At 69.6% G+C, this 55,222-nt stretch carries 54 protein-coding genes and 1 pseudogene (1 of these 55 cut by a window edge); 28 read left to right on the forward strand and 27 right to left on the reverse strand.

Annotated elements, in window-relative coordinates:
- A pseudogene (locus EPN98_RS13100) lies at window positions 1-743 on the reverse strand (hypothetical protein); the annotation flags it as partial.
- A 149-nt stretch (window positions 744-892) separates the two neighbouring features.
- On the opposite strand from EPN98_RS13100, the gene ubiA reads away from it, so the two are divergent.
- The 4 genes from ubiA (at window position 893) to EPN98_RS13120 (ending at window position 4,230) form a co-directional block, all read left to right on the forward strand.
- Window positions 893-1,873, forward strand: a complete 981-nt coding sequence (gene ubiA, locus EPN98_RS13105; protein WP_293363195.1) for a 4-hydroxybenzoate octaprenyltransferase — start codon at window positions 893-895, stop codon at window positions 1,871-1,873.
- Window positions 1,874-2,120: 247 nt separating this feature from the next.
- The gene (locus EPN98_RS13110) at window positions 2,121-2,747 is read left to right on the forward strand and encodes a TetR/AcrR family transcriptional regulator C-terminal domain-containing protein (RefSeq protein ID WP_293363196.1); all 627 of its coding nucleotides are present in this window, start codon (window positions 2,121-2,123) and stop codon (window positions 2,745-2,747) included.
- Entirely contained in the window at window positions 2,747-3,739 is a 993-nt protein-coding gene (locus tag EPN98_RS13115) for a fatty acid desaturase family protein (RefSeq protein ID WP_293363198.1), read from the forward strand. The genes EPN98_RS13110 and EPN98_RS13115 overlap by 1 nt, the downstream gene beginning before the upstream one ends.
- Entirely contained in the window at window positions 3,736-4,230 is a 495-nt protein-coding gene (locus EPN98_RS13120) for an SMI1/KNR4 family protein (RefSeq protein WP_293363199.1), read from the forward strand. Before EPN98_RS13115 ends, EPN98_RS13120 begins: the two co-directional genes overlap by 4 nt.
- On the opposite strand, the gene EPN98_RS13125 is transcribed toward EPN98_RS13120, so the two are convergent.
- Window positions 4,227-4,637: an MmcQ/YjbR family DNA-binding protein gene (locus tag EPN98_RS13125; RefSeq protein ID WP_293363201.1), complete on the reverse strand. Its 411-nt coding sequence runs from the start codon at window positions 4,635-4,637 to the stop codon at window positions 4,227-4,229. The genes EPN98_RS13120 and EPN98_RS13125 overlap by 4 nt on opposite strands.
- On the opposite strand from EPN98_RS13125, the gene EPN98_RS13130 reads away from it, so the two are divergent.
- From EPN98_RS13130 to EPN98_RS13140, 3 genes are all read left to right on the forward strand, one after another.
- Complete coding sequence (locus EPN98_RS13130; RefSeq protein WP_293363203.1) at window positions 4,636-5,292, forward strand: methyltransferase; 657 nt, start codon at window positions 4,636-4,638, stop codon at window positions 5,290-5,292. The genes EPN98_RS13125 and EPN98_RS13130 overlap by 2 nt on opposite strands.
- A 38-nt stretch (window positions 5,293-5,330) precedes the next feature.
- Window positions 5,331-5,678, forward strand: a complete 348-nt coding sequence (locus tag EPN98_RS13135) for a VOC family protein (protein ID WP_293363205.1) — start codon at window positions 5,331-5,333, stop codon at window positions 5,676-5,678.
- Between the two features lie 181 nt (window positions 5,679-5,859).
- Complete coding sequence (locus EPN98_RS13140) at window positions 5,860-6,990, forward strand: S1C family serine protease (protein WP_293363206.1); 1,131 nt, start codon at window positions 5,860-5,862, stop codon at window positions 6,988-6,990.
- Here the strand turns inward: EPN98_RS13140 and EPN98_RS13145 are convergent.
- Genes EPN98_RS13145 through EPN98_RS13155 form a run of 3 tightly spaced genes read right to left on the reverse strand, consistent with a single transcriptional unit; the run spans window position 6,987 to window position 8,600 of the window.
- On the reverse strand, window positions 6,987-7,448 hold the full coding sequence (locus EPN98_RS13145; protein WP_293363207.1) for a hypothetical protein: 462 nt from the start codon (window positions 7,446-7,448) through the stop codon (window positions 6,987-6,989). The genes EPN98_RS13140 and EPN98_RS13145 overlap by 4 nt on opposite strands.
- A 48-nt stretch (window positions 7,449-7,496) precedes the next feature.
- A complete protein-coding gene (locus EPN98_RS13150; protein WP_293363208.1) occupies window positions 7,497-7,856 on the reverse strand; it encodes a hypothetical protein in 360 nt (119 codons plus the stop codon).
- Window positions 7,857-7,889: 33 nt separating this feature from the next.
- The gene (locus EPN98_RS13155; protein ID WP_293363210.1) at window positions 7,890-8,600 is read right to left on the reverse strand and encodes a hypothetical protein; all 711 of its coding nucleotides are present in this window, start codon (window positions 8,598-8,600) and stop codon (window positions 7,890-7,892) included.
- A 144-nt stretch (window positions 8,601-8,744) separates the two neighbouring features.
- Here EPN98_RS13155 and EPN98_RS13160 point away from each other — a divergent pair, with 144 nt between their 5' ends.
- Both EPN98_RS13160 and EPN98_RS13165 read left to right on the forward strand, forming a co-directional pair.
- A complete protein-coding gene (locus tag EPN98_RS13160; RefSeq protein ID WP_293363211.1) occupies window positions 8,745-10,514 on the forward strand; it encodes a gamma-glutamyltransferase family protein in 1,770 nt (589 codons plus the stop codon).
- Window positions 10,515-10,607: 93 nt separating this feature from the next.
- Window positions 10,608-10,952 (forward strand): MmcQ/YjbR family DNA-binding protein, encoded by a 345-nt coding sequence (locus EPN98_RS13165; protein ID WP_293363212.1) that lies wholly within the window; start codon window positions 10,608-10,610, stop codon window positions 10,950-10,952.
- Here EPN98_RS13165 and EPN98_RS13170 read toward each other — a convergent pair.
- From EPN98_RS13170 to EPN98_RS13180, 3 genes are read right to left on the reverse strand one after another with little or no spacing between them, the layout of a single operon-like run.
- A complete protein-coding gene (locus EPN98_RS13170; RefSeq protein ID WP_293363213.1) occupies window positions 10,949-11,509 on the reverse strand; it encodes a lipocalin family protein in 561 nt (186 codons plus the stop codon). The two genes, EPN98_RS13165 and EPN98_RS13170, sit on opposite strands and share 4 nt — an antisense overlap.
- A gap of 52 nt (window positions 11,510-11,561) precedes the next feature.
- Window positions 11,562-12,578 (reverse strand): alpha/beta hydrolase, encoded by a 1,017-nt coding sequence (locus tag EPN98_RS13175; protein WP_293363214.1) that lies wholly within the window; start codon window positions 12,576-12,578, stop codon window positions 11,562-11,564.
- On the reverse strand, window positions 12,575-12,799 hold the full coding sequence (locus EPN98_RS13180) for a hypothetical protein (RefSeq protein ID WP_293363215.1): 225 nt from the start codon (window positions 12,797-12,799) through the stop codon (window positions 12,575-12,577). The genes EPN98_RS13175 and EPN98_RS13180 overlap by 4 nt, the downstream gene beginning before the upstream one ends.
- Window positions 12,800-12,856: 57 nt before the next feature.
- Here EPN98_RS13180 and EPN98_RS13185 point away from each other — a divergent pair, with 57 nt between their 5' ends.
- From EPN98_RS13185 to EPN98_RS13205, 5 genes are read left to right on the forward strand one after another with little or no spacing between them, the layout of a single operon-like run.
- On the forward strand, window positions 12,857-14,383 hold the full coding sequence (locus EPN98_RS13185; RefSeq protein ID WP_293363216.1) for a UbiD family decarboxylase: 1,527 nt from the start codon (window positions 12,857-12,859) through the stop codon (window positions 14,381-14,383).
- A gap of 8 nt (window positions 14,384-14,391) precedes the next feature.
- Entirely contained in the window at window positions 14,392-14,793 is a 402-nt protein-coding gene (locus EPN98_RS13190) for an MAPEG family protein (RefSeq protein WP_293363217.1), read from the forward strand.
- A gap of 37 nt (window positions 14,794-14,830) precedes the next feature.
- Window positions 14,831-16,162: a TldD/PmbA family protein gene (locus tag EPN98_RS13195; protein WP_293363219.1), complete on the forward strand. Its 1,332-nt coding sequence runs from the start codon at window positions 14,831-14,833 to the stop codon at window positions 16,160-16,162.
- 8 nt (window positions 16,163-16,170) lie between these two features.
- Window positions 16,171-16,959: a 3'(2'),5'-bisphosphate nucleotidase CysQ gene (locus tag EPN98_RS13200; protein WP_293363220.1), complete on the forward strand. Its 789-nt coding sequence runs from the start codon at window positions 16,171-16,173 to the stop codon at window positions 16,957-16,959.
- A gap of 23 nt (window positions 16,960-16,982) precedes the next feature.
- On the forward strand, window positions 16,983-17,225 hold the full coding sequence (locus EPN98_RS13205) for a DUF4170 domain-containing protein (protein ID WP_293363221.1): 243 nt from the start codon (window positions 16,983-16,985) through the stop codon (window positions 17,223-17,225).
- A 185-nt stretch (window positions 17,226-17,410) separates the two neighbouring features.
- Here EPN98_RS13205 and EPN98_RS13210 read toward each other — a convergent pair whose 3' ends face one another.
- Window positions 17,411-18,088, reverse strand: coding sequence for a sulfur transferase domain-containing protein (locus EPN98_RS13210; protein ID WP_293363222.1), 678 nt, complete (start codon window positions 18,086-18,088; stop codon window positions 17,411-17,413).
- 108 nt (window positions 18,089-18,196) lie between these two features.
- Between EPN98_RS13210 and EPN98_RS13215 the strand changes: the two genes are divergently transcribed.
- From EPN98_RS13215 to lpxK, 6 genes are all read left to right on the forward strand, one after another.
- Complete coding sequence (locus tag EPN98_RS13215) at window positions 18,197-18,604, forward strand: NUDIX domain-containing protein (RefSeq protein ID WP_293363224.1); 408 nt, start codon at window positions 18,197-18,199, stop codon at window positions 18,602-18,604.
- 98 nt (window positions 18,605-18,702) lie between these two features.
- Window positions 18,703-20,481 (forward strand): ABC transporter ATP-binding protein, encoded by a 1,779-nt coding sequence (locus tag EPN98_RS13220; protein WP_293363225.1) that lies wholly within the window; start codon window positions 18,703-18,705, stop codon window positions 20,479-20,481.
- Window positions 20,478-21,182, forward strand: a complete 705-nt coding sequence (locus EPN98_RS13225; RefSeq protein ID WP_293363227.1) for a lysophospholipid acyltransferase family protein — start codon at window positions 20,478-20,480, stop codon at window positions 21,180-21,182. Before EPN98_RS13220 ends, EPN98_RS13225 begins: the two co-directional genes overlap by 4 nt.
- Before the next feature lie 246 nt (window positions 21,183-21,428).
- On the forward strand, window positions 21,429-22,385 hold the full coding sequence (locus EPN98_RS13230) for a cation diffusion facilitator family transporter (RefSeq protein ID WP_293363229.1): 957 nt from the start codon (window positions 21,429-21,431) through the stop codon (window positions 22,383-22,385).
- Window positions 22,382-23,623: a glycosyltransferase N-terminal domain-containing protein gene (locus tag EPN98_RS13235; protein ID WP_293363230.1), complete on the forward strand. Its 1,242-nt coding sequence runs from the start codon at window positions 22,382-22,384 to the stop codon at window positions 23,621-23,623. The genes EPN98_RS13230 and EPN98_RS13235 overlap by 4 nt, the downstream gene beginning before the upstream one ends.
- The gene (gene lpxK, locus EPN98_RS13240) at window positions 23,620-24,627 is read left to right on the forward strand and encodes a tetraacyldisaccharide 4'-kinase (protein ID WP_293363231.1); all 1,008 of its coding nucleotides are present in this window, start codon (window positions 23,620-23,622) and stop codon (window positions 24,625-24,627) included. Before EPN98_RS13235 ends, lpxK begins: the two co-directional genes overlap by 4 nt.
- 12 nt (window positions 24,628-24,639) lie before the next feature.
- On the opposite strand, the gene EPN98_RS13245 is transcribed toward lpxK, so the two are convergent.
- Window positions 24,640-25,716 carry a phosphotransferase family protein gene (locus tag EPN98_RS13245; RefSeq protein WP_293363232.1) on the reverse strand — a complete coding sequence of 359 codons (1,077 nt, stop codon included), beginning with the start codon at window positions 25,714-25,716 and terminating at the stop codon, window positions 24,640-24,642.
- 103 nt (window positions 25,717-25,819) lie between these two features.
- On the opposite strand from EPN98_RS13245, the gene EPN98_RS13250 reads away from it, so the two are divergent.
- Window positions 25,820-26,245: an SRPBCC domain-containing protein gene (locus tag EPN98_RS13250; protein WP_293363233.1), complete on the forward strand. Its 426-nt coding sequence runs from the start codon at window positions 25,820-25,822 to the stop codon at window positions 26,243-26,245.
- Here EPN98_RS13250 and purD read toward each other — a convergent pair.
- Complete coding sequence (gene purD, locus EPN98_RS13255) at window positions 26,242-27,510, reverse strand: phosphoribosylamine--glycine ligase (protein ID WP_293363234.1); 1,269 nt, start codon at window positions 27,508-27,510, stop codon at window positions 26,242-26,244. The two genes, EPN98_RS13250 and purD, sit on opposite strands and share 4 nt — an antisense overlap.
- Window positions 27,511-27,678: 168 nt before the next feature.
- On the opposite strand from purD, the gene EPN98_RS13260 reads away from it, so the two are divergent.
- The 3 genes from EPN98_RS13260 to EPN98_RS13270 all read left to right on the forward strand — a co-directional run bounded on the left by EPN98_RS13260 (window position 27,679) and on the right by EPN98_RS13270 (window position 30,973).
- Window positions 27,679-28,329 carry a sensor histidine kinase gene (locus EPN98_RS13260; RefSeq protein ID WP_293363235.1) on the forward strand — a complete coding sequence of 217 codons (651 nt, stop codon included), beginning with the start codon at window positions 27,679-27,681 and terminating at the stop codon, window positions 28,327-28,329.
- A gap of 6 nt (window positions 28,330-28,335) precedes the next feature.
- Window positions 28,336-28,596, forward strand: coding sequence for a SemiSWEET transporter (locus EPN98_RS13265; RefSeq protein ID WP_293363236.1), 261 nt, complete (start codon window positions 28,336-28,338; stop codon window positions 28,594-28,596).
- Window positions 28,597-28,672: 76 nt separating this feature from the next.
- The gene (locus EPN98_RS13270; protein WP_293363238.1) at window positions 28,673-30,973 is read left to right on the forward strand and encodes a tetratricopeptide repeat protein; all 2,301 of its coding nucleotides are present in this window, start codon (window positions 28,673-28,675) and stop codon (window positions 30,971-30,973) included.
- Between the two features lie 15 nt (window positions 30,974-30,988).
- Here EPN98_RS13270 and EPN98_RS13275 read toward each other — a convergent pair whose 3' ends face one another.
- Genes EPN98_RS13275 through rfbF form a run of 7 tightly spaced genes read right to left on the reverse strand, consistent with a single transcriptional unit; the run spans window position 30,989 to window position 37,161 of the window.
- Entirely contained in the window at window positions 30,989-31,642 is a 654-nt protein-coding gene (locus EPN98_RS13275) for a hypothetical protein (RefSeq protein WP_293363239.1), read from the reverse strand.
- On the reverse strand, window positions 31,639-32,445 hold the full coding sequence (locus EPN98_RS13280; protein WP_293363240.1) for an NAD(P)-dependent oxidoreductase: 807 nt from the start codon (window positions 32,443-32,445) through the stop codon (window positions 31,639-31,641). The genes EPN98_RS13275 and EPN98_RS13280 overlap by 4 nt, the downstream gene beginning before the upstream one ends.
- Window positions 32,446-32,449: 4 nt before the next feature.
- On the reverse strand, window positions 32,450-33,526 hold the full coding sequence (locus EPN98_RS13285) for an FkbM family methyltransferase (protein ID WP_293363241.1): 1,077 nt from the start codon (window positions 33,524-33,526) through the stop codon (window positions 32,450-32,452).
- A 56-nt stretch (window positions 33,527-33,582) separates the two neighbouring features.
- On the reverse strand, window positions 33,583-34,113 hold the full coding sequence (gene rfbC, locus EPN98_RS13290; protein ID WP_293363242.1) for a dTDP-4-dehydrorhamnose 3,5-epimerase: 531 nt from the start codon (window positions 34,111-34,113) through the stop codon (window positions 33,583-33,585).
- Window positions 34,113-35,354 (reverse strand): class I SAM-dependent methyltransferase, encoded by a 1,242-nt coding sequence (locus tag EPN98_RS13295; protein WP_293363244.1) that lies wholly within the window; start codon window positions 35,352-35,354, stop codon window positions 34,113-34,115. Before EPN98_RS13295 ends, rfbC begins: the two co-directional genes overlap by 1 nt.
- Window positions 35,351-36,406 (reverse strand): CDP-glucose 4,6-dehydratase, encoded by a 1,056-nt coding sequence (rfbG, locus tag EPN98_RS13300; protein ID WP_293363245.1) that lies wholly within the window; start codon window positions 36,404-36,406, stop codon window positions 35,351-35,353. Before rfbG ends, EPN98_RS13295 begins: the two co-directional genes overlap by 4 nt.
- Window positions 36,394-37,161 carry a glucose-1-phosphate cytidylyltransferase gene (gene rfbF / locus EPN98_RS13305; protein WP_293363247.1) on the reverse strand — a complete coding sequence of 256 codons (768 nt, stop codon included), beginning with the start codon at window positions 37,159-37,161 and terminating at the stop codon, window positions 36,394-36,396. Before rfbF ends, rfbG begins: the two co-directional genes overlap by 13 nt.
- A gap of 138 nt (window positions 37,162-37,299) precedes the next feature.
- Here rfbF and EPN98_RS13310 point away from each other — a divergent pair, with 138 nt between their 5' ends.
- Both EPN98_RS13310 and EPN98_RS13315 read left to right on the forward strand, forming a co-directional pair.
- Window positions 37,300-38,043 (forward strand): sulfotransferase domain-containing protein, encoded by a 744-nt coding sequence (locus EPN98_RS13310; protein ID WP_293363248.1) that lies wholly within the window; start codon window positions 37,300-37,302, stop codon window positions 38,041-38,043.
- A 39-nt stretch (window positions 38,044-38,082) separates the two neighbouring features.
- Entirely contained in the window at window positions 38,083-39,063 is a 981-nt protein-coding gene (locus tag EPN98_RS13315; protein ID WP_293363250.1) for a M23 family metallopeptidase, read from the forward strand.
- Window positions 39,064-39,256: 193 nt separating this feature from the next.
- Here the strand turns inward: EPN98_RS13315 and EPN98_RS13320 are convergent, their stop codons facing one another.
- The 5 genes from EPN98_RS13320 to EPN98_RS13340 form a co-directional block, all read right to left on the reverse strand.
- On the reverse strand, window positions 39,257-40,909 hold the full coding sequence (locus tag EPN98_RS13320; protein ID WP_293363251.1) for a glycosyltransferase family 4 protein: 1,653 nt from the start codon (window positions 40,907-40,909) through the stop codon (window positions 39,257-39,259).
- A 77-nt stretch (window positions 40,910-40,986) separates the two neighbouring features.
- On the reverse strand, window positions 40,987-41,898 hold the full coding sequence (locus tag EPN98_RS13325) for a hypothetical protein (RefSeq protein WP_293363252.1): 912 nt from the start codon (window positions 41,896-41,898) through the stop codon (window positions 40,987-40,989).
- Window positions 41,899-42,117: 219 nt separating this feature from the next.
- Window positions 42,118-43,977: a calcium-binding protein gene (locus tag EPN98_RS13330; protein ID WP_293363253.1), complete on the reverse strand. Its 1,860-nt coding sequence runs from the start codon at window positions 43,975-43,977 to the stop codon at window positions 42,118-42,120.
- Window positions 43,978-44,187: 210 nt separating this feature from the next.
- Window positions 44,188-45,576, reverse strand: coding sequence for an HlyD family type I secretion periplasmic adaptor subunit (locus tag EPN98_RS13335; protein WP_293363254.1), 1,389 nt, complete (start codon window positions 45,574-45,576; stop codon window positions 44,188-44,190).
- Window positions 45,573-47,309: a type I secretion system permease/ATPase gene (locus EPN98_RS13340; protein ID WP_293363256.1), complete on the reverse strand. Its 1,737-nt coding sequence runs from the start codon at window positions 47,307-47,309 to the stop codon at window positions 45,573-45,575. The genes EPN98_RS13335 and EPN98_RS13340 overlap by 4 nt, the downstream gene beginning before the upstream one ends.
- Window positions 47,310-47,492: 183 nt before the next feature.
- Between EPN98_RS13340 and EPN98_RS13345 the strand changes: the two genes are divergently transcribed.
- A complete protein-coding gene (locus tag EPN98_RS13345) occupies window positions 47,493-48,308 on the forward strand; it encodes a DUF6270 domain-containing protein (RefSeq protein ID WP_293363257.1) in 816 nt (271 codons plus the stop codon).
- Here EPN98_RS13345 and EPN98_RS13350 read toward each other — a convergent pair.
- Genes EPN98_RS13350 through EPN98_RS13365 form a run of 4 tightly spaced genes read right to left on the reverse strand, consistent with a single transcriptional unit; the run spans window position 48,268 to window position 54,030 of the window.
- The gene (locus EPN98_RS13350) at window positions 48,268-49,470 is read right to left on the reverse strand and encodes a hypothetical protein (RefSeq protein WP_293363259.1); all 1,203 of its coding nucleotides are present in this window, start codon (window positions 49,468-49,470) and stop codon (window positions 48,268-48,270) included. The two genes, EPN98_RS13345 and EPN98_RS13350, sit on opposite strands and share 41 nt — an antisense overlap.
- A complete protein-coding gene (locus EPN98_RS13355; protein ID WP_293363261.1) occupies window positions 49,467-50,492 on the reverse strand; it encodes a hypothetical protein in 1,026 nt (341 codons plus the stop codon). The genes EPN98_RS13350 and EPN98_RS13355 overlap by 4 nt, the downstream gene beginning before the upstream one ends.
- The gene (locus EPN98_RS13360) at window positions 50,489-52,078 is read right to left on the reverse strand and encodes a hypothetical protein (RefSeq protein WP_293363262.1); all 1,590 of its coding nucleotides are present in this window, start codon (window positions 52,076-52,078) and stop codon (window positions 50,489-50,491) included. The genes EPN98_RS13355 and EPN98_RS13360 overlap by 4 nt, the downstream gene beginning before the upstream one ends.
- Window positions 52,075-54,030, reverse strand: coding sequence for a hypothetical protein (locus tag EPN98_RS13365; protein WP_293363263.1), 1,956 nt, complete (start codon window positions 54,028-54,030; stop codon window positions 52,075-52,077). The genes EPN98_RS13360 and EPN98_RS13365 overlap by 4 nt, the downstream gene beginning before the upstream one ends.
- Before the next feature lie 115 nt (window positions 54,031-54,145).
- Between EPN98_RS13365 and EPN98_RS13370 the strand changes: the two genes are divergently transcribed.
- Window positions 54,146-55,222 carry the 5' portion of a hypothetical protein gene (locus tag EPN98_RS13370; protein ID WP_293363265.1) on the forward strand. The gene runs 57 nt beyond the window's last position, so the window shows 1,077 of its 1,134 coding nt (coding positions 1-1,077); the start codon lies at window positions 54,146-54,148; its stop codon lies beyond the right edge, outside the window.

Here is a 55,222-nt window from a genome sequence, read left to right on the forward strand (position 1 = left end):
CCGGGTCGGAGCTTTTCCCAGGGTGGGATGTAGGGCTGTGGCGGGGGATCGGGGGGTCTGGGCGGAGCGACCTCTGCAAGAACTGGCTCAGGAACCACGTCTCCCCTCCCCCTTGCGGGGAGGGGCCGGGGGTGGGGGTGCGAACCTTCAGGCGCCGAGCTGACACCCCCACTCCCAACCCTCTCCCCGCAAGGGGGAGAGGGCTTTTGAGGCGGAGGCTCCGGAACAGCCTCGGCGGCCTCCGTCTCCGGCTCGGGCTCGTCGTTGAGGCCGATGTCGTCGGAGAGGCGGGCGATGAGGGCCTCGAGGGGCGTGTCGAGGAAGTCGTCCTCGTGGACGAGGTCTGACAGGCGCTGATCGGCCTCGTGACAGAAGGCGTCGGCGTCCTCGTCGTCGTACTCGTCCCAGACGATGTTCTCGAGATGGCGGCGAACGCGTTTGCGCTTGAACTCGATCCTGGCCTGACGGTCGCGCTCGGCGGCCTTGCGGTCGGCCTCGGCGCCGGCCTGGGCCTCGCGGGCCTTGGCGACCTCCTCGCGGTCGAAGCGCTGCTTCATGGCGATGGTCTGGCGCAGGTTGCGGCAGGCCTGGTTGAGGGCCCGGCCGGAGCGTTCGAACGCCTCGTCGTCAGCGGCGACCTTCTGGCGCTGACCCGCCTCCACGACCGACCCCAGGCACACCTCGGCCATGATCGACAGCATGGCGTCGATACGCTCAGGCGTAAGGACCGGAGGGGCGTTCATATAGAACAAACATAGAACATTGATCGGCGATTGTCAAGAAGTCGGTGGGTTGCGCCAACGACGCCATCCCTCCGACCTCGGCGCTCCGACCCGCACTTCCCCACCCGGCCGGCTGGCGCCGACCTGCCCCTCCCCATAAAGGGGAGAGAATGACCGCTTCCGCTCCCCTCCCCGACGCTGAGCCCACCAACTGGGTGGACGCCTATGCGCCAGCGGCTCTGCGGCCGTGGCTGAAGCTGGGGCGGTTCGATCGGCCGGCGGGGATCTGGCTGCTGATGCTGCCCGGCTGGCAGGGAATCGCGCTGGCGGGGGCGATGCAGGGGCGGCTGCCCGACCCGGTGCTGCTCCTGCTGTTCTTCCTGGGCGCGGCGCTCATGCGGGCGGCCGGATGCGCCTACAACGACATCGTCGACCGCGACATCGACGCCAAGGTGGCGCGCACCGCCATGCGGCCCGTGGCGTCGTGCCAGATCAGCGTCAAGCAGGCCTGGGCGTTCGTGCTGGGATGCTGTCTGGCGTCGCTGGTCATCCTGCTGGCGCTGCCGCCGCTGTGCTGGGCGCTGGGCGTGCTGTCGCTGGGGCTGGTGGCGGCCTACCCGTTCATGAAGCGCATCACCTGGTGGCCGCAGGCGTGGCTGGGCCTCACGTTCAACTGGGGCGCCCTGATGGGCTATGCGGCGGCGGCGCACATCCCCGAGATGCTCATGGCCGGACGGCTCTACGGGGTCGCGCCCGAGGTGGTGCTGACCACGACCTTGCTGCCCGCCCTGCTGCTCTATCTGGGCGGGGTCGCCTGGACCCTCGGATACGACACGGTGTACGCGATCCAGGACCTGGAGGACGACGCGCTGGCCGGCGTGAAGTCGTCCGCCCGCAGGCTGGGCGATGCCGCGCCCCGCGCCGTCTTCATATTCTATGCGGTCGCCGCCGTCCTTCCGGCCGTGGCGGTCGCCACGGGTCGACTGGGCCCCTTCGTCTACGCCGGCCTCGCGCTCTACGCCGCCCACCTTCTGGCCTGGCAGGCGACGCGCGTGCGCACCGACGATCCGGCCCTGGCGCTGAAGCTGTTCCGCTCCAACACCTGGGCCGGCTTGATCCTGTTTTTGGCGATCGCGGCGGGCGCTTTCTAGCGCTTCACCGTCCAACCCGGCAGCGACATCCGCCGCCGCTTCGGTTTGCGGCCCATCAGCCGCATCAGTCCGTCGAGAAGTCCCCGGGTCATACGCTACGCCTCCGTCGGTCTCAGGACCGTGGCGTACGAACATGGCCGCCACGTGACGAGGGGACGAAAGGATGCAGCGGCGAAAGCGCGCAGGGCCGCCAGAGAGGCTATGAGCGGCCTTTGACTTGCATTCTTGTATGGCATACAAGAACGGCATGGCGACCGTGCAATCCCTGGCGGAGGTGCGCGCCGTGCGTGAGCCCGGCAAGCGGATGCGCTCGCGCCTGCTGGACGCGGCGGTCGAGCTGTTCAAGGCCAAGGGACTGTCGGCGGTGTCGGTGGCCGAGATCGCCAAGGCGGCCGGCGCCTACCCCAGCCAGATCACCTACTACTTCCGCACCAAGGAAGCCCTCTTCGTCGAGGCCGCCTGCCGCGAGGTGCTGTACGTGGCCCGCCAGGCCGAACTGGCCGCCGCGGGCGCCGCCTCGGGCCGGGACTACAATCGTCGCCTGGTCGAGACGGTCATCGGCTCTCCGGGGCTGGCGCTGTTCGTCGAAGCCCTGTCGCTGACCCGACGGCGCCAGGACCTGGCCCCACTGGTGGAACGTACCTTCGAACGGCTGCACGCCGAGGGCGATCGCGCCTATGGCGAAGTTCGCCACCAGCGCGGCTGGTCCGAGGTCCAGCCCTCGGCCACGGCCGCCCGACGGTTCTGGACGCTGGCGCTGGGCGTCACGCTGCGCGAAGGCGCGACCGAAGCCACACTTTCCGAAGCGGTCCTCGAGATGACCGCCCTGCTCGACACCCGCCCGTCCCACTCTGCCCTTCAAGGAGACCGCTGATGGCCGCCGCCGCCCGCGTCGCCCCCAAGGACTATTTCACACCGGAGGAGTGGAACCCCCTGTCGACGCGGTCGTCGTGGAAGGGCCCGGCGATGCTGGCCCATGCCTGGGTCGTCATCGGCCTGGCCGCCGCCATGGCCATGGCGTTCCCGATCACCATCCCGCTGGCGGTGATGATCATCGGCGCCCGACAGCTGGGTCTCGCCATCCTCATGCACGACGCCGCCCACGGCGCGCTGCACCCGAACCTGAAGGTCAACGACTGGCTGGGCGAATACCTGACGCCCGGCGGCCTGATTCAGTACCGGACCTACCACCTGGGCCACCACAAGTTCGCCCAGCAGGCCGAGGATCCCGACCTGGGCCTATCGGCGCCGTTCCCGATCACGCGGGTCAGCCTGCGCCGCAAGATCGTCCGCGACCTGACCGGCCAGACCCACTTCAAGCAGCGCTGGGCGCCCTTGTTCAAGCGCATCGGCGAGAAGCGGCCGGGCGAGAGCGCGCCTCAGCTGATCTGGGGGTTCATCAAGCGCCGGCCGCGGTTCTTCATCGGCGGGGCTGTGACGATCGCCCTGACGGCGCCCTTCGGCTTCTGGTGGGCCTGGTTCGTGCTGTGGTGGCTGCCGTCGGCGACCTGGCTGCCGCTGGTCACCCGCCTGCGCAACATCGCCGAGCACGCCTGCATCCCCAAGGATGAGCCCGACCCCCTGCGTCATGCGCGCACCACGCGGGCCAGCCTCTTGGAACGGATTTTCCTCGCGCCCTATTACGTGAACTACCACTGCGAGCATCACATGTTCATGCACGTCCCCTGCTACAACCTGCCCCGCACCCACCGCCTGCTGCGGGACAAGGGCGTGCTGTCCGGCATGCTGACCGCGCCCAGCTACATGGACGTGATGCGCATGGCCTCGTCCAAGCCCGACCGGCAGGACAAGGGCGGCAGCGCCTCGCCCGAGGAGCGCGGCGTCGTCCAGACGGTGATCCAGTGAAGCCAGCCGCGCTCGCCCTCCAGCGGTTCGCCGACAAGTGGGGCGATCCCGATCTGCTGCCCGAGCTGGTCGACTCCGGCGACCTCGCCATCACCGAGCACCGCATGGGGCGGCGGTTCCCGGAAGCCTATGTGCACGCCGTGACGCTGGTGGGGCTGCCGCTGCCGACGCTCTCGCTGTCGAACAGCCTGATCGAGGCCGACGCCGACGCCAGCGACATCGAGGCCTTCTTCACGCCCGAGGAGATCACCGCGGGCTTGAACGCCCACCGGACCGCCGCGACGCCGGCGGCGTTCGTGGCTTTCGCCTCGGACTCGTGCGGTGACCGCTACGGCTTCCTCTGCACGCCAGGAAACGGCGCGCGACCGGCCGAGGGCGCCGTCTTCCAGATGGACCACGAGACGGGCGAAGTGACCGACGTGGCCGACAGCTTCCTGGACTGGCTGCTCGACTACAACCAGATCGCCTTCGTCCATTTCGACGAGGCCTAGCCCAGCGCGCCGGCCAGCCGCTTCGGCGCCGCGAGGCTCCAACTGGAGCGCAGGCGCGACTCCACCAGGTCCCAGTCCACCCGCTCCTCCGCGAGGCAGATCGCCACCCAGCCCGAGGGCCAGAGATAGGCGGGCTTGGAGTAGGTGTCCGGGTCGGCCTCCCACAGGAACTCCTGCTCGTCGCGGCCGGTGGTCTTCACACAGACGCAGGTCAGGCCGTCGCCGTGATGGTTGTGGCGGTAGTAGGCGAACATCTTGCCCGCCACGTCGAAGGCCGGGATGCCGTGGCTGATCCGCTCGCCGGTCTCGGGCAGGGCCAGGCACAGGGCGCGCAGGCGGCTTTCGGCGGCGGCGTGATCGGACGCGAGCATGGCGCCCACCTTACGGCTTCCGGTAAGGAGCGTCATGATCCCCCCTTCGGCGCGCCGCCAGTTCATCGTCGCCAACACCCGCCTGCAGTCGCCGCCGCATACGCCCGAGCTCACGCTGCACCTCGCCGACGAGGTGACGCCGATCTGGCGCATGACCGAGGAGGCCCTGGCCGAGATCGGCCTGCCGCCGCCGTTCTGGGCCTTCGCCTGGGCGGGCGGCCAGGCGCTGGCGCGCTACGTCCTCGACAAGCCCGACGTGGTGAGCGGCAGGGCCGTGATCGACTTCGCCTCGGGCTCGGGGATCGTCGGGATCGCCGCCATGCGGGCCGGCGCAAGCCGCGTCCTGGCCGCCGACATCGACCCCTTCTGCGGCGAGGCGCTCTCGCTGAACGCGGCCGTCAACGGGGTGGCCGTGGACTACACCGGCGCCGACCTGCTGGACGCGCCGCCGCCGCCCTGGGCCGACGTCATCCTGGCCGGCGACATCTGCTACGAGAAGCCGCTGGCCGACCGGGTGATGGCCTGGCTGGCCCAGGCGGGCGCCGCCGGCGCCACGGTGCTGATCGGCGACCCGGGCCGCAGCTACTTCCCCCGAGAGGGCCTGGTGAAGCTGGCGGAATACCAGGTGCCCACGACCCGCGAGCTCGAGGACCAGGAGGTGAAGAAGACCGCCGTCTGGACTCTGCCCTAATCGCGATATAGAACAAATTGGCAACATCGGAGGTGCGCATGCGTGAGGACGGCAAAGTCGACTATGTGGAGATGCCGGGCGGCGAACTGCCCGCCACCAAGGCCTTCTACGCTCAGGCGTTCGGCTGGGGCTTCACCGACTACGGCCCCGACTATGCCGCCTTCAACGAGGGGCTGGACGGCGGTTTCCACACCGGCCAGGAGGACGAGGGCGCCGTCGCAAAGCCGCTGGTGATCCTCTACGCCCACGACCTGGAGGCCATGGAGGCCAAGGTCCGCGCCGCCGGCGGCGCCATCACCAAGCCCATCTTCGCCTTCCCGGGCGGACGCAGATTCCACTTCACCGACCCGGCGGGGAACGAGCTGGCGGTGTGGAGCGAGGGGTAGGCATACGCGCTGGACTCGCGCATAGGCTGCACAATCATCACTGGTCGGAGGGGTGTTCATGCGGTGGGTCGAATTCGCGGCTGCGACGGCCGTACTGGTGGCGGGTCCGGTATCTGCCCAGCCCCTCTCGCCAACGTCCGAAGGGACGCCCCGTCTTTCAGCGGGGCAGGCCGTGCGGCCGGTGGCGCTGACCCGCCTGGGGTCCCAGGTTCGCGACGACCAGGTCATCGGCCGGTACCTGACGGGCGTGGTGTGTGTGAACGCGGAGAGGCTGCTCTGGAAGGATGTGGCCGGCGGCTTCGTGAACCTTAAAGAAGTATTCGGCGAGGAACTGAAAGCAGCCGGCTTCCGCCCGGACTCCGAACCCGGCGACCTCTTCGCCGATACAAAGAACGCGAATACCGACCTGCAGGTGGGCGCCATGGTCCGCTCAGTCGATGCGACCTACTGCGACACCGACTTAGGGGCCTTGACCGGGTCGATGACCCTGACTGTCCAATGGCAGATCTATTCCACGCTGCGCCGCGAAGTCGTCGCTACGATCGAGACGACCGGAGCCGTCAAGAACGCCAAGCTCGCACGCAAGCAACAGGTTCGCTCGCTGGGCCAATTGGCCTTCGCCGAGACGGTCAAGTCGCTGCTGAGCGATGCGCACTTCCGCCAGTTGGTCACGTCGCCCGATCCGGGCGGATCGAGCGTTGTTGGGTCAATGGCGCCCCGCACCCCAATCCGCCTAGTGGGGCCGCGTGGGGGGGCGCCTGTCAACATGGCCCAAGCGTCCGGCTCAGTCGTGGCGATCTTTGCGGGTTCGGGGCACGGCAGCGGCGCTTTGATCTCATCCGAGGGCTACATCCTGACCAACGAACACGTGGTGGGCACAGCGACAACGGTGCGTGTCCGCTGGTCGGACGGCCTCGAGACGACCGGCACGGTGGAGCGGACGGACAAGCGGCGCGACGTGGCTCTGGTCAAGACATCGCCACGTGGCCGCGAACCTCTGGCGGTAAGCCGGACGGTTCCGAGCCTTGGCGCGCCTGTCTTCGCCATCGGCACGCCTCTGGAGCCCAACCTCCAGAACACGGTCACACGCGGCGTGGTGTCGGCGACACGGATCATCGATGGCTTCAATTTCATCCAGAGCGACACGCCGGTCACCCACGGCAACAGCGGGGGGCCGTTGCTGGATGAAAAGGGGGTCGTCGTCGGGATCACGCACAGCATCATTGATCCGACAAAAGGATCGGCGCTGAACTTCTTCATCCCGGTCGGGGACGCCCTGGATTTCCTGGCGCTAGAGACGCCCGCCGCCTAGAACTTCGTCGCCTCGGGGGTGGTGGAGACCAGCTGGCAGACGCCCGAGAAGGCGCCGAAGTCGGCGGCGCCCGTGCGGCGGTCGATGTTGAGTTTCGAGCGGTCGAGGCGGTTCCATTTGACCCGGCCGCGGATCGAAAGCCGGTCGATCGAGACGTCCGTCAGCTCGAACCAGCCGTCCTGGTCGTCCTTGGCGAACAGGGGGATTGAGCTCTTGGGCGGCCGCACGCGAACCTTGCCGCCCTCGACGATGACGCCCAGCTGGGCGGCCTGGCGGTTCTGCACGACGCCGCCCATGGCGTAGGCGTAGCGGCTGCTCCAGGCGTTGGGCGCGATGGCGACGGGGACCGAATCCGTCCCGTTGCAGGTCAGGGTCAGGTTGGCCGGCGCGTCCTGCGCCATCGCCGCTGCGGGGGCGATCAGGGTCGCCGCCGCCAGTCCCATGACCCCTATTCGCACGCCGCCGCTCCTGTCGCCGAACCCTCGCCGACTGATCCTAGTGCGGTTCTATGCCCGCCCGCCAGCGCGGCGACCCAGCGCCAGGGGGATCATCGCCGCCGCCACGCCGGTGAGGTTCGAGACCAGATCCTTGGCCTGGAACGTCCCAGAGACGAGCCCAAACACCTGCATCAGCTCGAATCCGCCGCCGATCCCCAGGTAGGCGGCCCCGATCCACCACGGGTTCACCCGTGGCAGCGAGGCCACGGTCAGCACCGTCAGCAGGTAGCCGTAGACCACGTGCTCGACCACATCGCCCGGCTGGGCCGAGCGCTCGGCGTTGTGGTGCGGGTCGATGGCGCCGGCGAAGGCGATGGCCAGGACGGCGAGCAGCGCCGCACGGGCGATCCAGGGAAGAAGCCTCGTCATGCCCCCTAGATAGGCGAGCCGGAGCCGTTCGCGCTACGCCGCAGCCGCGCGCGACCGCCGCCGTCGCGGGAATCGCACGCTCACCAGCCAGAACGCCATCAGCACCAGGGGTCCCAGGCCGATGATCATCGGCAGCGGCGTGGCGCGCAGCCAGTCGGGCTGGAAATCGGGCTGGCCGAAAAAGAACGACCCCGTCGCCACGAAGAAGGCGAGGCTCATCCGCCAGAGGTGCCGCGCGGTGCGCGCCACGCCCGCAAGGCCGCCGGCGCGCAGCATCCGCAGGTCGCAGACCGCAGCCAGCGCGCTGACCGCGCCAAAGGCATAGACCACGCTGTAAGCGCCTGAACCGCCGGTGACCGTCGCCCAGTAGAGGCCCACAGCCGCGATGCCGAGGGGCGCGGCGACCAGCGCCGCCTCGGCGTGGCCGACGTCACCCGGCCGGCGCTTCGCCGCCAGCCAGGCTGTCAGTGTCAGGTAGAGGGCGAAAACCGCCGCGGTGGTGTTGGTCCACTGATCCTCGTTCAGCATGGGCGAGACGATCGCGCCGACCCCAGCCATCGCCAGCATCGAGACGAAGAAGACGTTGCCGCTGAGCCGGTGCAGCCGTCCGCCCTTCTTCGCGAAGATGGAGACATAGCCCGACGCGATCGCCAGGCTGCCCCCGCCGATGTGCAGGCCCAGCGCAGCCGCGGCTACGGCGTGGGCGATCCAGGGGGCGTCGGCGGCGACGACGAGGTTGGCCATGCGAAGAACTCCAGGCCCTGAGTCTGACGCAGGCGCCTCAAGCCCGCCATGACGCACGGCGCCATTGCCATGACCGCAGGCGCCACGCCGCCGTAGCGAGCCCCGCGGCATCTGCTACACCTCGTCGATCAGCCGGAGTCCTGCATGCGCCGCCGCACGTTCCTCGCCGCCCTCCCCGCCGCCGCCGCCGCGGCCGCCACACCGGCCTTCGCCTCCAGCCGGGCCGAGAACCCCAATCGCAACCGCCCGGACGTCGGGCCCGGCGACCGCATCGACGGCGCCACCTGGGCCGGCCGCAGCGCCGCGTGGGGCGTGCATGGGGCGGCGGCGACGGCGCACCCCCTGGCCACCCTGGCCGCCATCGACATCCTGAAGGCCGGCGGCTCGGCGGTCGACGCCGCGATCGCGGCGAATGCGGTGCTGGGCTATGGCGAGCCCATCGCCTGCGGCATCGGCGGCGACTGCTTCGTGCTGCTTTGGGACCCGAAGACGAAGAAGGTGGTCGGCCTCAACGGCTCCGGCCGCAGCCCCAGGGGCCTCAGCCTGGAGACCGTGCGGCAGCGGGCGACCCCGAAGGGCACGATCCCCAGCCACGGCGCCATCTCGGTCAGCGTGCCGGGCGCCGTCGACGCCTGGTGGGCCTTGCACCAGCGCTACGGCAGGCTGCCGTGGAAGGATCTGCTGCAGCCCGCCATCCGCTATTGCGAGGAGGGCGCGCCGGTCATCCAGAACACCGCCTTCTATGTCGAGGCCTCGAACCGCAACTTCTCGCGCAACACGGCCATCGAGGAGATCGAGAACTTCAAGAAGGTCTGGGTCGCTGACGGCAAGACCCCGCGCGAGGGCGAGATCTTCAAGAACCCCGGCCTGGGCCGCACCTACCGCCTGATCGCCGAGGGCGGCGGCCGCGCCTTCTACGAGGGCGAGATCGCCGACACCATTGAACGCTACTTCAAGCGCATCGGCGGCTGGATGACCAAGGCCGACCTCGCCGCCCACAAGACCGAGTGGGTCGAGCCGCGCAGCGTCGACTATCGCGGCGTCGACGTCTGGGGCCTGCCGCCCAACAGCCAGGGGCTGGCCACGCTGCAGATGCTGGCGATGTTGAACGAGTTCGACGTGAAGGAGATGGGCTTCCAGTCGGCCGCCGCCATCCACCACGGCGTCGAGGCCAAGCGCCTGGCCTTCGAGGATCGCGCCCGCTTCTACGCCGACCCCGCCTTCTACAAGGCGCCGATCGATTGGCTGCTCTCGAAGGAGTACGCCAGGGAACGCGCGAAGCTGATCCTGCCCGACCGCATCCAGCCCAAGGTGGCGCACGGCCAGGCGCCCAGCCGCGGCGACACCACCTATTTCACCACCGCCGACAAGGACGGGATTATGGTCTCAATCATCCAGTCCAACTATCGCGGCATGGGCTCGGGCCTGATGCCCGACGGGCTGGGCTTCATGTTCCAGGACCGCGGCGAGCTGTTCTCGCTGACCGACGGGCACCCCAACCTGTATGCGCCCGGCAAGCGGCCGTTCCAGACGATCATCCCGGGCTTTGCGACCCAGGGCGGCCAGCCGCTGCTGAGCTTCGGCGTGATGGGCGGCGACATGCAGCCCCAGGGCCAGACGCAGATCATTTCGAACATCGTGGACTTCGGCCTGGGCCTGCAGGAAGCCGGCGACAGCCCCCGCTGGCACCACGACGGCGGCAGCGAGCCCACCGGCGAGGACCTTGGCCAGCCCGGCGTGCTGAACCTGGAGACCGGCGTGCCGGCCAAGACCCAGGCCGAGCTCGCGAAGATCGGCTGGCAGATCAAACCTGCCCCGGGTGGTTATGGTGGGTATCAGGCCATCCAGCGCTGGCCGGGCCGCTACGCCGCCGCGACCGAGATGCGCAAGGATGGCGTGGCGCTGGCGTACTGAGCCTGCCGTCTTGGCGCCCTCGGCCGGGATCGGTTGCGGTCTTGAACGGCAGTTACCGATCAGGGTCTGCAACCTGAAGTCCGGAGGCGATCCATGACCGAAGACGAAATGCGCAAGATCGTGCTCAGCTTCCCCGGCGTCGAGGAAGGGACCAGCTACGGGCGGCCGTCGTTCAAGGTGAACGGCAAGTTCCTCACCCGGCTGCGCGACGAGGACAACTCGCTGGTGCTGGTGGATGTGCCGTTCGACGAGCGTGAAATGCTGATCGAAGCCGAGCCTCAGACCTATCACTTTACGGCCCACTACAAGGACTATCCCAGTGTGCTGGCGCGCCTGGAGACCCTGCACCCGGGCTCGCTGCGCAGCTTCCTCGAGCGACGCTTTCGCAAGGTGGCCAAGAAGTCGGTCGTGAAGGCCTGGGACGCGACGCGAGGCTAGTTCTGGCCGGGCGGGAACTGCGTCGGATACTCCAGCTTGCTGACGTCATATCCCAGGCTGCGCGTCCGCGCGGTCATGTCGGCGACCAGTTCCGTCGAGGGCCGGGGGCTGCGCGTATAGAGGTTGACCAGCTTGAAGTCGTCGGTCGCCATGATGAACCACCCTTCGCCGTGGTCGAGCATCCAGTACGTCCGGCCGACCGGCAGCACGCCGAACAGGCGATAGCTGACGTGGACCTTGGTGTTCAGCCCCGGGTTCAGGATCTTCAGCGGCCCGGCGACCACCTTTTCCTTGCCCGCCGGAGATCCGTCACGGCAGCCGTCGCGCTGGATGAGCTTGTCGCCCTCGCGCAGGTAGTCGGTGTAGCCCGCCACACAGCCATCGGTGAGCTTCATGGGGGTCCGGCCGATCTCGTACCAGCGGCCGGTGAAATGGGACGCCGCGTCGATCGGCTGGGCGGGCTCGGGCGCCTGGGGACTGCGGGACGCGCCCATGGACGCGCAGCCCGCGACAAGAAGGGCGAGACCGCCGGCGAAGAATAGCGTCCTGGGTTTCATGCCGAGCTCCGTGGAGCAGGCAGAACCGCGGACCGGCGGCTTCGTTCCTTGACTAGGCCGGCCACAGCTCCGGGAGTTTTGCGGCCAGCCACTTCGCCAAGGCCGCGTTGACCTCGCGCGGCTTCTCCTGGGCCATCCAGTGGCCGCTCCTGACGACCGCCTCGGTGAGATCGGCGCAGTTCGCGCGCATCGGATCGGGCAGGCGCGTCCCCACGGTCGCGCAGACATAGTCATAGGCCCCGTGCAGGAAGAGCGCCGGCATGGCGAGGCGCTTTCCGGGCGCCCTTGCAGCGTGCGCCATGTTGGCCGGGCCGTTCATGTACCAGCTGTCGGGGCCGAAGAAGCCGTTGCGCGACAGGCTCTCGGCGTAGGCCTCCTCGTCCTCGGCGGTGAGCACGCTTCCGTCACGCGGCACGTCGGGGATCGAAGCGCCGCCGAACCAGCCGCCGTTGGCGCGGACGAAGGCGGTGCCCGCGGGCTGACCCTCGCCGCCCGGCGCGCCCGCCCGGAAGGCCAGCTTCACGAAGCCGCGCGGATTCTGATCGAAGCCCGCGCAGGCGGCGGCGAAGTTCTCACGATAGAACAGCATGTACTCCCACTGTCCGGCCGGGAACTGGTCCTCGGGATAGACGGCGCGGTCCACCAGCGGGATCAGCGTCTCTGGGGCGAAGCCGTCGGGCATGTAGGGCACGCAGAGCGCGGCGACGCCGAGGGTCCGCTCGGGGTGCTGCTGGGCCATGCTCCAGACCACGGGGGCGCCCCAGTCGTGGCCGACGAACACCGCCTTCTCCGCGCCCAGGTGGTCCAAGAGCTCGATCAGGTCGGCGACCGCGTGCTCGACTGCGTAGTCCTCGTGCCGGGAATAGACGCTGGAGCGCCCATAGCCCCGCATGTCCGGCGCGACGGCATGGAAACCCAGCCCGCCGAACACCGGCAGCTGATGGCGCCAGGAAATCGAGAGTTCGGGCCAGCCGTGGACGAAGATGATCGGCGTGGCGCCAGGGTCGCCCGCCGACAGGTAGTGGGTCGTGTGACGCGCGGTGGCGTGGATGTGGCTGGCAGCGTTCAAAACTCGTCCTCGATGGCGGCGCGGAAATCCTCGAACACCTCGGCCATTTTCTGCTCGGGCGGAAGGTCCGGCTCGGGCTCGGCCGCGGGTGGCGGCGCGGCGACCGTAAGACGGCTCACCACCGCGCCGTGCTGCACCAGCACCAGATCCTCGCCCTCGGGCAGGCCGGCCAGAAGGGCGGCGATCTTGGGCGGCAGGTCGTCGAGGTCGAGGCGGGCCATGTGCTCTCCGTGGGGCCGCATCCTAGACCGCTTCACCGGCCCCAGGTAAACGGCGCCATGGCTTATCGATCGCTGCGCGAGTTCCTGGCCAAGCTGGAGGCGGCGGGCGAACTGGTCCGCGTCACCGAGCCTGTGTCGACCCACCTGGAAATGACCGAGATCCAGCGCCGCCTGCTGGCGACCGGCGGGCCGGCGGTGCTGTTCGAGAACGTCATCCGCGCCGACGGCGAACGCTCGACCATGCCTTGCCTGGTCAACCTGTTCGGCACGGTGAAGCGGGTGGCCATGGGCGTGACGCTCGAGGGCAAGGAGCGCACCACCGCGGGCGAGTTGCGCGAGGTGGGCGAGTTGCTGGCGTTCCTGCGCCAGCCCGAGCCGCCGCGGGGCCTGAAGGACGCCTTCGACATGCTGCCGCTGGCCAGGACCGTGATGGGTATGCGGCCCCAGGTGCGGAAGACCGCGCCGGTGCAGGAGGTCGTGCTCAAGGGCGACCAGATCGATCTCACCAAGCTGCCGATCCAGGGCTGCTGGCCGGGCGAGCCGGCGCCGCTGATCACGTGGCCGCTGGTGGTGACCAAGGGGCCGTCCGACAGCCGGGAGGACGACTTCAACCTCGGCATCTACCGCATGCAGGTGCTGGGCAAGGACCGCACGATCATGCGCTGGCTGGCCCACCGCGGCGGGGCGCAGCATCACCGGCGGTGGAAGGCGCAGGGCAAGCGTGAGCCGCTCCCCGCCTGCGCGGTCATCGGCGCCGACCCCGGCACGATCCTGGCCGCGGTGACGCCGGTGCCGGACACGCTGTCGGAGTACCAGTTCGCGGGCCTGATGCGCGGCGCCAAGCTGGACCTGGTCCCGGCCAAGACGGTGCCGCTGATGGTGCCGGCCCACGCCGAGATCGTACTGGAGGGCCACGTCCTGCTGGACGAGTACGCCGACGAGGGGCCCTACGGCGACCACACCGGCTACTACAACTCGGTGGAACAGTTCCCCGTCTTCCAGGTCACCGCGATCACGATGCGGAAGGACCCGATCTACCTGACCACCTTCACCGGCCGGCCGCCGGACGAGCCCTCGGTGCTGGGTGAGGCGCTGAACGAGGTGTTCATCCCGCTGCTGCAGCAGCAGTTCCCCGAGGTGGTCGATTTCTGGCTGCCGCCCGAGGGGTGCAGCTATCGTATCGCCGTCGTGTCGATGAAGAAGGCCTACGCCGGCCACGCCAAGCGCGTGATGATGGGCGTCTGGAGCTACCTTCGGCAGTTCATGTACACCAAGTGGGTGATCGTCGTGGACGACGACATCGACGCCCGCGACTGGAAGGACGTCATGTGGGCGCTGTCCACGCGTATGGACCCGGCCCGCGACATCACCGTCATCGAGAACACCCCGATCGACTACCTCGACTTCGCCTCGCCCGAGAGCGGCCTGGGGTCGAAGATCGGCCTCGACGCCACCAACAAGTGGCCGCCCGAGACCCACCGTGAATGGGGCGAGAAGCTGGGTATGGACCCGGACACCGTGGCCAAGGTCACGCAGATGTGGGGACGCCTGGGGTTGCCGGGTGACGGCGCGCCGGTGGATTAACGCAGCCCATGGACGCTAACGCTTCGGCCCACGCCGCCGCCCTCTGGGCCGGCCTGCACCTGATCCTGCTGCTCGTGCTGTCGGTGCTCGTCACCCGGCAGCGGCGCAAGCACCACGTCGAGATCGGCGACGGCGGCGTGCCGGCGCTGAACCAGGCCATCCGCGCCTTCGGCAACGCCACCGAATATGTGCCGGCCGCCATGGCCGGCCTGGCCCTGCTGGCGCTGGTGAACGCCCCGCCGCTGCTGATCCACCCGATCGGCGCGATCCTGTTCGCGGGCCGCCTGGCCCATGCCATCGGCCTCTCCCGTTCGACCTCCGCGACGCTGCCGCGGGCCCTGGGCGTGCTGGCCACCTGGATCAGCTACGTGGCCATCGCCGCGGCCCTTTTGTTCTACGCCATCCCGTAGGGTTGTTCGGGCGGCCCGGGTCGGCCATATCCCGGCGATGGATGAGACCCTTCTGAACGACGTCGTCGCCGCTGCGCTCAAGGCGGGCGCCGACGCGGCCGAGGCCGTGGGCGCCCAGCGGCGCAGCCTGTCGATCACCGTCCGCAACGGCGATCTCGAGGAAGTCGAGCGCGAGGAGTCCCGCGACCTGGGCCTCCGCGTGTTCGTGGGCAAGCGTCAGGCGACGGTCTCGGGATCCGACATTTCGCCCGAAGCGCGCGCCAAGCTTGTCGAGCGCGCGGTCGCCATGGCCCGCCTGGCGCCCGAGGACCCCTATGCCGGCCTGGCCGACCCCGAGCATCTGGCCCGGGAGCCGATGCGCGACCTGCACCTCTACGACGCCAGCGAACCGACGCCCGAGATGCTGGAAGAGCGCGCCCGCATCGCCGAGGCCGCGGCGCGGGCTGTCCCCAAGGTGACCAATTCGGATGGGGCGGCCGGCGCCTGGTCGTCGTCGCAGTGGACCATGGTCACCAGCGGGGGGTTCACCGGCGTCCATCAGGCGTCCGGGTTCTCGATCAGCGCCTCGGCCATCGCCGGCGACGAGAACGGCATGGAGACCGGCCACGACGGGCGCTCCACCCGCTGGCAGGCTGACCTCCCCTCGCCGGAAAGCCTGGGAGACTCGGCCGGCCGCAGAGCCGCCGCCCGTCTCGGCGCGCGCAAGATCGCGTCCACCACCGCCCCAGTGATCTTCGAGAACCGCCTCGCCGGCGCGCTGATGAGCCCGCTGATCGGCGCGATCTCGGGCCCGGCCATCGCCCGCGGCGCGTCGTTCCTGAAGGACAAGCTGGGCCAGCAGCTGTTCGCCAAGGGCGTCGTCATCCGCGACGACCCGCACAAGCTGCGCGGCCTGGGATCCTCGCCCTTCGACGACGAGGGGGTGGCGAACGAGGCCCGCAACCTGATCGACGACGGCGTGCTGACCACGTGGCTGCTGAACACCTCGTCCGCCCGCCAGCTCGGCATGAAGACCACCGGCCACGCCTCGCGCGGCCTCGCCGGACCGCCCGGCGTCTCGACCTCGAACCTGACCTTCATGCCGGGCGACAAGGACCAGGCGGGGCTGATGAAGGACGCCGGAAACGGCCTGCTGATCACCTCGATGTTCGGCCCGTCGCTCAACAGCAACACCGGCGACTGGTCGGTGGGCTGCGCCGGGTTCTGGTTCGAGGACGGCGAGATCGCCTATCCGGTGAACGAGATCACCGTGGCCGGCAACCTGCTGGACATTTTCAGCCGCGTCACGCCCGGCTCCGACCTGGAGTTCCGCGGCGCCGCCAACGCCCCCTCGCTGCTCGTCGACGCTCTCGCCATCGCGGGTCTCTAGACGCCGGAATGGAAGAGGACCTGACCCTCATCCTCGACGCGGCCCGCGAGGCCGGCGAACTGGCCTGGGACCTGCGACGCCAGGGCCTGGAGATCGAATACAAGGAGGACGACGGCACGCCGGTCACCAACGCCGACCTGGCCGCCGACAAGCTGCTGACCGAACGCCTGCGCGGCGCGCGTCCTGACTACGGCTGGCTGTCCGAGGAGACGGCCGACGACAGGAGCCGGATGGATCGCCGTCGCCTGTTCGTGGTCGATCCGATCGACGGCACGCGCGCCTTCCTGAAGGGTCGGCCCTGGTGGTCGGTGGCGATCGCCGTCGTCGAGGACGGCCTGCCGGTGGCCGCCGTGGTGTTCGCGCCGGAATGCCACGAAATATACGCCGCCGCCGCCGGCCGGGGCGCGACCCGCAACGGCGAGGCGATCTCGCCCTCGAACGCGACGGAACTGGCCGACTGCCGGATGGTGGGCGACCCCATCGTCTTCGGCCACTGGTCGTGGCCCACGCCCTGGCCGGCGATGCAGGTCGAGCAGCGCAACTCCACCGCCTATCGCATGTGCCTGGTGGCGGCCGGCGACTTCGACGCCGCCGTGGCGCCGGTGCGCAAGTCGGACTGGGACGTGGCCGCCGGCGATCTGATCGCGCGCGAGGCGGGGTGCTTCGTGGGTGACCACACGGGCGAAGGCTTCCGCTACAACCGCGCCAGACCGTCGCAGGCCAGCCTGATCTGCGCTACCCCGGCGCTGGCCCCATTGATCCTGCCGCTCGTCCAGCATATTGGCCCGCGGAAATGATTTCAGCTGAAACGATCTAACCCATGCCCAGCACCGAACTTCTCCATCTCGTCCTCGGCGGGGAACTCAAGTCCCTCGACGGCCCGCCCGAGTTCAAGGACTACGCGAGCGTCGACTTCGTCGGCGCGTTCGGCAGCTACGAGGAAGCCGCCCGCGCCTGGCGCGCCAAGGCCCAGGCCACCGTCGACAACGCCCTGATGCGCTACTTCGTCCTGCACGCCCACAAGCTGCTGACCCCCGCCGCCGACGACGGCCACGCGCACTAGATTCGCCCGCCGAAGAGCGGGCGGTGGGAAGGGCAAGCGGCGGGCAGAGCGGGACGATCTTCCGCCCAACGACTGACCAGGTCGGACCACAGGCTCGCGGGTGAGGCTCGCCCTCTCCACCACCCGCTCTACGGCCTTCGGCCTCGGCGTGCGGTCCCCCTCTCCCCCTTCGTGGGAAAGGCAGACTACTCTCGCCGAAGCACACTCTCGGTGAGCAGGTTGCCCCACATGTTGGTTCGGAAGTCGGCTTTCATGGCGGCCGGGTCGTACATCGGGCTCTCGACCCATTCCAGGAAGCTCATGCCCGCCGGCTCGCCCTCGGTGAGGTAGCGGGCGAAGGTGTAGTCCAGCACGCCGGTCTTGCCGTGGCGGATGTGCAGGTACTTGAACGACAGCTGGTCCAGCGCCTCGCGGATCGTCTTGCCCTTGCGAAAGTGCATGTAGAGCACGCTCATGATGCCCGCCCGGTCCGCGCCGGACTTGCAATGCATCATCGCCGGGTACTCCAGCGTCTCGAACAGCCGCTTGGCGCCCAGAACGCGGTCGCGCGACGGCACCTCGCGCGACGTGATCGTGAAGTTCACGAAGTTCAGCCCCAGGCGCTCGCAGGCGTCCTTCTCCAGGGCGTGGAAGCTGGCGTCGAACCCGCCGCGCAGGTTGACGATCGACTTGATGCCGCGCGCCTTCCATTCCGCGATCTGGTGCGGCCACGGCTGATTGGCCCGAACCAGCTCCTCGCTGATCCAGTGCGCGTTCGAGAACCCCAGCCGCAGGTAGGCGTGGTCGTTCCAGAGATAGTCGAGGTAGGTCTTCATCCGCCCCAGCGGGCTTTTGAGGTCGAAGCGGTCGGCCGGGGCGGTCATGTCGGCCTAACTAGGGCCAGCCGTGCCGCCGGGGAAGTCCGCCGGCGCTCGCCAGCTTGAGGTTCGCCGCCGATTCCATCTGAACCGGACAGGCTCTAGGGTCCGCCCATGACGAAGCCATCGCCAAACCAGCCCCGGGTCGGCTGCGGCGTCGTGATCCAGCGCGACGGCGAGCTCCTGCTGATCCGCCGCGGCCGCGCTCCGGAAGCGGGCTGCTGGAGCCTGCCCGGCGGCAAGGTCGACGCAGGCGAACCTACGGAGACAACGGCGCGCCGCGAGATCGCGGAGGAACTGGGCCTGATCCTCGGCCCGCTCGAGCTCCTTTGTGTCGTGGACCTCATCCTCCCCGATCAACACTGGGTTTCGCCGACATACCTGGCGCGAAGCTTCCAGGGCGAGCCGGCCCTTCTCGAGCCTGAGAAGCACACCGGCCTGGGTTGGTTTCGGCTGGACGCCCTGCCGACCCCGCTCGCCGCCTCCGTGATCGCGGCGGCGGCGGCGATGAATCGGATTTGACCCACCACGGTTCGGCCAGCGCCGTCCTTCCTGCAAGGAAGAGCCAAGGCGCCCGACAGTCGCTTGACACCGCCGCCGCAACGTCCGACCCAACCCCCATGAGCGTCCCCGCCCCGCCGGAGCTTGGCGCCCGCGCGCTGGTCGCCCGGGTGGCCCGCATCTACATGGCGCCGCGGTGGAAGGGCTGGGCCGTGGCCATGCTGGCCGCCGTGGTGGTGGCCTACTGCTCGGCGCGGCTGGTGCAGATCATCGAGCCGGCGACCAACGACCTGCTGGTGGTCCACAAGCCCGGCGCGCTGCTCTGGATTCCCCTGACGATCGCGGGCCTGGCGGTCGCCCGCACCGTCGCCCAGATCGTCCAGGCCACCCTGGTCAACCGCATCGGCAACGGCGTCGTGGGCGACGTGCAGGTGCAGCTGTTCGGCAAGCTGGTCCGGGCAGACCTCGCCCACCTGCGCAGCCAGCACTCGGGCGCCTACGTCTCGTCGGTGCTCTACGACGCCGGCCTGATCCGCGAGGCCGCGACCGCGGGGGTCGTGAACTACACCCAGAACCTGCTGGTCTTCGTGGGCGCCGTGGCGGTGATGGTCGCCAACGACTGGATGCTGTCGCTGGTGCTGATCGGCGTGGTCCCGCTCGCCGGCCTGATCATGCGGCGGTTTTCGAAGCGCACCAGCAAGGCCGCCAAGGGCGCCATGGCCGAGACCTCGGCGCTGTCGTCGGCGATCATGGAGAGCCTGGACGGCGTGCGCGTCGTGAAGCTGGAAAACCGCGAAGCCTATGAGGAGGCCCGCGTCGCCGAAGTGGTCGCCCGGCGCCAGAGCCACCTGACCAAGGGCGCCAACGCCCGGGCCCGCGCCGCGCCGGCCACCGAACTCCTGATGTCGCTGATCGTGGCGATCGTCTTCGCCTATGCGGGCTGGCGCTCGACCGTGGGCGAGATGAACGCCGGCGCGTTCTTCTCCTTCATCGCCGCGCTGACCATGGCCAGCCAGGCGCTGCGCCAGCTGGCCAACCTGCAGACGGTGTTCGCCGAGGGCATGTCGGCGGCGCGACGCCTGTTTGCGGCGCTGGACGTCGAGCCCGAGGTGCGGGAGCAGGCGGGCGCCCATGCCATCTCCCGCTCGGAGGGCGCCATCCGGTTCGAGGACGTCAGCTTCTCGTATGGCGGGGACGGGCCCCCAGCGCTGGGGGGCGTGACGCTCGAGGCCCGGCGCGGTGAGACGGTCGCCCTGGTCGGCCCTTCGGGCGGCGGCAAGAGCACGATCCTCAACCTGATCCCGCGCTTCTACGACGTCAGCGGCGGCCGCGTGACCCTGGACGGCCAGGACCTGCGCGAGATGACGCTGGCCTCACTTCGGGACCAGATCGCGCTGGTCACCCAGGAGCCGTTCCTGTTCGACGACACCATCCGCGCCAACATCGCCTATGCGCGCCCCGACGCCACCGACGCCGAGGTCCAGGCCGCGGCCGAGGCCGCCGCGGCTCACGAATTTATTGCGGCTCTGCCGGACGGCTACGCCAGTCTCGTCGGTGAAGGCGGGACGCGCCTTTCCGGCGGCCAGCGGCAGCGGATCGCCATCGCCCGCGCCTTCCTGAAGGACGCGCCGATCCTGCTGCTGGACGAGGCGACCAGCGCGCTCGACACCGAGAGCGAGGCCCAGGTGCAGGCGGCGCTGAAGCGGCTGATGGCGGGGCGCACGACCCTGCTCATCGCCCACCGCCTGTCCACCGTCCGCGGCGCCGACCGCATCTATGTGGTCGACCAGGGCCGGATTGTGGAGACGGGCGACCATGCCAGCCTGGTGAAGTCGAAGGGCCTCTACGCGCGCCTGGCCCAATATCAGGACCTGGAAGAGGCGGAGCCCGCAGCTTGAAGAAGCTGCTGCGATCCGACGGTGTCCAGGCGTTCCTCGGCTGGCTGCTCGGGACCTACCTGCGCCTGGTGCTGCGCACCATCCGCTGGCGGCATGAGAACGTCGAAGCCGTCGAGCCCGTGCTGGTCGACGACGCCAAGGGCGCCATCGCGCTGTTCTGGCACGGCCGCATCCCGCTTTGCCTGGCGACGGCCCCGCAATGGTGGAGAAAGCGCACAAAGTGCCTGATCTCGCCCAGCGCCGACGGCGAGTTCATCGCCCGGGCGCTCGACATGTCGGGCTTCCCGGCGATCCGCGCCTCGTCGGCCAAGAAGGGCGACGCGGCCAAGGCCCGCCAGGCCGTCGCCGCCATCCGCGAGGCGACCAACTGGGTGAAGGCGGGCGGCGCCCTGGTCGTCACGCCCGACGGCCCCCGCGGTCCCAACGAAGTGATCGCCGCCGGTTCGCTGCAGATCGCCAAACGCTCGGGCCAGGCCGTCTACCTCATGGGCATCGCCGCCAGCCCCGCGACCCAGATGCGGAGCACCTGGGACAAGGTCATGTGGGCCGCTCCCTTCGGCCGGGGCGCCGTGGTCTGGGACGGCCCGCTCTACGTGCCGGCCGACGCCGACGACCGCGCGATCGAGGGTCTCATCGTGGCGTGGTCCGCGCGCCTGTCGGCGGCGACCCGGAGGGCAGAGGCGATCGTGGGGCGCGGCTGACAAGGGGCGCACAGTCCTGTCAGCCGCAATGGCGCGTCAGCGCCGCGAGAATGTCCACGAGCCACGCGAACCACAGGAACGGAGCCGGATGATCGGCGCTCAGCGTTCTCCCGCGTTCGTGTGGCTCGTGGACAAACAAGATTGCGCCTGCGGCGCGCACTGAACTGCATCGCCGAGCTCGCCGCCCTCCGCGTCGTTACTTGTTATCGCGTTGATCGGGCCCGAGGTCGGTGAGACATAGGCCCCGTGGCTCACGCGCACGACCATCACGCCCACGGACACGATCACGGCCACCACCATCACGGGGGCGGCCACCATCATCATGCGCCGGCCGACATGGGCCGCGCCTTCGCGATCGGCGTCGGACTCAATGCGTTGTTCGTGGCCGCCGAGGTCGCCGCGGGCCTCTGGACCGGGTCGCTCTCGCTGCTGGCCGACGCCGGGCACAATCTCTCGGACGTTCTGTCGCTGCTGCTGGCCTGGGGCGCAGTGGTGCTGGCGAGGCGGGCCCCGGCCGGCCGGCGCACCTACGGCCTGCGCAAGGGCACCATCCTGGCCTCGCTCGCCAACGCCATCCTGCTGATGGTGGCCGTGGGCGTGATCGTCTCGGAGGCCGCCCATCGGCTGCGTGAGCCGGCGCCGGTGGACAACCAGCTGGTGATGCTGACCGCCAGCCTGGGCGTCGTGATCAACGGCCTGACGGCCATGCTGTTCATGCGCGGCAGCCATTCCGACCTGAACGTCCGCGGCGCCTTCCTGCACATGGCCGCCGACGCTGGCGTCTCGCTGGCTGTCGTGGCGGGGGCGTTCGCGATGGCCCAGACGGGCCTGCTCTGGATCGACCCTGTGCTGGGCCTGGTCATCGCCGCGGTCATCGTGCTGGGCACGTGGAGCCTGCTGCGCGACTCGGCGGATCTGGCGCTGGACGCCGCCCCGCGCGACATCGACGTCGAGGCCGTGCGCCGATACCTGGCCGGCCTGCCGGGCGTCGAGGATGTCCACGACCTGCACGTCTGGGCGATTTCAACCACCGAGACCGCCATGACCGCACACGTGCTGCGGCCCCACAACGCCGACGGCGACAGCTTCCTGCATATGGCCTGCGAGGGGCTGGAGCACCGCTTCCGCATCGGCCACGCCACCCTGCAGGTCCAGACCAGCACGGTCCGGGCCTGCCGCCTCGCGCCGGCCGAGGTGGCGTGAGGCCCAGCCCCCTTGCCTTCTATGCCGTACTGACGGCGCTCCTCGAGCCGTTGGCGCCGATGCTGCTGCGCCGCCGCGCCGCTCGCGGCAAGGAAGACGCCGCGCGCCTGGACGAGCGCCTCGGCCGGGCCCGCCCTCCCCGGCCGGACGGCCGCCTCGTCTGGCTGCACGGCGTCAGCGTGGGCGAGGCGACGTCGTTGCTCCCGTTGGTGGCGGCGCTGCGGGCGTCGCAGCCCGGGCTGGTCCTGCTGGTCACCTCGGGCACCACCACCGCCGCCGAGATGCTGGCCAGGCGATTGCCGGACGGCGTGATCCATCAGTACGCGCCCATCGACACGCCCCGGACGGTGGCGCGTTTCCTGGACCACTGGCGTCCGTCGCTGGCCATCTTCGTCGAGAGCGAGCTGTGGCCCAACCTGATCCAGGAGGCCCACGCGCGCGGCGTGAAGCTGGCCCTGATTTCGGCGCGGATCACCGAAGGGACGGCGCGGAACTGGCGGCGCTTCCCGGTGGCGGCGCACGAGATCTTTTCGTCCTTCGACCTGATCCTGCCGCAGGACGACGCGACCGCCGAGCGCGTGCGCCGACTGGGCGGATCGCCGGGGCCGAAGCTGAACCTGAAGCTGGCGGGCGAGCCCCTGCCCGCCGACGAGGCCGAATTGGAGCGCCTGCGCGAGGCGTGCGCCGGGCGCAGGGTGGTCCTGGCGGCCAGCACCCATCCGGGCGAGGACGAGATCGTGGTGGAGGCGTTCCGTAGCGTCGCCGGCGCCGGCGCGCTGCTGATCCTGGCGCCACGCCATCCCGACCGCGGCCCCGACCTCGCGGCCCGCTTCGCCGCCACCCGCCGGGCCGCCGGCGAGGCGCCTTCGGGCGAGATCCATGTCGCCGACACCCTGGGCGAGCTGGGGCTGTTCTTCCGGTTGGCCGACATCGTGGTGATGGGCGGCGGCTGGGCTGGCGTGGGCGGCCACAACCCGTTGGAGCCGGCGCGGATCGGGCGTCCGATCCTCACGGGGCCGGACGTGTCGAACGCCGCCGAGCCCTATGCCGACCTGCTGGCCGAGGCCGCCGCGATCAAAGCCCCCGACGCGGCAGCACTGGCGCGCCATCTCCGCGGCCTTCTGGACAACCCGGCCATCGGCCGCCGCATGGGCGAGGCGGCTCAGGCCTACGCCAACCGCCAGAGCGCGGCCCTGGACGACGCGCTGGCCCGCCTCGAACCCCTGCTGCCGGCATGAAGCTGTCGACGCCCCAGTGGTGGTACACGCGCGAGCGCTCGCCCAGCCCGGTGCTGCGGGCGCTGCTGACCCCACCGTCGTGGATCTGGGCCTGGGCCACGGCGCGGCGGATCGCGGGCGGACAGCCCGTAGATCCGGGCGTGCCCGTCATCTGCGTCGGCAATGTCACCATGGGCGGCGCGGGCAAGACCCCGGTCGTGCGCGAGATCGCCCGCCGGCTGGGCGGCCACGTGCTCACCCGCGGCTATGGCGGCGCCCAGGCCGGTCCGCTGCGGGTCGAGCCCCACCACACCGCTGCCGACGTCGGCGACGAGCCCGTGATGCTGGCCACGGACCTGCCCGTCTGGGTGGCGCGCAATCGCGCGGCCGGGGCCATGGCGGCGGCGCAGGCCGGGGCGCCGGTCATCGTCATGGATGACGGCCACCAGAACCCGTCCGTGAAGAAGTCTCTGTCGCTGGTGGTGGTCGACGGCGAAACGCGGAACGACGAGTGGCCTTTCGGCGACGGCCGGGTCTTCCCGGCTGGACCGATGCGCGAGCCGCTGAAGGCCGGTCTGGCCCGCGCCGACGCCGCGGTCCTGCTGTTGCCCGCCGACCTGGACGCGCCCGACCCGGAGTTGCTGCGCAGTCTGGCGAGCGTCCCGGTGCTGATCGCCCGGCTGCAACCCGCCGAACCCCCTCCGCCCGGCCCGCAGGTAGGCTTTGCGGGTGTCGGCAAACCCTGGAAGGTGGAGCGCGCGCTGAAGGCGGCCGGTTGCGAGCTGGCCGACTTCTGGCCCTTCCCCGACCACCACGCCTACGCGGAAAGCGAGCTCGCCCGCCTGGCCGACCGCGCCACGCAGTTCGACGCCGGCCTGATCACCACGGAAAAGGACTGGGCCCGCCTGCCCCCGGCCTGGCGCGCACGCATCAAGCCCTGGCCCGTCCGCGCGGTGTTCCAGGACGAGGCGGCGCTGGACGCTTTGCTACGTCCTCACCTCCCACGCGAAGCGGCGGGAGGTTAGGAGGGCGGCCCGCTACTCCGCCCCGGCCAGCTTGGCGTACTTCCAGCTGGTCTCCGCCAGGCTCAGCACGCGGTCGGCCTGCTGTGCGGCGTGGGGGCTGTTGGCGGTGCCGTCGCGGACCCGGCCCACGATCCCCTGCAGGATGCCGGCGAGGCGGAAGGTGTTGTAGCTGTAGAACCAGTAGAGGTCGTGCAGGCCGCTGCGGCCCGTGAGCCCGCAGTAGTACTCCACCGCCTCGTCCAGGGTCGGGATGCCGTGGGCCTTCAGGTCGGGGATCTGCGAGATCCCGCCGTTGATCCAGTTCATCAGCAGGTAGGTGAAGTCGGCCAGGGGCTCGCCCAGCGTGCCCAGCTCCCAGTCCAGCACCGCCGCCACGCGGTTTTCGGTGGGGTGGAAGATCATGTTGTCGAGGCGGTAGTCGCCGTGGACGATCGAGGTGCGTTCCTGCTCGGGCACGGTCTTCGGCAGCCACTCGATCAGGCGCTCGATCTCGGGGATGTGGACCGTCTCCGAGGCCTTGTACTGCTTGGTCCAACGGTCGACCTGGCGGGCCATGTAGTTGCCTGGCTTGCCGTAGGTCTCGAGGCCCACGGCCACGTAGTCGGTGTTGTGCAGGTCGGCGAGCGTCTTGATCTTCGCCAGGATGATCTCGCGCCGCTCGGAGGGCGAGTAGGCCGGCAGCGACTGATCCCAGAGAATCCGGCCCTCCACCATGTCCATGATGTAGAACATGGTGCCCACAACGCTGTCGTCGGTGCAGAGACCGTACGGCTTGGCCACCGGGAAGCCGGTCGGATAGAGCGCCGAGATCACCCGGAACTCACGGTCGACGGCGTGGGCCGACGGCAGCAGCTTGCCCGGCGGCTTGCGGCGCATGACGTACTTCTGGTTCGGCGTGATCAGCTGGTAGGTCGGATTGGACTGGCCGCCCTTGAACTGGCGGACCTCCAGCGGACCCTGGTAGCCCTCGACGTTGGCCTCCATCCAGCGGGCCAGCGCGCCTTCGTCGAAGCGGTGAGTCTCGGCGACCTCCTTGGTGCCGGTGTTGAGCGCCTCGCGCTCCTGCTCGGCAGTGACGGCTTCGGTCATGGCGCTCTCCCACGCTTCGTACATTTGTTTGAAGTCCTTTTACCGGTGACGCGGCGTCGGGCAAGCGCTTGACGGGGCGGCCGGCGGCCCTCAGAGGCGGGCCATGGTCGAGGATGTCGCCTCCATCATCGAGATCGAGGCCCCGCGCGAGCGGGTGTGGCGGGCGATCACCGATCCGACGCTGGTGACCCAGTGGATGGGCTGCCTGCGCTTCCAGCCGGTCGTCGGTCACGTCTTCTACCTGCAGCCCGACCGGGCGCGTCGCCTCGCAGGCGACCCCACCGATGGCATCGCGTGCCGGATCGAGATGCTGGACGCTCCAAGGCGGCTGGCGTTCTCGTGGGGCCTGCCCGACACGCACGTGGACATCCGGCTGCGCAACATTCCCGGCGGCACGCACGTGCGGCTGGTCCACTCGGGCTGGGACCAGTTCGACGACCGTGAGGTCGAGGGCATCCAGGGCGGCATGGGCCATGCCTGGCACGCCGTGGCGCTGCCGGCGCTCAAGGCGGTGGCGGAAGGCGCTTAGCCCAGCGCACGCCAGCCGATATCGCGGCGGCAGAAGCCGTCCGGGAAATCGATCGCGTCGACGGCTGCGTAGGCCTTGTCCTTCGCCTCGCGCAGCGTGCCGGCCCGCGCGCAGACGTTCAGCACCCGCCCGCCCGCGGCGCGCAGCATGCCCTGGGCGTCCCGCGTGGTTCCCGCGTGGAAGACCACGGCGTCCGCGCCGAAATCGGCGTCGGCGCCCTTGATGACGCCACCGGCCTGCGGCGTGCCCGGATAGCCCTTGGCCGCCAGCACGACGCAGATCGCCGCGTCGTCCCGCCACTCGGGCCCCGGTATCTGAGCCAGCCGGCCCGTGGCGCAGGCCAGCAGGTAGGGCACGAGGTCGCTCTTCAGGCGCAGCATCAGGACCTGGCACTCGGGATCGCCGAAGCGGGTGTTGAACTCCACCAGCTTGGGCCCGTCCCGGGTCGCCATCAGCTCCACGAACAACACGCCACGATACGGCGCCCCATCGGCGGCGATGCCCGCGAACGCCGGGTCCACCAGCCGCGCGCGCACCTGCTCAACCAGCTCAGGCGTGAAGACCGGCGCGGGCGAATAGGTGCCCATGCCGCCCGTATTCGGTCCCTGCTCGCCGTCGAACACCCGCTTGTGGTCCTGGGCCCAGCCGAAAACCATCGAGGTCTTGCCATCGCACAGGGCGAACAGCGAGCCGATCTCGCCCTCCAGGAACTCCTCGATCACCACCCGCGCGCCGGCCTGACCGAAGCGACCCCCGAAGGCGTCCTCGATCGCGGCCTCGGCCTCGGCGCGGTCGGAGGCGATCACAACGCCCTTCCCGGCGGCCAGCCCGTCGGCCTTGATGACATAGGGCGGAGCGAAGCGTTCCAGCGCCGCCTTGGCCGCCTCAGCATCCTCGCACACGGCATAAGCCGAGGTGGGCAGGCCGTAGCGGTCGCAGAACGCCTTGGTGAAGGCCTTGGAGCTTTCCAGCTGGCCGGCCTGGGCCGTTGGGCCGAAGCACGGGATGCCCGCGGCCGCGAGCGCATCGGCGAGGCCGGCCGCCACCGCGGTCTCGGGTCCGATCACCACGAGGTCGGCGGCGATCTGCTGCGCCAGCGCCACGAGGCCATCGACGTCGGTGACGGCGACATTCCGCAGCTCGCACTGGGCCGCCATCCCGGGGTTGCCGGGCGCGGCCACGAGCCGCTTCACCAGCGGCGAGGCCGCGATCTTCCATGCCAGCGAATGTTCGCGGCCGCCGGACCCAACGATCAGGATGTTCATGAGGCGCCGCTTTCGCCCGCAGGCCCCTTCCGGTCAAGCCGGCCGTTTTGCGCACTCCCGTCCGGACCGCTTCAACGTGACCCGTTCCGCGCTCGCGGCGCCGAGTGGCAAGATGCATCCGCCCGTCCTAGGGTGGAACGTCGGTCCCGGCCGATGACGGGAGTCAGTATGGTCAGCCCCAGCGACGAAAACCCGGAAGCCGCTCTCGAACGCCAGATGGCCCGGCAGCGGGAAGCCGAGCACCGGGTCAAGAACACCCTTCAGCTGATCTCGTCGATCGTCATGCTGCAAGGCCGCCGGGTGAGCGACGACACGGCGCGCCAGGCGCTCCGGGCCGTGCAGCTGCGCGTGGCCGCGGTGAGCGTCGCCCACCGCCGCGTGACCTGGTCTGACGACTCCGAAGAGGTCGAACTGTCGGGCCTCGTGCGGGAGATCGTCGGCGACCTCGCCGGGTCGGCCGGGCGCGAAGGCGTCGACATCGAGCTGGACCTCGAGAGCGTTCATATTCCGGGCCGCCACGGCGCGCCGGTCGCGCTGCTGGTCAGTGAGACCGTGAGCAATGCGCTGCGCCACGCCTTTCGCGACGGCGCGGCCGGGCGCATCCGCGTGGGCCTGCGCCGCACCCAGGACGGCTTCGAGCTCTCGGTGGCCGACAACGGAGTGGGCATGGACCCGGCGGCGCCAAAGACCGGCTTCGGCCTGACGGTCGCCCAACTGATGGCCCAGCAGCTGCGGGGCAGGCTGGAAATCACATCCGGGCAACCCGGGGTCCGCATCACCGTTAGCGTTCCCATGGACAATGACGCGCAACGGGCCTGAGCCCCCATGTTCTCAGCCGCCGACCTCGTAGGCACGGGCGCCGCCCTCTGCTCGATGGCCAGCTTCACCCCCCAGATCGTCAAGATCGTGCGAGAGCGCGACGCCTCGGCCGTCTCGCTTCGGATGTACGCGGTGACCGTGACCGGCTTCATCCTCTGGACCGCCTACGGCCTGATGACCGGAAGCTGGCCGGTCGCAGCGTCCAACATCGTCTGCCTTGCACTCTCGGCGACGATCCTGGTCCTGAAATGGCGCTTCTCGCGCTAACTGCGCTCGCGTGGCCCTAGCCATGGCCAAGCGAGCGCCGTAAGTCGGGCCCGACTTACGGCTAGAAGGTCCAGGAATGAGCGATCGGTTGAACGCGGCGCAGGCGGCCCTGAGTGCGGGCCGTCGGGACGAGGCCATCGAACACCTCAGCGCCGCGATTGCGGAAGACCCCGCCCGCACGGTCCAGGTCTATCGCGCGCTGGTGGTCCAGCTCTACAACGCCGGCCGTTTCGCCGAAGGCGAGGCCGCCGCGGCAAAAGGCCTCGAGCGCCACCCCCGCGACTACGACCTGCTCAACACGCGCGGTGTCCTGCTGCGCAAGCTGCGCCGCCAAGCCGAGGCTGTGCCGCTCTTCGAAGCCGCCATCAAGCTCCAGCCCAAGAACCTCGCCGCCCAGCAGAACCTGGGCAACGTGCTCATCGACCTGAACGAGCTCACCAAAGCCGAGGCGATGTTCACGAAGCTTATCCGCCTGGAGCCGCGCAACAGCGAGTATCACCGACAGTTGGGCCGGACGCTCAGCAAGCTGGGCAAGATCGAGCCGGCGCTCGTGCGCCTGCGCACCGCCATCAGCGTCAAGCGCGACAACGCCGATGCGTGGCTGGACATGATCGGCATCCTGAACGAGGAGCTGCGCACGGCCGAGGCCGAGGAGGCGATCGACAAGGCGCTGGCCATTGCGCCCAACGACCTGCGCCTGGCCGAAAGCAAGGCCATGGTGATGCGCCGCGCCGGCGACCTGACCCGCTGCGAGGCGTTCCTCGAAGAGCAGCTGCCCGCCAACCCCAACGTGCCATGGATCCACTATCAGCTGGGCATGCTGGTGGCGGACCGCGATCGGGAACGCGCCAACTACCACCTGGAAAAGGCCTACCAGCTGGACCCGGGCCGCCTGGAGACCGCGACTGCTCTCGTCGAGACCTGGGAGCGAAGCCGGATCGGCGATGAGGGGGCCTTCATCGAGAAGGCCTATCAGCTGGCCCTGTCGCTGCTGCCGCGCCGGCACGAGTTCACCGATGCGGCCAACAAGATCCTCACCGACGTCTTCGTGCGCGTGGCCGACTACGACGCGCTGGACGCCGTGGGCGACTTCGAGACCCTGGGCCGCAGCTGGGCTCGCCACGGCCGCCACACGGCGCTGCTGAAGCAGCTGGCCCGGGTGCGCACTGACGCGGACCGGCTGGAGCTCGTCGAGCAGCACCGCATCTGGGGCCGCGACCAGGAAGCCGCCGCCGCCCGCCGCAAGATCGCGCGCCCTGCGCCGCGCCCGGCCGACGGCAAGATCCGCCTGGGCTTCATGTCGTCAGACCTGCGCCAGCACCCGGTGGGCTATTTCGCCATGCCGCTGTTCGACCACGTCGATCCGCGGTTCGAGGTCTATGTCTACTCGTTCAATCAGGGCCAGCCCGACGCCGCCCAGCGGCACATCGAGAGCCGGATCAAGGCCTACCGCTGGTGGCGCGACATCGGCGTCGCAAAGGCCGCCGAGAACATCGCCGCCGACCAGCTGGACATCCTCATCGAGCTGGGCGGCTCGACGCACATGAACAAGCTGGAGGTGATGGCCTATCGCCCGGCTCCGGTTCAGGCCAGCTGGCTGGGCTATCCGCACTCGGCGGGTCTCTCGACCATCGACTATTTCATCTGCGACCCGTTCAGCCGGCCGACCAAGGACGAGTATCTGGTCGAGACGCCGCTGGTGATGCCGCACACCTGGCTGGCGCTGGGCCAGCAGTTCTTCGTCGACCGGCACGCCATCGCGCCCGACATGCCGTCCGACCGCAACGGCTTCGTGACCTACGGCACGGCCAACAACCCGCACAAGTACAGCCGCGAGGTGCTGCGCCAGTGGGCGCGCGTGGTCGCCGCGACGCCCGGCTCGAAGTTCGCCTTCGTGCGCCCCGAGGCCAGCGGCGAGAGCTTCCGGAGGAACATCGAGAAGCAGTTCGCGCTGGAAGGTGTCAGCGCCGACCGGATCATCTGGCGCGCGGTGCGCGGCGCCCACCTGCCGCACTACAACGACATCGACATCACGCTGGACCCGTTCCCCCTCACCGGCGGCACCACCACCACCGAGACCCTGTGGATGGGCGTGCCCCTGGTCAGCATGGTGGGCGAGGCGTTCTTCGAGCGGCTTAGCTACTCGATCCTGTCGAACGCCGGCTTCGGCGACCTGTGCGCGAAAAGCCTCGACGAGTACCTGGAGATCGCGCTCAAGCTGGCCGCCGACGTGGAGCGCCGTCGAGAGTTCCGCGCCACCATCCGCGACCGGCTGCGGGCCAGCCCTCTGGGCCAGACGGAGCAATTCGCCGCCGACTTCTACGCCATGGTTCACCGCGCGGTGACGGAACGGCCGGGGCTCAAGAAGACCGCCTGAGCGAGTCCAGCGCGCCTACAGCCGGAAGTACTCCTGCAACAGGTCGTTGGGCCGAGGCGCGAAGGCTAGGTCCGCGCCTCCGGAGCGGAAGGCGATGACGCCCTCGGGCACCGTCTTGTTCACGGCGCTGGTCCCCTGGCTCAGCACCGAGTCCGAGCCGATCACCGAGCGGCCGATCACGGCCGTGTTGGGGTAGAGCACCACCCGGTCGCCGATGACCGGGATGTCGGTCTTGTGCCGGCCGACGGTCGAGTTCTGATAGAGCACGAGGTAGTTGCCGTAGGTGGCCTTCGCCAGGACGATCCCCACCGAGTGGCCGATATAGAACACCTCGGGCATCTGGATCTCGTAGAAGAGGTCGATGCCGTTGAGCGCCTTGTTCATCAGGAAGAGGCGCGTGCCGGCCGCCGTATCGCCCGAGCGCCGGTAGATCGTGTTCGAGAGGTAGTAGAGGAAGATGCAGTGCTGCGAGCTCTGCAGCACGTTGAACTGGTCGGGCCGCCAGGGCGCGCAGGCGTTGATGCAGACGTGCATCCGCTCGAGGGCTTCGTCGATGTGGGCGTCCACGGCCTTGCGGAACTCGCTTTCGCGGCCGTCCGGCACGATCGCGGCGCACTGGGCGGTGATGTAGCCGATCAGGCTCTCGCGGGTGTGATCGACAAGCTTCACGCGGGCAGACCCTCCAGGTAGGCGGCGACCACATCCTCGACCGGTCGGGCGACGACGCCAAGACCTGCGAGGCGCTCTGCGCTGGCGTTGGGCGGAGGAAGGGGACTGGCGTCGCCCGTGAACCTGACCCACCAGCCTGCGCGCTCGAAAACGCGGGCGATGTCGGCGTTGGTCGAGAGCCGGCCGGCGGCCACGTTGTAGATCCCCTGGCCTCGATCACCCAGCGCGATCAGCGCCTCCACCGTGTCGTCCAGGTGAATGTAGTCGCGCGCGATGTTGGGGCTGCTTTCAAGCACCAGGTCGCGGGTCGTGCGCGCCCTGATCAGCCACTCCGACAGGAAGCCCGGGGCGCCGTCCGCCCAGTCGTAGACATTGGACAGCCGCGCCACGGCCCCGCGGCCGCCGGTGCGGGTCAGGGTCAGGTTCTCGCCCAGGGCCTTGGAGAGGTCGTACACGCGACGCGGGTCGGCGGGATCGAACACCAGCGGCTCGGCCTCGTGCGCCACGTCCTTGCGCTGGCCGTCGTAGAGCCGGGTGGACGAGCAATAGACCAGCCGCTCGAACCGGTCGGCGCGGATCAACTCGCTGACCAGGCTGGCGTGGGCCTCCACCGTATCGAAGGGACGGCGGTCGTAGTCGGCGGTGAGGCCCGCGCAGTAGAAGACGGTCCCCAGGTCGCGCTCGAACAGCGCCGGATCGCCCTTGGCGGGGGCCCACACACTCCAGCCGTCGGCCTGCAGCCGCGCGGCCAGACGGGCCCCGACGAAGCCGGCGGCGCCGACGACGGTGGCCTGCCCCGCCAAGGCGCTAGAGCCCGCCCACGGGGTGATGCAGCTTGGGATCCTTGTGGCGCAGGTACTTGGGGCTGACGCCCTTCACGATCGAATAGCCCGGGCCGTCGAACACCGCGGTGTCCTTCACCGCCACCATGTTGAAGCCGTGCGGCGGACCTTCCAGGTAGACGTCGTCCACCGGGATCAGCTCGACCGGCTTGCCCGCCAGGTCGTAGTTGGAGTTGAAGTCGCGCAGCGCGAAGACCGTGTAGCCATGGCCGGTCAGCAGCTTGACGATGTCGGTGTTGGCCAGCCCGTTCGACCAGTCGACGTAGTGGCGATGGACCTCGAACAGGATGTCGGGCGCCTGACCCTTGGGCTGCGCCAGGAACGGCTCGGCGCCCTTCAGCGCGCCCAGCTCGGCGCCTTCGATGTCCAGCACGATGAGGTCCAGGACCTCGACGCCCGACGCCTTCAGGTAGTCGGCGATGGTCACGGTCTTGAAGGTATCGTCGCCCGCCTCGGCCACCTCGGCGCTGGCGAAGCTGTCGAAGCCCACCAGCTTCAGGTTGGTCGAGCTGTCGTGCCACAGGCCCTCGGACCGCGGCTTGATATTGGTCAGGCCATTCAGCTCAGCGTTCTTCATCAGCATGCCGCGCTGGTCGTTGTTGGGCTCGAAGGCGTGCACGACGCCGCCATTGCCGGCGATCTGGCGCGCGATCAGCACCGCGTGGTCGCCGAAGTAGGCGCCGCCGATGACGACGTTCCTCGCGCCCCCCCTCGTCTTGCCGCGGGCCAGGTCGACCAGGATCCGGCTCGTCATCGGCTCCCAGGCGTGGTCGGGCGCCTCGGGCTGCGACATCACGAAGTCGCGGGCGATCTTGGAGCGGTAGAGGAACTCGAACGTCACGCCGGTCGACAGCGTTTTCCGCACGACCGCGTCGTCGTCGTAGAGCGCGTCTACCAACGGACCGGTCAGTTCCTCTCGCACGTCGACGCCGGGCGCCTGGATCTGCCCCTCGAAGGCGATCAGCTGGCGGATAAAGGCGGCGCGCCAATCCGGGGTCTCTCCGATACGCGAGAGCGCCTCGAGCGCCTTTTCGTTAGCCATTGCAGTCCAGGTCCATTTCGATAGGGCGCAATCTCTAGCAGACGGCGCCGAGGTTCTCAGCCCCGATGGTCGGGGTACGAAGCGTCGCGCTCCGAGATCAGTCGCGGGGCGGCCGGCCAGTCGATCCCGAAGGCCGGGTCGTTCCACCGGACGCCCGCGTCGTGGCCCGGCCGATAGGCGGGTGCGATCTGGTAGACCACGTCGCTGTCGGGCTCGAGCGTCAGGAATCCGTGGGCTATGCCCTCATCGATGAAGAGGCCGAGCAGGTTCTCAGCCGAGAGCTCGGCGCCGGTCCATTGGCGGTAGGTGGGGCTGTCGGGGCGCAGGTCGACCGCCACGTCGAACACTCGGCCGCGGGTGACGCGCACCAGCTTGGTCTCGGCGTGCGGTGCGGCCTGATAGTGCATGCCGCGCAGGGTGCCGGCCTTCGGATTGCGCGAGATGCTGGTCTGGGCGGGCTCGAAGGGAATGCCCGCTGCGGCGAACGCCTCCGGGCAATGCAGGCGTGCGAAGAGGCCGCGCTCGTCCGCGTGCGGCTCGGCCTCCACGCGGACCACGCCCGCGATCGGGGTGGGCGTGAAGCGCATCAGTCCAGCACCCGCGTCAGCGGCGAGGCGACGACGAACCTGCCGCCCCAATCGGCGATGAAGGCCAGCTGCTGGGTGATCTCGTCCTTCAGGTTCCAGGGCAGGATGACGACGTAGTCGGGGCGTGTGGTCTTCACCGCCTCGGGCGCCCGGATCGGCACGTGGCTGCCCGGCAGGTAGCGGCCCTGCTTGGCGGGATTGGCGTCATAGACCTCGACGATGTCGTCGCGGGTGACGCCGCAGTGGTTGAGGAAGGTGTTGCCCTTGGCCGCCGCGCCATAGGCCGCGACCGCCTTGCCGTCGTCCCTGGCCGACGCCAGGAAGGCGCGGAAGCTCTCGCACATGGCGTCCACCCGCGCGGCGAAGCCCTCGTAGGTCTCGATGCGGCTCAGGCCCGCGGCGGCCTCGGTGGCGCGCAGGGTGCGCAGGGCCTCGGTCTCCTTGTGGGCCGACGCCTGGTGGCAACAGAACAGCCTCAGCGACCCGCCATGGGTGGACAGCAGCTCGACGTCGAACGGGCGCAGGCCATGGGCCGCCAGCACCTGCTCCACCGCCACCAGCGACAGGTACGAGTAGTGCTCGTGGTAGATCGTGTCGAACTGCACCAGCTGGATCAGGTTCAGGAGGTGCGGGAACTCGAAGGTGAGCACGCCCTCCGGCTTCAGCACGTGCCGGAAGCCGGCCACGAAGGCGTTGAGGTCGGGCACGTGGGCCAGCACGTTGTTGGCGGCCATCAGGTCGGCGCGGTCGCCGCGGGCCGCCAGGGCCCGCCCGGTCTCGGCGTTGAAGAACACCACGTCGGTGCGCACGCCGATGGCGCGAGCCGCCTCGGCGGTGTTGGCCGTGGGCTCGATGCCCAGCACGGGCACGTTGCGGGCCAGGAAGTGCTTCAGGAGGTAGCCGTCGTTGCTGGCCACCTCGATGACGAGCGACTCCGGCCCCAGGCCGAAGCGTTCGATCATCGCCTCGGCGTAGCGCTTCGCGTGCGCCACCCAGCCCGGCGAGAACGACGAGAAATAGGCGTAGCCGGCGTCGAAGATCGCCTCGGCCGGCACCTCGTGATCGGCCTGCACCAGGAAGCAGCGGTCGCAGACGCGGGTGTGCAGCGGAAACACCGGCTCGTTCCCCGCCGCCAGTTGGTCGGGCGTCAGGTAGCTGTTGGCCAGCGGCTGCTCGCCGAGGTCCAGGAAGGTGCGGGTGAGCGGGGCGCGGCAGAAGCGGCAGAGGGGGGCGGAACTCATTTGCGAGCTTCGTAGCCTTCGATCTGCTCCAGGCAAAGGGACAGCGCGTCCTCGCCGGCCGCCTGGCGTCCGTACCAGTCCATGGTGAGCGCGACGGCGTCGGGCGCCTCCAGGCGGCTTTCGAAGCCCAGGACGGTGCGGGCCAGGGTGGCGTCGATGGCCAGCGCCTTCGCTTCCAGCGAGGTCGGGTCCGGCTCGTGCACCCAGGGCATGCCGCCGAGCGCCTGGACGCCCAGCGTCGCCAGCTCGCCCACCGTGACCTCGGTGCCGCCGGGCCGGGGGCCGAAGTTCAGCGCGCGTGGCGCGTCGGGGCGCATCGCCAGCGCCTCCAGCAGGGTGAAGTAACCGGCCAGGCAGTCCAGCACATGCTGCCAGGGGCGCGTGGCCTCGGGATGGCGCAGCACAACGGCCTCGCCGGCGCGGGTCGCGCGCACGATGTCGGCCACCAGCCGGTCGCGCGAGAAGTCGCCTCCCCCGATGACGTTCCCGCCCCGCGCCGTCCCGACCGCCACGTCCTTGAAGTAACTCTTGGCGAAGCTCTGCACGACGATCTCGGCCGCCGCCTTGGACGCCGAGTACGGGTCCTTGCCGCCCAGGTTGTCACCTTCCTGGAAGGCGCGACCCGAGTCGTTGTTGGCGTAGACCTTGTCCGAGGTGATCGTCAGCACCGCCTTGAGTTCGGGCTGTCCGCGCAAGGCCTGCAGCAGCCGCGCCGTGCCCATGACGTTGGTGTCGAACGTGCCCAGCGGATCCTCGACCGAAGTGCGCACGATCGCCTGGGCGGCCATGTGCAGGACAAGGTCGAAGGTCTTGCCGGCCAGCGCCGCCTCGATCGCCGCGGGGTCGCGGATGTCGCCCAGATGGGAATCCACACGTTCGGCGACGCGGGCCATCTCGAACAGGCTGGGGCTCTGGTCGGGCGCGAGCGACAGGCCGGTCACCTGCGCCCCCATCCGCGTCAGCCAGATCGACGCCCACGAGCCCTTGAAGCCCGTGTGGCCGGTCAGCAGGACCCGCTTTCCGGCCCAGAATGCCGGGTTCAGCGTCGCCACGGCGCCTCGCCGGAGGCCCAGAGGCCTTCCAGGATGTTCTTGTCGCGCAGCGTGTCCATGGCGGCCCAGAAGCCGTCGTGGCGATACGCCATCAGCTCGCCGTCCGCAGCCAGACCCTCCAGCGGCTCTCGCTCCCAGATGGTGGGGTCGCCGTCGACGCGGTCGATCACCGAGGGGTTCAGGACGAAGAAGCCGCCGTTGATCAGCCCCTGGTCGCCCGGCGGCTTCTCGATGAAGCGGTCGACGCGGCCGTCGTTGATATCCAGCGCGCCGAAGCGGCCGGGCGGGGCGACGGCGGTGATCGTGGCCGCCTTGCCGTGAGCCTTGTGGAAGGCCGTCAGCGCGGTCAGGTCCACGTCGGCGACGCCGTCGCCATAGGTCATGTGGAACGGCTCGCCCGGCTCCAGGTACTTCGCCACGCGCTTCAGCCGGCCGCCGGTCATGGTGTCGGACCCGGTCTCGACCAGCGTGACCTTCCAGGGTTCGTGGTTGGTGGCGTGGTATTCGATCGTGCCTGTCGCCAGGTCGACCGTCAGGTCGGCGTTATGCAGCACGTAGTTGGCGAAGTACTCCTTCACCACATAGCCGCGGTAGCCCAGGCACACGACGAAGTCGCTGAAGCCGTGGTGCGCGTACAGCCGCATGATGTGCCAGAGGATCGGCCGGCCGCCGATCTCGATCATGGGCTTGGGTTTGAACTGGCTCTCCTCGGAGATGCGCGTTCCCAGGCCGCCGGCCAGGATCACCGTCTTCATGCGTCCGCCTTGCAGGCGCGCCCCCCATGGACCCCACTGGGACTCATCCGGCGCGCAGGTTTGAACGCCGTCTTAGCGGCTCCCGGGCTGCGTCAGAAGCCCCTTGCCCGAAACGCCGCACCGGGGGATGCACGGACCATGGCCGAACCGCCCCTCGTCAGCTTCCTGATCGCCGGCGCCCAGAAGGGCGGGACCACGGCCCTGTTCGACTACCTGACCGAATATCCCGACATCGCCTTGCCGACCGAGAAGGAACTGCACTTCTTCGACGACGAGGGGCAGGACTGGTCCGAGCCGGACTATCGCGCCTATCACGCGCGGTTTCCGGCCCCAGCGGGGCGGCCCTGCGGCGAGGCGACGCCGATCTACAGCTACTGGCCGAACAGCCTGGAGCGGATCTGCGCCTACAACCCGGCCATGAAGGTCATCATGGTCCTGCGCGACCCGGTGCAGCGCGCGTGGTCGCACTGGCGGATGGAGTATGCGCGAGGCGTCGAGACCCACCCGTTCGCCTGGTGCATCCGCGAAGGACGACAGCGCCTGTTCGCCGCCGACCCCTGGGGCCACCATCGCGAGTTCAGCTATGTCGAGCGCGGCTTCTACGCCGAACAGGTCGAGCGGCTGCTGGGCCTGTTCCCGCGTCAGCAGCTGCTGCTTCTGACGTCGGACGAGCTGCGCGGCGATCCGGGCTCGGCGCTGCAACGGGTGCGCGGATTACTGGACCTGCCACAGGCGCCGACGCCCGCCGCGCGCGAGGTGCATGTGGGCCAGGCGATCGACTATCCCTCGCGGCTGACGCCGGACGACGTCGCGCATCTGCGCCAGGTCTATGCCGCCGACGCCGACCGGCTGGCGGCGCTGACCGGCATCCGTTTCCAATAGGGCCATAGTTTCGTCCCGCCGCATCGCCAGGGTCCCCGCATGAAGGTCGCCGCGCTCCCAGTCCTCGCCCTCGCCGCCCTGGCGCCCCCCGCATCCACGCAGACGGCGCGGCCCGTGCTGGACTTTCCGCTGGCCTGCGAGTTGGGCCGGACGTGCGAGATCCAACACTACGTCGACCGCGATCCCACGCCGGCGACGCGCGACTATCGCTGCGGGCTGAACACCTACGACAAGCACAACGGCATCGACATCCGCATCCCCGACATGGCCGCCCAGCGCCGTGGCGTGGCGGTGCTGGCCGCGGCGCCCGGCCGCGTGGCGCGGCTGCGGGACGGAGTCGCCGACATCTCGATACGGGCGCCGGGCGCGCCGCCGGTGACCAACGCCGAGTGTGGCAACGGCGTCGTTCTGGATCACGGCGACGGCTGGGAGACCCAGTACTGCCACCTGGCCAAGGGCAGCATCGGGGTAAAGGTCGGCGACGTGGTGAAGGCCGGGGCGCCGCTGGCGCGGGTGGGCCTGTCGGGCAACACCGAGTTCCCTCACCTGCACTTCACCGTCCGGCGGGGCGGGCAGATCATCGATCCCTTCGCCCCGGAGCCGCAGGCGGCGTGTGGCGTCCAGCCGGGTCTGTGGCGGGCCGATGCGGCGGCCAAGATGGTCTACCGCAAGGGGGTGGTGCTGAACGCCGGCTTCACCGATGGCGAGCTCACCCAGGAGCAGCTGGAGGCGGGCGGCGTGAGGCCCTTCAGCGCCGCCGCGCCCTATCTGGTGTCGTACGTCCGCGCGATCGCGCTGCAGCCGGGCGACGTGGTCGAACTGGAACTGAAGGCGCCGGACGGGGCGGTGCTGGCCAAGAGCCGCGCCGAGCCGCTCAAGGCCTGGCGCGCGCAGAGCCTCGTCTACGTGGGCAAACGGCGACCGGCGACGGGTTGGGCCCGTGGAACCTACGTCGCCGACTACCGGGTCTGGCGCGAGGGCAAGGTCGCGATCTCCAGGCGGATCCAGGTGGCGCTCTAGGGGCGGTTTGGTGATGACCTAGTCGTGAACTGGCCAAGCTTCTCCATGGCGAGGCTTTGCGCTAGGTTTCCTCTGTCAGCCTAGCTCTCCAGTGGCTGTGTCGCATTGGCCGGGCGGTGGATCGCGAGATCCGTCGTCCGGCCGTCTGCGTTTTGGGCGTTGGCGACCTTCTGGAGGGCTGCGGCCGCGGCCTTCAGCCGCCCGGATGCAGCGCTACGACGTCGTGCCGCGCCAGCCAGATCAGCCCGCGCTCCAGGAAATTGCGACGGCCCGTCGGGATCAACTCGATCACCTTGGCCACCGGCATCGGACCGTGCTCGGCCAGCGCCTGGATCACCACCTCGAGTTCGGCGTCGCTGGGACGGTTGAAGCGGCTATAGACGGCCAGCGCCCCGCTGAGCCGCGCGTGGGCGGCCGGCCAGTCCATGCCCGGGTTCAGCACGACCACATCATGACGTGAGAGGTGTCTCGTCGGGTAGCCGGCGAACAGGACATAGGGGTCGGGCCGGTACGGGTTCTGACGGCGCGTCGGCTCAGGCGGGGCTGCGGCGAGCCGGGCGCGCTGCTCGGTCCAGAGCGCCTGATACTGCGGGATGATCGCCGCCCAGTCGAAGACGTCGCGCGCCTGCTGGCGGGCCGCTTCGCCCATCGACCGACGGATCTTCGGATGGTCGATCAGCGTCGCCAGGGCCGCCTCGGCGCGGTCCAGGTCGACGGCGGTGTACTGGGCGGCGGCCCCCACATAGGTCTCGTAGCTGATCCACTTGTTGGCGAACCAGGTGGCCAGGTCCGCGCCGAAGCCGGGCCGCGGCGTGACGGTGGGGACGCGGAAGCCGTCGATGCCGTCCCGAACGGTGTCCTTGTAGCCGTCCCAGTCGGTGACGACGCACGGCAGGCCCGCCGCCATCGCCTCGACCGGCGTCAGGCCGAAGGTCTCCTGGATGTTGTCGGAAAAGCTGATGAAGATGTCGGCCACCGACCAGATCGAGAAGCGCACGTCGGCGGGGCGGCCGTCCACCTCGCGGTAGTGGATCGAGGGGCAGAGCTTGCGGGTCTCCTCGTGAAAGCCCGGGCCGGCGGCGGCGGGCTCGATCCAGCCTGAGTTGACCCAGTAGACGGGCTTTCCCGTGCGGCGGGCGGCGCGCTCCAGGGCCATGGCCATCAGCGCCGGGTTCATCTTGGTCCGCACGCTGAAGCGGCCGACGAAGAGGACGACCACGGCGTCGTCGGGGATGTCGAGCCGCGCGCGCCAGGCGCTGCGGTGCTCGGGCGTGGTGGCGAAGTCGTCGACGTTGACGCCCAGCGGGATGGTCGCGCGCATCGGCTCCGGGCGTCGGCGCGGGCCGTAGGCGTCGGCCATGTAGTCGCGCATGGCCGAGAGCTGGGTCTCGACCGCGTCGCGCACCGCGCTCGAGGTGCAGATGAGGGCGTCGTAGTCCTCGGTCGGCGCGATCAGCAGGTCGGGGATAAGGCGCATGACGGTGGCCGTCGCCGTCGTGTGGGTGAGGCCGCAAAGGGCGTAGTGGCGCGCGCCGTGGGGCGCGCGCTGCCAGGCCTCGGCGTCGATCTCGGGAGACGGGACGTTGAGGACCCCGGGGTCGGAGAGTTCGTGGCGGCGAGCCTGGCCGATCCAGCGGATCGGCTTGCGGGGTGGCTCGATGCGGTTGACGAGTTCCTCAAGCTCGGCCTGTGGCCGGCCGGTGACATTCCAGAAGTGGTAGCGATCCACCTCGGCGTGCCGGAGGAAACCGCGCAAGAAGCTCTCGCCGGCGGCATGGCGCCCCAGGAGACTCGGCCCTGTGGTGTCGTAGCCATTCGGATGGAGGAAGAGCGCCGCGTTCGACATGTAGTCCCGACTTAGCTCAGCGGCGGCGACGTGGGCAAAGGGAAAGGATTGCGGCAGGGCGCGAAGGCCCGGGCGTCCTAGCCGCGCAAGCCGGCGAGAGCGGCCTTTACATTCGGGATCACATCCGACCAGTCGCCGCGCACGGTCTGCCGGAAAAGCCGGTGGCTCGGGTACCAGCGCGTGGCCGAGCCGCCGGCGCCCCAGCGCCAGTCTCCCGGCGTGGAGAGCATGAGGAAGCAAGGCTTGCCCATGGCGCCCGCCAGGTGCGCCACGGCCGTGTCTACGGAGAGGACGACCTCGAGTTTGGAGATGATCTGGCGGGTGTCCTCAAAATCCTTCGCACCGGTGTGCTCCGGCAGCAGGCTGACAACGTCCGGCCAGGAGAGGATGTCGGCGACCAGCTCCGGCGGCAGCGAGCGCGCGCCGTCGTTGACCTGGGTCGGGTTGCCGCAACCTATGAAGCCGATCCCGGAGCCGCCTGGGCTTGTCGGCAGATAGGGCGGGCTCTCGCACCGCCCGACGAGGCGGGGGAGCGAGCCACAGAGGACCCAGGCATCGTGCGGGGGGATATGGACCTTGCCCGTCGCGCTGTGCGTGGGCGCGCCGAGGGCGGAGAGCAGCCGAACGAGAGGCGGTTTTGTGAAGAGGGTCACTTCGATGCCTTGGGCGCGGAGCATCGGCACATATCGGGCGAACATGATCTCGTCACCAAAGCCCTGTTCGGGCAGGACGAGGAGCGAGCTGACGCTCTGCCCCGTCCATTCGGGGAAGCTTAGCGTCCGGGGCAGGTTCACGCGCGCGGGACGGTGCTCCCAGAGCCGCCAGCCCTCCTGGTCGTGCCCTTCGCGAAGCAGGAAGTAGGCGAGGTGAAATCGCACGCGGTCGGTCGGCGCGAGCGCGAGGACCTTGCGAAGGATCGATATCGCCTGGTCAGGTCGGCCCAGGAGGTCGTTGGCCAGGGCAAGCTGCACCGCATCCACCTGAGTCATCCGTCGGGCTCGCTCCTCTGGGTCCCTTGAATGGCCCACGGCGGCAAGTCGTCCGACGCCGGGGGCTGTAACATATCCGTGGAAGACGGGACGTGCACCCGTCGGCCGTGGGGCCGTCGATGGGGGGTGGGGCGCCCTGCGGTCGTAGGTCGCGGAGGGTCACGCACAAAAAAAGGGCCGCCCTGAAGGGCGGCCCAATCCTTAGTACTATCGTCCGACTTAGGTCGGGATGTTCGCAGCGCTGATGTCGGCGAGGGTACGGCCCACCAGCACCACCGCGTCTTCCGGCGCACCACCGTTGGTGCTGTCGGCGAACACCACCACGTCCGAGCCGACTTGGATCACGATGTAATCCGCGGTGCCAGACTGGGCCGTGGCGATCGCAACGGCCGCGTCGTAGCTAGTGGCGGTCAGCTCAATGTAGTTCACACCGTCAGTGGCCGCCCCAAGCCCGCTGAAGTCCAGCGCGTCGGTCGACTGCCAATCAAGGATTTGGTCAAGCGTACCCGCCGCAATACCCGAGTCAGCGGCCGTGAAGGTGAATAGATCGTCACCATTGCCACCACGCAGGAAGTCGGTACCCGTACCGCCGACGAGGACGTCGTTGCCGTCGCCGCCTTGGACCGTATCACTGCCCGCGCCGCCGATCAGGCTATCGACCCCGCCACCGCCGTCGACGTTGTCGGCGTCGGCGCCAGCATCAATCGTGTCGTTGCCTTCGCCGCCCGTGATGACGTCGTTGTTGGCGCCCGAAAGCACGCTGTCGTTGCCGTTACCACCGGAGACGACGTCGTTACCCGCGCCGGTCTGGTCGCCGTTCGTGTCGGCGCCAGCGTCGAAGGAGAACTGGTCGTCGCCATCGCCCAGAGTGACGCTGTCGTTGTTGGCACCACCGAGCACGACGTCGTTGCCGGCACCACCGTCGATGACATCGTTGCCGCCACCGATCCGGTTGTTGATGCTGTCGTTGCCGTCGCCGGCATTGATGTTGTCGTTGCCGGCACCGCTGGTGATGGTGTCGTTGCCGACGCCCGCCGTGACGGTGTCAGAACCGCCCGCGGCGTCGATGTTGTCGTTACCGTCTTCACCCACCAGCGTGTCACCCGCGCCGCCACCGACGATGGTGTCGTTGCCGAGGTTGCCGTTGATGAAGTCGCCGACCACGCCGCCGTTGCTGACGAGCGAGTCGTTGCCCTGCCCGCCGAGGACCGAGTCGCGACCGATGGCGTTCGACGAGATGGTGTCGTCGCCCGCGTTGCCTTGCAGCACGTTGACCTGTGCGCCGGTGACGCCGGCCGAGGTCACGACGATGGAGTCATTGCCGTCGCCGCCGACGATCGACGCATTCGCGCTGGTCGCCGTGATGGAGTCGTCGCCGGTGCCGCCGTCGATGCTGACCGCGCCGCCTTCAGCCGAAGCCGAAACGAGCGAGTCGCTGCCACCTTCACCGAGCATGACGTCGTTGCCGCCGCCGCCCGTGAGGGTGTCGTTGCCGAGGTTGCCGTTCAGGAAGTCGGCGCCCGTGCCGCCCAGGATCTGGTCGGCGCCTTGACCGCCGAGCAGGGTGCCGGTCGAGCCCGTGCCCGCACCGTTGATGCTGTCGTCGCCGAGGTTGCCCTGGGCGAAGTCGGCCGTACCGCCGGTCGTGATCGTGTCGTTGTCGCGGCCGCCGTAGACGGTGTCGTTGCCCGTGCCACCCACCAGCGAGTCGTCGCCGGCGTTGCCTTGCAGCACGTCAGCGGCGCCGGCGCCATCGAGCGTGTCACCGCCCGCGTTGCCATAGAGGCCGTCGGTCGTCGCGCCACCGGCCGCGCTGGTCGCGTTGGTGTCGCCAACGTACAGCACCGAGCCGTCGGGGAAGATCGGGGTTTCGAGGATGAAGTTCGCGTTGAACGTCACCGACTTGCCGGTCAGGCCCGAGATCACGGTCACGGTCGGACCCGAGGTCGCCGTCGCCGCATTGAAGATCACGGTGGTGCGGTTAGCGGTTTCGCCCGCCTGGCCGAACACCAGGTTGTCAGACCCCGTATAGGCCGCGGCTTGCGCGTCCGTGATCGTCTCAAAGAAATAAGTCGCCATTATTCTCTCCAGTCAGTGTCACACGGACCCCTGGCACGCTTGACCCCCACCGAAGTGAAGCAGTCCCAGCGGTCCATTACCCCAAGCGCCATAGCATGGCTGCGGCGTAGGTTAGACGAGCCCAAGGGCAGACGTATCGGAAGCCTGCCAATTGCGCAACCTGAAAAACTCTCCGGAATCTCAGCGTCCAAGGGTGTTGCACAGACGCCGCTACTCCTCGCGGAAGGCGTCTTCCAGGGTGTCCGTAATGGGTGAAATGAGGAAGCTCATGATCGACCTGTCGCCCGTCTTGATGAGGGCCTGGGCGGGCATCCCGGGCGTCAGCTGCACGCCCTTCTTCAGCTTCGACAGCTGACTAGGCGGGATTCGCAGGTCCACCCGATAATAGGACACCCCGCTCTTTTCGTTGGTGATCCGGTCGGCCGAGACGACCGCGACGGTGGCGTCCAGCGAGTCGCTGAACCGCTGGTTCAGCCCGGTCAGCTTGACCTTGGCCGGCATGCCGGCGCGCACCTCGTCCACGTCCTCGGGCTTGATCATCGCGGTGACCGTGAGCGGCGTGGCCACCGGCACGACGTCCATCATCACCTCGCCGCCGCCGACCACGCCGCCGACGGTGAACTGGGTCAGGTTGAAGACGTAGCCCTCGACCGGCGAGCGCACGATCGTGGCGGCCAGATTCTGGCGTGCGGCGGTCAGCCGCGGGATGACATCCGCGAGCCTGGTCTGGCTGTCGCGGAGACCTTCAGCGGCCTGGCTGGAGCGTTCATTCTGCAGCGACGACAGTTGCATGCGCGCCTCGCCCATCGCCTGACGCAGGCGGGCGATCTCGGACAGCAGCTGGCCACGACGCCCGCCCAGTTCGGCCAAAGTGCGCTCGTAGCGTAGAATCAGCGTCTTGGGCGCAAACCCCTGTTCGTTGAGCTTGCGATAGCCGGACAGTTCCTCCTCGGTCAGCCGCTGCTGTTCGAGGATCGACTCGAGCTGGGCCTGCTGGCCCTGAACCTGGGTCTGCAGCTGCTCGACGCGCTGAGCCAGGACCGACGACTGGCTCTGGAACAGCTGTTGGCGGGTCATGAACAGGAATTCCTGGTCACGGATGAGCTGGGCCACGCCCGGCTCGGCCATGCGCGCGGTCAATTCGGCCGGCAGCACCAGAGTGCTGCGGTTGGTGGCCTCGGCGCTGAAGCGCCCACTCTGGGCGACCAGGGTGTCGTACTGGTTCTGCAGCACATCGACCATGGCGCGCTGTTCGACGTCGTTGAACAGCAGGAGCGGCTGACCGGGCTTCACCAGCTGGCCTTCGCGAGCCAGGATCTGCTTCACGACCCCGGCGTCCTTGGCCCGCAGCGTCTTGCGCTGCGAATCGACGCGCACCTCGGCCGGCGCGGTGATCCCAGACGCCAGCTGGTCCAGGGAGGCCCATAGACCCACGCCGAACACGAACACCACGATCACCACGGCGCCCATGATCATCGGCCGGCGCAGGCGCTCCTGGAGCTGGGGCGCCATGGTCTCGGACTCATCGCCCCCGAACGTGGGGAGGACGTAGTCCTGCTTGGCCGGCAGCCGCGAAAGCGATTTCAGATCCAGCTTCAACGACCCGCCTCCACGGCGCGGACTTCAGGCTGTTGCGCCGGCTTGACCAGGCGCGCCATCACCTGGTCGCGCGGGCCAAAGAGCTCGACGCGTCCGTCGCGCAGCACCAGCATCTTGTCGGCCGAGCGGAACACGCCCGGCTTGTGCGAAATGATCACGACGGTGGCGCCGTTGGCCTTCATGGCGTCGATGGCGCCCATCAGCGCCTCCTCGCCCTCGGCGTCGAGGTTGGCGTTGGGTTCATCCAGCACGACGAACGCCGGGTTGCCCAGCAGGCAGCGGGCCAGGCCCACGCGCTGGCGCTGGCCGGCGGACAGCACGACGCCGCCCTCCCCCACGTCGGTGTCGTAGCCCTTGGGCATGCGCAGGATCAGGTCATGCACGCCGGCGAGCTGGGCGGCGGCCACCACTTCCTCGTCGGTCACGCCCTCACGAAAGCGCGCGATGTTGTTGCGCACGGTGCCGGCGAAGAGCTCGGTGTCCTGTGGGAGGTAGCCCACATAGCGGCCGAAGTCGGCGCGATCCCAGGTGAACACGTCGGCGCCATCGAGGCGCACCACGCCGTTGAGCGGCTTCCAGATGCCGACCAGCAGGCGCGCCAGGGTGGACTTGCCCGCGCCCGAGGGACCGATCACGCCCAGGACCTCGTTCGGGTCGATGGCGAAGTTGACATTGCCCAGCACCAGCCGCTGAACGCCGGGCGGCGCGAAGTTCACGCCCTCGACCGAAAGCTTGCCCAACGGGCGCGGCAGCGAGGTGGCCGAGGACGGCGGCTCGGCGTTCTTGAGCAGCACGTTCAGACGCTCGAACGCCCGGTACATGTTGTTGAGGGGATCCCACGAGCCCACGATCTTCTCGATCGGCTGCAGCGCGCGGCTGGCCAGGATCATGTTGGCGAACAGCATCCCGGGGTGAATCTTGCCTTCGAGGATCAGGTAGGCGCCCAGCGCCACGATCAGCACCTGCATCCCCATCCGGACGAACTTGATGAGGTCGTTGTAGAAGTTGGACGCCTCGGCGGCGGCCGCGCCGCGCTCGATGGTGATCGCCCGGTGACGGGCCCAGGCCTTTCCCAGCGTGGGCAGCATCCCCATCGCGCGCACCACCTCGCCGTTGCGAAGCGCCGCATCGGTGAAGCCATAGCTGCGCAGCGCGGCTTCGTTGGCGTCCTTCAGTGAATTCTGCACCGCCCGGGCCTGAGCGATGGCCAGCAGGACCAGGATGATCGCGCCCACGAAGGTGACCACGCCCACCAGCGGGTCGATAATGAAGAGGACGCCCAGGTAGACGGGAATCCACGGCACATCGAAGAAGGCGGCGGCGGCGATGCCCGTCAGCGACTGGCGGAACTGGTCCAGGTCGCGCAGCGCCTGGGCGCGGGCGCCCGGATCACCGCGAACGGCCGCGTCGAACAGGCTGGTGAACACCCGCCCCGACGTGCGCTGGTCCAGCGCGACGCCGAAGTTGATCAGCACGCGGGCGCGGATGTCGTCGATGACGCTGGAAATCGCGAAGACGAACAGCGTGACGACCGTCAGGGTCCACAAGGTGGCCTGGTTCTGGCTCGTCATCACCCGGCCGTAGACCTGGTAGGTGTAGAGCGGCAGGGCCATGTAGAGGATGTTCGAGACGAGGCTGAACCCGAACGCGACGGCCGCAGGCTTGTAGCCCTCGCGCAGCGCGCGTCCCAGGACGTTGTCCGGGAGGTCCGTCAGGAAGGTCAGGAATTTCATAGCGCGCAAACTGTCCAGTCAGACCCTAACAGGGCTGATACACCATACTTCGACGAAAAGGGTGAACGCGCCTCACGATACGCCATTCTGACCGTCTCGCGCCGAAAGGGCGCGTTGATGCGCAGGCCGCCATCGCTTGTCAATGTTCCGGACTGTCGCCCCACCCGTGCTATGCACCGGCGGATGAAGCCGCGCATCGCCATTCTCGGCAGCTGCATTACCCGCGACCTGTGGCCGATCCGTGGCGGCGGCGCGGAGTTTCTGCTGTATATCTCGCGGACCAGCTTCCCCAGCCTGTTCAGCCCTGCGCTGGCCGGCTTCACGCCCGACGACGGGCTGCCCGGCGACCTGCACCAGCACGAGCACGCCGCCCTGGTGGCCGACCTGCGCAAGACGGCGCTGGCGAAGCTGGTGGCCTACCGGCCGACCCACCTGATCTTCGATTTCATCGACGAGCGCTTCGACCTGCTGGCCGCCGACGGCGCGCTGGCCAACGTCAGCGGCGAGATGGTCCGCAGCGGCTATATGGCGCAACCGGCGCTGGCGGCCGGTCGGCGCCTGTCGCGGCTGTCGCCGGCGTGCGAGCGGCTGTGGATGGACGGCGTGGCCGAGTTCGCCGCCGTTGTGCGCGCCACGCCCCTGCAGGAGGCGATGCTGATCCATCACGAAGCCCGCTGGGCGACGCATCAGCGTGCGCCGGACGGAAGTCTGTCGCCGATCACCGGTGTCGAGATCGTGGGCGGGCAGCCGGCCGAAATTGCGCCCTACAACGCCCTGCTTGAGCGGCAGGAGGCGGCCTTCCGGTCCGTGATGCCGCCGATGGCCCGCATCGACGCGGGCCACCACCGCGTGGCCGACACGGCGCATCGCTGGGGCCTCAGCCCGTTCCACTATGTGCCCGAGTACTACGACGAGGTGCGGCGACAGCTGGATCAGCTGGGACTGGCCGAGGCGTTTCCTAGGGAGCGCCCTGACGCGCCCAGTATTCCAGCGGCGTGACGCCGTCGCGGGCGAGGCCCGGCTGTTTGGCCAGATAGGCCGCCGTCGGGAATCCCGGCCTCGCCTCCGCGATCGCCCAGGCGCCGCCCTGCAGATAGTCCACCAAGGGGTTCACCCCGGGCGCCAGCCCATCGCCCCGCGCCTCGATGTAGTGCGCGGCGTCGAACCAGGGGCTCGGCGAACGGCCCAGCCGACCGCCCTCGGCCAGGAAGTGTGTCAGCGGTTCGACGCCCGAGGCGGCGACCTCGGGATTCTGCTCCAGGTACCAGCGACCGTCGAACAGCGGATGCGGTGACAGGCCCTCCCGCCAGCCGGTGGTGAGGTAGTGCGAAAGCGGCGGCTCGGTCGTCTGGACCTGGCGCCGGTACCAGGCCGGGTCGAACAGCGGGTGCGGGCTGAGACCCAGCGCCCAGCCTTCCCGCAGATAGTGCGACAGGGCGTCGTCCCCGGCCGCCAGGGGGGCTGACTGGGCCAGGTAGTGGCCCACGTCGAACAGGGGATGCGGCGCGCCCTGCCCGCCCGCCCCTGTGCGGACGTAGTGTTCCAGCGGCGTGACGCTGGTGGCGGCCAACGCGACGGCGTGCTCCCGGGCGTACCAGGCGGGCTCGAAGAGCGCCGAGGGCGCACGGCCCTCGCGGCCACCCGACACGAGGTAGTGGACCAGCGGCGCGGTCCCGCGGGCGGCTACGTCGGGATAGGCCGCGAGGTACCAGGCCTGGTCGAATGGCGCGAGCGGCGCCACCGCCGGGTTCGCGCCGCGCCGCGCGTACGCCGCCATGTGCCGAAAGTCATGCAGGGGGCGGCCCGTCCCGCGCCAGACGCCGCTGCGGGCGATCACACAGGCCTGGCCCAGCGAGCCAAGACGGAGCAGCAGACGATCCAGCATCTGGGCCGGGCGGCCTGACCGGCGGTTCGTCGACGGCCGCCGCGCGCGATAGGCGGCCAGCGCCTGGTCGCGCAGGCTGGCCTGCAACGCCGCCCGGGCGGCCAGCGACTCGTGCAGCGCCAGCGTCAGTTCGGTGCGGGTCAGCGCCTCGCGAACCTGCGCCTCGTGGGCCAGCGCCTTCAGCCCGCCCACCTGAGCGGCGAGCGCGCGAACCTTGTCCAGGACGGGTGCGGTGACGATCCGGGGCGCGGCGGGGGGCGCCGCGGCCTCGGTCACGCGCCTTCGTGTTCGAGCCATTCTTGGAAACTGCCGCGTCCGGAAGCGAAGGGGTTGGGGAAGGCCTGCTGCAGGTCTGTGCGCTCGCGATAGAGCACGCGGTCCTGCTTGGCGATGGGGCGGCCGTCGTCATAGGCGCCGAAGGCCCACCAGCGCTCGGGGATGGCCGGGTCTGTGGCGGCGGTCACGAGGCGGCGGTACCAGCTCCAGATCTCATAGACGGGATAGTTCTGGCCCGCGTAGCGCTTGGTCATCGAATCGCCGACCGCGCCCAGCTTCGTGAAGTGCCAGAACCGCAGAGGCGCGCCGTTGACGAGGATGCGACCGTCCTTCTCCACGCTGACCTTGCGGGTCGAGAGGTTCCAGCTGGCGACGTTGTAGCCGGGGTCGCGGATGATCTTCACATTGTCGAACAGAGCCGGGACATGGTCGCACCAGCGCTGGTCGACGAAGAGGCCGTTGGGCATGTCGTCGTAGCAGTAGTTGAGCAGACGGTCGTTCCACCACCTCGCGAAGCGGGCGCCCTCCCCCGTGGTGCGGATCGCCACGAAGCCCAGGTTGAAGATGCCGGTGCGCGAGGCCGACAGGTCGTTGTCGAGGATCGCGGCGTGGTCGTCGTTGGGATCGATCAGGTGAGGCGTGAGCAGGATATCATGCTCGGACAGCCACTGCTCCAGCGGCTCCAGGGTCGAGAGCGCGGCGGTGTCGGGATCCATGTAGATGACCGCGTCGAAGCCCCAGTCGCAGGCCTGATGCAGGAAGGGACCCTTCACCGCCGTGCAGACCTCGACCACATCGTGCTTGAAGAGCCAGCTCTGGAAGTTGGGGATGCCCAGGTCGCTGGCCCAGACCAGCCGGTCGAACGGCTCGCTCGCGGGGTCGAAGACGAAGCCCTCGGGCGGCTTGTCGGTGATCAGGGCCGCCAGTTCCCAGTCGGGACGATGCTGGCGCAGCGTCTGGAACAGGACCCGGGCCCGGTTCAGGTACGAGAACGTGAAGCTGGTGTAGCAGAGGATCTTCATGCGTCGGGCAGGTCGAGCGAGAGGGCGCTGTAGCGCAGGTCATAGAGCATCGGGCGGCGCTGCGCGCGGCTGAGCTCCAGGATTTCGCCGGAGGTGAAGGCCGACACGAGCGCATCCTCGCTGGGCAGCACCCGGCCATGGCCGGTTTCGGTCACGAACGCCTGGACGTTGCCGCTGTCGGGGCCGGTGATCACCGCGGCGCCCGCCGCCACGGCCTCGTAGGCGACGAAGGAGAAGGTCTCGCGGCAGAGAGGCCAGACGAGGACGGCGTCGGGCTGCGCCGCGGTGAGCGCCTCGGCCATGCCGGAGGTGACCGCCTGGAAGGTCATCGGCAGCGTCGCGTCGCCGCGCGCGCCCAGATGCAGAAACTCGTAGCGCGGATCGTTCTCGAACTTCAGCGCGAGCGCCCGGAAGATCGGCCAGCCCTTGTGCGCGGTCGGCAAGCCCGCATAGGCCAGCCGGAACGGGCGGCTGCCGGCCACGGGCGCCGGCGCCTTGGGCGTCAGCCCGGCGTGCGGCACGACAACCGTCCCGGCCACGGGGAAGGTCGCCCTGGCGGTCCAGAGGTCCAGCGTCGTGTGCGAAGGCGCCGCGACGGTGAGGCGGAGGCGCTCGAACAGGCGGGCGTGCGCGTCGACGTGGCGCGCGCGCCAGGGGCCGTAGATACAGATGCCGCAGCCGGCGCTGTCGGCGGGCGGGGCCGAGCAGTCCTCGACGTCGTTGCGCAGCAGGTGAAAGCCCGCGCAGAGGCTGGCGAAGTCGTGCAGCCAGAACACGCCCGCCGAAAGCCCCGCGGCGGCGAGGATGTCGGCGGTCTGATCAGGTTCGTGACCCAGCAGGCTGTGGATCGCGAAGCTGCGCCCCGAGGCGTCTGCCGCGCACACCCGGGACAGCACGCGCGCGACCGTGGCGGCGTCGAACAGGCCCACGGCGCGGCCGTTCCAGACCACACCCAGCGGCTCGGCCTCTCCGGGCGCGCGCACCACCTGCCAGGGGCGTGCAGGATGCAGATGCAGATGATCGCGACCCCGCTCGGCCAGCCGTTCGGCCTCGCGGCGGACCGACGTCTGAAGGCCGCCCAGATGGACGGTGTAGTCGTCGTGGCTGAAGGTGATGTGCAGGCCGGCCAGGCCGCCATGCGACACCGCCAGCGCTGACGTCAGGATGTCATCTGCGGCCGCCGGCGGCGGCGGGCCATTCGGTAGGCGGTTCTCCATAGGCGTCAGCCGCTCGATCACCTCGTAGCGGAAGCCATACGGCGACTGCGGCGCACGAATCCTGGGACGGCCGTTGGTCAGGTAGTGGACGAACGGATTGACGCCGGAGTCGGCGACGTCGGGGTACGCTTCGAGGTAGGCGCGAACCGAGAATTCGGCCGTAGGATCGCGACCCTCCAGCCAGCCGAATCGCAGGAAGTGCTCCAGCGGATCCTGATCGCTGGCGGCCACGTCCGGGTTGGCCTTGAGGTAGAAGGCGCGGTCGAACGCCCGGGCGGCGATCCCCTGGTCGGGATGCAGCGGCTTGAGCCGGCTCGACAGCGCGTCGCGCAGGCGCGGCGGCAGGACCTGGACGAGCCGCCGCCTCATGGCGTCACCAGATCGGCGCTGAGCCCGCTGTAGACCTGATCGAACACTCTGGCCTTCCGCTTGCGGCGGCTCAGCGCCACGATCTCGCCGCCCTGGAAGGCCTGCAGCAGCGTGGCCTCGTCGGCCAGCACGCGGCCGATCGCTGGGTCGGAGGCGAACGCCGCCACATTGCCGCTGTCCGGACCTGTGATCACCGCCGCGCCGCCGGCCGCGGCCTCGTAGGCGGTGAACGAGAATGTTTCGCGGCAGAGAGGCCAGAGCAGCGCCACGTCGACCTCGAGCGCCTCGATGGCTTCCTGCATGGCCCGGGGCCGGTCGCCGGTCGCGACCACCGCGTGGAAGGCCGCCGGCGCCGAAGGGTCGGGCTGGCCGCCGAGGTGCAGAAACGCGTAGCGGGGGTCCTCCGCCAGGCGGATCGCCAGGTCGCGGAACACCGGCCAGCCCTTCAGCACGGTCGGCATGCCGAGATAGGCCACCCGCAACGGCCGGTCGGCGGCCGTTTGGGGCGCCGGCCCGCGCGGCTTGAGCGTCGCGTGCGGCAAGGCCACGGCGCCGCGCGCGGGGAGGTCCGTGTGGGCGCGCCAGAAGTCCAGCGTGACCTGCGAGGGGGCGACCACCGTCAGCGCCAAGCGGTCGAACAGGCGGCGGTGGCCGGCTTCCTGCCGCGCCCGGAACGGCCCGTAGGCGCACACGCCGCACGCGGCGCTGTCGCGCGGCGGCGCGGCGCAGTCCTCGACGTCGTTGCGCAGCAGATGGAACCCCGCGCAGACGCTGGCGAAGTCGTGCAGCCAGAAGAAGCCTGCCGACAGTCCGGCCGCGGCCAGGATGTCGGCGGTGGCGTCGGGATCGTGTCCCAGCAGGCTATGGATCGCGAAGCTGCGCCGCGCGCCGACAGAACCGGGCGTCAGCGCCGCCTGCACCGCCGCGGCGCCGTGGGGCCCCAGGCGGTGGCCGTTCAGCACCACGCCCAGCGGTCCCGGCTCGTCGGCCAGGCGGACCATGGGCGAGAACGCCGCCGGGAACAGATGCAGGTGGTCGACCCCACGAGCCATGAAGCGCTCGCTCTCGCGCCGCACGCACATCTGCAGGCCGCCGGAATGGGCGGTGTAGTCGTCGTGGCTGAACGTGATGTGCAGATCGCCGAGGTCGGCCAGCGGCGCGAGCCGTTCGGGCGGGTCCAGCCGCACGCGCTGCGCGGCGGCCAGGGCGTCGGCCAGGCGGTCCTCGACCGGCTTCAGGCGCGCAATCACGTCGTAGCGAAAGCCCAGCTGGCTCTTCGCCGCCCGGCCCTCGGCGCGGCCGGCCAACAGGTAGTGGGCGAACGGATGGACGCCGGTGGCTGCCACGTCGGGATTGTCGGCCAGGTAGTCGCGCACCGAGAACCGCGCGTTGGGGTCGCGGCCCTCGATCCAGCCGGCGGCCAGGAAATGGTCCAGCGGGTCCATGCCCGACTGCGCCACGTCGGGATTGACCGCCAGATAGTAGTGAGCGTCGAACTCGGCGGCGATGGCGGCGCGGTGCTCGTCGGTGAGCAGAAGGGCGCCGCCCGCGGCCCGGCTCCGGCGAGGAGGCGCGAGGCCCGGCGCGCCGTCGAACGCGGGGTATCCCCATTCGTGCGCGCCCCACCCGACTTGACCGTAGTAGGCGCTCATCAGGCGCGACGGACGCACGTCACGTCCCTCGCGATGGCCGCGTCGCAGATAGTGGGAGAACGGCTCGATTCCGGCGGCGGCGACGTCGGGGTTTTCTTCCAGGTAGCGGGCCGTGGAGAACCAGGTCGCCGGATCGCGGGCCTCGAGCCATCCGGCCACGCGATAGTGCCAAAGCGCGTCCATCTCGGCCGGAAGATCGGTGTAGACGGCCCGATAGAAGTCGGGATCGAACGCGGTCGAGATCGCCCGAAGGTCAGCCTCGGCCAGGATTCGATCTTCGACGGGGGCCGGCGCGGCCATGGAACTCCGGGGTCCTGAGGGGGTGCGCGGGCTGGTGTGCAACAGTTGCCCCAGGCGTTCAACCTCGCCGATAGCCTTGCGGCGCAGCGCGGCGGCCCGTACCACCGGGGCAGGAATGAGCAAAGCCCCCGCCCCCAAGCCCGCTCGGCGCGCCCCCGCGTCACAGACCCAGCGCATCGCCTATCTCGTGCTGGGGATGCATCGGTCCGGCACCTCGGCCGTGACCCAGCTGCTGGCGCTGGCCGGCGCCAGCCTGCCCGCCAACGTGATGCCGGGCGACGAACACAACGCGAAGGGCTACTTCGAACCCTGGAAGATCGCGATCTTCGACGACGAGCGGCTGCGCGCCGCCGGCTCGGCCTGGGACGACCCGTTCGCCTTTCCGTTTCGCCCCCTGCCGCCGGACGAGGAGCGCGGGTGGATTGACCGGGCGCTCGCCATGTTCGACGAGGAGTTCGGCCGGGCGACCTGGCCCCTGATGAAGGACCCGCGCGCCACGGTGCTGCTGCCGTTCTGGCGGGCGGTGCTGGCCGAGCGGGGCGTGACGATGCGTTGCGTGATCCCGGTGCGCCACCCGCTGGCGGTGGCCGGCTCACTGGCCCGCCGCGACGGCTTTCCTCCTGAGAAGTCGGTGCTGGTCTGGAGCGCCTACATGCTGGCCGCCGAGGCCTACACTCGAGACCTGCCGCGGGCCTTCGTAGGCTACGACGCGCTGCTCTCGGACTGGCGGGGCGAGGTCGCCCGCATCGAGGCGGCGCACGGCGCGCCGCTTCCAGGCCTGACGCCGGCGAAGGCCAGGGAGATCGATGGCTTCCTCACGGCCGACCTGCGCCACAACGCCGGCGAGGACGGGCTGTCGAAGCTGGGCTGGGCAGGCGAGATCGCAGGGTCGGTCTACGACTGGTTCGCGACCAGGGCGGCCGGCAAATCGCCCAGCGACAAGGCGCTACAGATCGCCGCCGACAAGCTGGCCGCGCGTCAGGCCGAGATCGGGATGCTGGTGTCGCCGGCCGCCCGCGACCTGGCCGCCGCGCGCGCCGAGCTGGCCCGCACCCGCGACGAGCTGACCGCATCTGAGACCTTCCGCGCCGAGCTGCAGGCCGAGATGGCCAAGCAGCGCCGCTATCTCGAAGACGGCTGGCGCGCCGACCTCGCCCGCCTGGCCAAGGCCCAGGAGGAACTCACCTGGAAC

The sequence above is a fragment of the Phenylobacterium sp. genome (assembly GCF_004299445.1).
Lineage (GTDB): Bacteria > Pseudomonadota > Alphaproteobacteria > Caulobacterales > Caulobacteraceae > Phenylobacterium.

Excerpts from the sequence above, each read along its gene's own strand:
- ubiA (WP_293363195.1), top strand. The coding sequence starts at position 893 with ATGACCGCTTCCGCTCCCCTCCCCGACGCTGAGCCCACCAACTGGGTG.
- EPN98_RS13110 (WP_293363196.1), top strand. The coding sequence starts at position 2,121 with ATGGCGACCGTGCAATCCCTGGCGGAGGTGCGCGCCGTGCGTGAGCCC.
- EPN98_RS13115 (WP_293363198.1), top strand. The coding sequence starts at position 2,747 with ATGGCCGCCGCCGCCCGCGTCGCCCCCAAGGACTATTTCACACCGGAG.
- EPN98_RS13130 (WP_293363203.1), top strand. The coding sequence starts at position 4,636 with ATGATCCCCCCTTCGGCGCGCCGCCAGTTCATCGTCGCCAACACCCGC.
- EPN98_RS13125 (WP_293363201.1), bottom strand. The coding sequence starts at position 4,637 with ATGACGCTCCTTACCGGAAGCCGTAAGGTGGGCGCCATGCTCGCGTCC.
- EPN98_RS13135 (WP_293363205.1), top strand. The coding sequence starts at position 5,331 with ATGCGTGAGGACGGCAAAGTCGACTATGTGGAGATGCCGGGCGGCGAA.
- EPN98_RS13150 (WP_293363208.1), bottom strand. The coding sequence starts at position 7,856 with ATGACGAGGCTTCTTCCCTGGATCGCCCGTGCGGCGCTGCTCGCCGTC.
- EPN98_RS13155 (WP_293363210.1), bottom strand. The coding sequence starts at position 8,600 with ATGGCCAACCTCGTCGTCGCCGCCGACGCCCCCTGGATCGCCCACGCC.
- EPN98_RS13160 (WP_293363211.1), top strand. The coding sequence starts at position 8,745 with ATGCGCCGCCGCACGTTCCTCGCCGCCCTCCCCGCCGCCGCCGCCGCG.
- EPN98_RS13165 (WP_293363212.1), top strand. The coding sequence starts at position 10,608 with ATGACCGAAGACGAAATGCGCAAGATCGTGCTCAGCTTCCCCGGCGTC.
- EPN98_RS13170 (WP_293363213.1), bottom strand. The coding sequence starts at position 11,509 with ATGAAACCCAGGACGCTATTCTTCGCCGGCGGTCTCGCCCTTCTTGTC.
- EPN98_RS13180 (WP_293363215.1), bottom strand. The coding sequence starts at position 12,799 with ATGGCCCGCCTCGACCTCGACGACCTGCCGCCCAAGATCGCCGCCCTT.
- EPN98_RS13185 (WP_293363216.1), top strand. The coding sequence starts at position 12,857 with ATGGCTTATCGATCGCTGCGCGAGTTCCTGGCCAAGCTGGAGGCGGCG.
- EPN98_RS13190 (WP_293363217.1), top strand. The coding sequence starts at position 14,392 with ATGGACGCTAACGCTTCGGCCCACGCCGCCGCCCTCTGGGCCGGCCTG.
- EPN98_RS13195 (WP_293363219.1), top strand. The coding sequence starts at position 14,831 with ATGGATGAGACCCTTCTGAACGACGTCGTCGCCGCTGCGCTCAAGGCG.
- EPN98_RS13200 (WP_293363220.1), top strand. The coding sequence starts at position 16,171 with ATGGAAGAGGACCTGACCCTCATCCTCGACGCGGCCCGCGAGGCCGGC.
- EPN98_RS13205 (WP_293363221.1), top strand. The coding sequence starts at position 16,983 with ATGCCCAGCACCGAACTTCTCCATCTCGTCCTCGGCGGGGAACTCAAG.
- EPN98_RS13210 (WP_293363222.1), bottom strand. The coding sequence starts at position 18,088 with ATGACCGCCCCGGCCGACCGCTTCGACCTCAAAAGCCCGCTGGGGCGG.
- EPN98_RS13215 (WP_293363224.1), top strand. The coding sequence starts at position 18,197 with ATGACGAAGCCATCGCCAAACCAGCCCCGGGTCGGCTGCGGCGTCGTG.
- EPN98_RS13220 (WP_293363225.1), top strand. The coding sequence starts at position 18,703 with ATGAGCGTCCCCGCCCCGCCGGAGCTTGGCGCCCGCGCGCTGGTCGCC.
- lpxK (WP_293363231.1), top strand. The coding sequence starts at position 23,620 with ATGAAGCTGTCGACGCCCCAGTGGTGGTACACGCGCGAGCGCTCGCCC.
- EPN98_RS13245 (WP_293363232.1), bottom strand. The coding sequence starts at position 25,716 with ATGACCGAAGCCGTCACTGCCGAGCAGGAGCGCGAGGCGCTCAACACC.
- EPN98_RS13250 (WP_293363233.1), top strand. The coding sequence starts at position 25,820 with ATGGTCGAGGATGTCGCCTCCATCATCGAGATCGAGGCCCCGCGCGAG.
- purD (WP_293363234.1), bottom strand. The coding sequence starts at position 27,510 with ATGAACATCCTGATCGTTGGGTCCGGCGGCCGCGAACATTCGCTGGCA.
- EPN98_RS13260 (WP_293363235.1), top strand. The coding sequence starts at position 27,679 with ATGGTCAGCCCCAGCGACGAAAACCCGGAAGCCGCTCTCGAACGCCAG.
- EPN98_RS13265 (WP_293363236.1), top strand. The coding sequence starts at position 28,336 with ATGTTCTCAGCCGCCGACCTCGTAGGCACGGGCGCCGCCCTCTGCTCG.
- EPN98_RS13270 (WP_293363238.1), top strand. The coding sequence starts at position 28,673 with ATGAGCGATCGGTTGAACGCGGCGCAGGCGGCCCTGAGTGCGGGCCGT.
- EPN98_RS13285 (WP_293363241.1), bottom strand. The coding sequence starts at position 33,526 with ATGGCTAACGAAAAGGCGCTCGAGGCGCTCTCGCGTATCGGAGAGACC.
- rfbC (WP_293363242.1), bottom strand. The coding sequence starts at position 34,113 with ATGCGCTTCACGCCCACCCCGATCGCGGGCGTGGTCCGCGTGGAGGCC.
- EPN98_RS13295 (WP_293363244.1), bottom strand. The coding sequence starts at position 35,354 with ATGAGTTCCGCCCCCCTCTGCCGCTTCTGCCGCGCCCCGCTCACCCGC.
- rfbF (WP_293363247.1), bottom strand. The coding sequence starts at position 37,161 with ATGAAGACGGTGATCCTGGCCGGCGGCCTGGGAACGCGCATCTCCGAG.
- EPN98_RS13310 (WP_293363248.1), top strand. The coding sequence starts at position 37,300 with ATGGCCGAACCGCCCCTCGTCAGCTTCCTGATCGCCGGCGCCCAGAAG.
- EPN98_RS13315 (WP_293363250.1), top strand. The coding sequence starts at position 38,083 with ATGAAGGTCGCCGCGCTCCCAGTCCTCGCCCTCGCCGCCCTGGCGCCC.
- EPN98_RS13320 (WP_293363251.1), bottom strand. The coding sequence starts at position 40,909 with ATGTCGAACGCGGCGCTCTTCCTCCATCCGAATGGCTACGACACCACA.
- EPN98_RS13325 (WP_293363252.1), bottom strand. The coding sequence starts at position 41,898 with ATGACTCAGGTGGATGCGGTGCAGCTTGCCCTGGCCAACGACCTCCTG.
- EPN98_RS13330 (WP_293363253.1), bottom strand. The coding sequence starts at position 43,977 with ATGGCGACTTATTTCTTTGAGACGATCACGGACGCGCAAGCCGCGGCC.
- EPN98_RS13340 (WP_293363256.1), bottom strand. The coding sequence starts at position 47,309 with ATGAAATTCCTGACCTTCCTGACGGACCTCCCGGACAACGTCCTGGGA.
- EPN98_RS13345 (WP_293363257.1), top strand. The coding sequence starts at position 47,493 with ATGAAGCCGCGCATCGCCATTCTCGGCAGCTGCATTACCCGCGACCTG.
- EPN98_RS13355 (WP_293363261.1), bottom strand. The coding sequence starts at position 50,492 with ATGAAGATCCTCTGCTACACCAGCTTCACGTTCTCGTACCTGAACCGG.
- EPN98_RS13360 (WP_293363262.1), bottom strand. The coding sequence starts at position 52,078 with ATGAGGCGGCGGCTCGTCCAGGTCCTGCCGCCGCGCCTGCGCGACGCG.
- EPN98_RS13365 (WP_293363263.1), bottom strand. The coding sequence starts at position 54,030 with ATGGCCGCGCCGGCCCCCGTCGAAGATCGAATCCTGGCCGAGGCTGAC.